General features: G+C 71.3%; 37 protein-coding genes and 1 pseudogene. 23 read left to right on the forward strand and 15 right to left on the reverse strand.

Going from position 1 to position 43,391, the window contains the following annotated elements:
- Positions 1-820 precede the first annotated feature (820 nt).
- The 4 genes from ACRWND_RS22080 to ACRWND_RS22095 are packed head-to-tail and all read left to right on the forward strand — an operon-like array spanning position 821 to position 6,597.
- Positions 821-1,801, forward strand: a complete 981-nt coding sequence (locus tag ACRWND_RS22080; protein ID WP_431952037.1) for an ABC transporter permease — start codon at positions 821-823, stop codon at positions 1,799-1,801.
- A 1-nt stretch (position 1,802) separates the two neighbouring features.
- Positions 1,803-2,753 (forward strand): ABC transporter permease, encoded by a 951-nt coding sequence (locus ACRWND_RS22085; RefSeq protein WP_431952039.1) that lies wholly within the window; start codon positions 1,803-1,805, stop codon positions 2,751-2,753.
- Positions 2,750-4,879: an ABC transporter ATP-binding protein gene (locus ACRWND_RS22090; RefSeq protein WP_431952041.1), complete on the forward strand. Its 2,130-nt coding sequence runs from the start codon at positions 2,750-2,752 to the stop codon at positions 4,877-4,879. The genes ACRWND_RS22085 and ACRWND_RS22090 overlap by 4 nt, the downstream gene beginning before the upstream one ends.
- A 38-nt stretch (positions 4,880-4,917) precedes the next feature.
- Positions 4,918-6,597 (forward strand): ABC transporter family substrate-binding protein, encoded by a 1,680-nt coding sequence (locus tag ACRWND_RS22095; protein ID WP_431952043.1) that lies wholly within the window; start codon positions 4,918-4,920, stop codon positions 6,595-6,597.
- Positions 6,598-6,825: 228 nt separating this feature from the next.
- On the opposite strand, the gene ACRWND_RS22100 is transcribed toward ACRWND_RS22095, so the two are convergent.
- From ACRWND_RS22100 to ACRWND_RS22110, 3 genes and pseudogenes are all read right to left on the reverse strand, one after another.
- The gene (locus ACRWND_RS22100) at positions 6,826-7,392 is read right to left on the reverse strand and encodes a Uma2 family endonuclease (RefSeq protein WP_431952045.1); all 567 of its coding nucleotides are present in this window, start codon (positions 7,390-7,392) and stop codon (positions 6,826-6,828) included.
- A gap of 151 nt (positions 7,393-7,543) precedes the next feature.
- Positions 7,544-7,947 (reverse strand): annotated as a pseudogene (locus tag ACRWND_RS22105) (type II toxin-antitoxin system VapC family toxin).
- The gene (locus ACRWND_RS22110) at positions 7,944-8,219 is read right to left on the reverse strand and encodes a hypothetical protein (RefSeq protein WP_431952047.1); all 276 of its coding nucleotides are present in this window, start codon (positions 8,217-8,219) and stop codon (positions 7,944-7,946) included. Before ACRWND_RS22110 ends, ACRWND_RS22105 begins: the two are co-directional and overlap by 4 nt.
- Positions 8,220-8,475: 256 nt before the next feature.
- Between ACRWND_RS22110 and ACRWND_RS22115 the strand changes: the two genes are divergently transcribed.
- Entirely contained in the window at positions 8,476-10,506 is a 2,031-nt protein-coding gene (locus ACRWND_RS22115) for a thioredoxin domain-containing protein (RefSeq protein WP_431952049.1), read from the forward strand.
- 137 nt (positions 10,507-10,643) lie between these two features.
- Here the strand turns inward: ACRWND_RS22115 and trhA are convergent, their stop codons facing one another.
- Positions 10,644-11,345, reverse strand: coding sequence for a PAQR family membrane homeostasis protein TrhA (gene trhA / locus ACRWND_RS22120; protein ID WP_431952051.1), 702 nt, complete (start codon positions 11,343-11,345; stop codon positions 10,644-10,646).
- A 253-nt stretch (positions 11,346-11,598) separates the two neighbouring features.
- On the opposite strand from trhA, the gene ACRWND_RS22125 reads away from it, so the two are divergent.
- Entirely contained in the window at positions 11,599-13,410 is a 1,812-nt protein-coding gene (locus ACRWND_RS22125; protein WP_431952053.1) for a phosphoenolpyruvate carboxykinase (GTP), read from the forward strand.
- Between the two features lie 70 nt (positions 13,411-13,480).
- On the opposite strand, the gene ACRWND_RS22130 is transcribed toward ACRWND_RS22125, so the two are convergent.
- Positions 13,481-14,326, reverse strand: coding sequence for an NAD(P)H-binding protein (locus ACRWND_RS22130; protein WP_431952055.1), 846 nt, complete (start codon positions 14,324-14,326; stop codon positions 13,481-13,483).
- 150 nt (positions 14,327-14,476) lie between these two features.
- Here ACRWND_RS22130 and ACRWND_RS22135 point away from each other — a divergent pair, with 150 nt between their 5' ends.
- Positions 14,477-14,869, forward strand: coding sequence for a winged helix-turn-helix transcriptional regulator (locus tag ACRWND_RS22135; RefSeq protein WP_431952057.1), 393 nt, complete (start codon positions 14,477-14,479; stop codon positions 14,867-14,869).
- Between the two features lie 377 nt (positions 14,870-15,246).
- Here ACRWND_RS22135 and ACRWND_RS22140 read toward each other — a convergent pair whose 3' ends face one another.
- The 3 genes from ACRWND_RS22140 to ACRWND_RS22150 all read right to left on the reverse strand — a co-directional run bounded on the left by ACRWND_RS22140 (position 15,247) and on the right by ACRWND_RS22150 (position 18,399).
- Entirely contained in the window at positions 15,247-15,648 is a 402-nt protein-coding gene (locus tag ACRWND_RS22140) for a hypothetical protein (protein WP_431952059.1), read from the reverse strand.
- A 96-nt stretch (positions 15,649-15,744) separates the two neighbouring features.
- Positions 15,745-16,956, reverse strand: a complete 1,212-nt coding sequence (locus ACRWND_RS22145) for a pyridoxal phosphate-dependent aminotransferase (RefSeq protein WP_431952061.1) — start codon at positions 16,954-16,956, stop codon at positions 15,745-15,747.
- 168 nt (positions 16,957-17,124) lie between these two features.
- Positions 17,125-18,399, reverse strand: coding sequence for an alanine racemase (locus tag ACRWND_RS22150; protein ID WP_431952063.1), 1,275 nt, complete (start codon positions 18,397-18,399; stop codon positions 17,125-17,127).
- A 291-nt stretch (positions 18,400-18,690) separates the two neighbouring features.
- Here ACRWND_RS22150 and ACRWND_RS22155 point away from each other — a divergent pair, with 291 nt between their 5' ends.
- From ACRWND_RS22155 to ACRWND_RS22205, 11 genes are all read left to right on the forward strand, one after another.
- Positions 18,691-19,581 carry a hypothetical protein gene (locus ACRWND_RS22155; RefSeq protein ID WP_431952065.1) on the forward strand — a complete coding sequence of 297 codons (891 nt, stop codon included), beginning with the start codon at positions 18,691-18,693 and terminating at the stop codon, positions 19,579-19,581.
- Positions 19,582-19,592: 11 nt separating this feature from the next.
- Entirely contained in the window at positions 19,593-20,306 is a 714-nt protein-coding gene (gene cpaB, locus ACRWND_RS22160; RefSeq protein WP_431952067.1) for a Flp pilus assembly protein CpaB, read from the forward strand.
- Positions 20,303-21,871: an AAA family ATPase gene (locus ACRWND_RS22165; RefSeq protein WP_431952069.1), complete on the forward strand. Its 1,569-nt coding sequence runs from the start codon at positions 20,303-20,305 to the stop codon at positions 21,869-21,871. The genes cpaB and ACRWND_RS22165 overlap by 4 nt, the downstream gene beginning before the upstream one ends.
- Positions 21,868-22,275 carry a TadE/TadG family type IV pilus assembly protein gene (locus ACRWND_RS22170; RefSeq protein WP_431952071.1) on the forward strand — a complete coding sequence of 136 codons (408 nt, stop codon included), beginning with the start codon at positions 21,868-21,870 and terminating at the stop codon, positions 22,273-22,275. The genes ACRWND_RS22165 and ACRWND_RS22170 overlap by 4 nt, the downstream gene beginning before the upstream one ends.
- Positions 22,272-23,609, forward strand: a complete 1,338-nt coding sequence (locus ACRWND_RS22175; RefSeq protein WP_431952073.1) for a CpaF family protein — start codon at positions 22,272-22,274, stop codon at positions 23,607-23,609. Before ACRWND_RS22170 ends, ACRWND_RS22175 begins: the two co-directional genes overlap by 4 nt.
- Positions 23,606-24,544, forward strand: a complete 939-nt coding sequence (locus ACRWND_RS22180) for a type II secretion system F family protein (RefSeq protein WP_431952075.1) — start codon at positions 23,606-23,608, stop codon at positions 24,542-24,544. Before ACRWND_RS22175 ends, ACRWND_RS22180 begins: the two co-directional genes overlap by 4 nt.
- Before the next feature lie 13 nt (positions 24,545-24,557).
- Positions 24,558-25,442, forward strand: a complete 885-nt coding sequence (locus tag ACRWND_RS22185) for a DUF5936 domain-containing protein (RefSeq protein WP_431952105.1) — start codon at positions 24,558-24,560, stop codon at positions 25,440-25,442.
- A 301-nt stretch (positions 25,443-25,743) separates the two neighbouring features.
- A complete protein-coding gene (locus ACRWND_RS22190) occupies positions 25,744-25,953 on the forward strand; it encodes a hypothetical protein (RefSeq protein WP_431952077.1) in 210 nt (69 codons plus the stop codon).
- Positions 25,950-26,537, forward strand: a complete 588-nt coding sequence (locus tag ACRWND_RS22195) for a pilus assembly protein TadG-related protein (protein ID WP_431952107.1) — start codon at positions 25,950-25,952, stop codon at positions 26,535-26,537. The genes ACRWND_RS22190 and ACRWND_RS22195 overlap by 4 nt, the downstream gene beginning before the upstream one ends.
- 14 nt (positions 26,538-26,551) lie before the next feature.
- On the forward strand, positions 26,552-27,121 hold the full coding sequence (locus tag ACRWND_RS22200) for a hypothetical protein (protein WP_431952079.1): 570 nt from the start codon (positions 26,552-26,554) through the stop codon (positions 27,119-27,121).
- A gap of 3 nt (positions 27,122-27,124) precedes the next feature.
- Entirely contained in the window at positions 27,125-27,805 is a 681-nt protein-coding gene (locus ACRWND_RS22205) for an OmpA family protein (protein ID WP_431952081.1), read from the forward strand.
- Positions 27,806-28,154: 349 nt separating this feature from the next.
- Here the strand turns inward: ACRWND_RS22205 and ACRWND_RS22210 are convergent, their stop codons facing one another.
- Positions 28,155-28,559 carry a DUF192 domain-containing protein gene (locus ACRWND_RS22210; protein WP_431952083.1) on the reverse strand — a complete coding sequence of 135 codons (405 nt, stop codon included), beginning with the start codon at positions 28,557-28,559 and terminating at the stop codon, positions 28,155-28,157.
- 45 nt (positions 28,560-28,604) lie between these two features.
- Here ACRWND_RS22210 and ACRWND_RS22215 point away from each other — a divergent pair, with 45 nt between their 5' ends.
- Positions 28,605-29,318, forward strand: a complete 714-nt coding sequence (locus tag ACRWND_RS22215; protein ID WP_431952085.1) for a prepilin peptidase — start codon at positions 28,605-28,607, stop codon at positions 29,316-29,318.
- Positions 29,319-29,335: 17 nt separating this feature from the next.
- Here ACRWND_RS22215 and mgrA read toward each other — a convergent pair whose 3' ends face one another.
- The gene (gene mgrA / locus ACRWND_RS22220; RefSeq protein ID WP_431952087.1) at positions 29,336-30,376 is read right to left on the reverse strand and encodes an L-glyceraldehyde 3-phosphate reductase; all 1,041 of its coding nucleotides are present in this window, start codon (positions 30,374-30,376) and stop codon (positions 29,336-29,338) included.
- A gap of 110 nt (positions 30,377-30,486) precedes the next feature.
- On the opposite strand from mgrA, the gene ACRWND_RS22225 reads away from it, so the two are divergent.
- From ACRWND_RS22225 to ACRWND_RS22240, 4 genes are all read left to right on the forward strand, one after another.
- Complete coding sequence (locus tag ACRWND_RS22225; protein WP_431952089.1) at positions 30,487-31,260, forward strand: isoprenyl transferase; 774 nt, start codon at positions 30,487-30,489, stop codon at positions 31,258-31,260.
- 432 nt (positions 31,261-31,692) lie between these two features.
- Positions 31,693-33,012, forward strand: a complete 1,320-nt coding sequence (locus ACRWND_RS22230; protein WP_431952091.1) for a PhoH family protein — start codon at positions 31,693-31,695, stop codon at positions 33,010-33,012.
- 395 nt (positions 33,013-33,407) lie between these two features.
- Complete coding sequence (locus tag ACRWND_RS22235) at positions 33,408-34,088, forward strand: transglycosylase SLT domain-containing protein (RefSeq protein ID WP_431952093.1); 681 nt, start codon at positions 33,408-33,410, stop codon at positions 34,086-34,088.
- Between the two features lie 110 nt (positions 34,089-34,198).
- Positions 34,199-35,521 carry an AI-2E family transporter gene (locus tag ACRWND_RS22240; RefSeq protein WP_431952095.1) on the forward strand — a complete coding sequence of 441 codons (1,323 nt, stop codon included), beginning with the start codon at positions 34,199-34,201 and terminating at the stop codon, positions 35,519-35,521.
- Positions 35,522-35,629: 108 nt separating this feature from the next.
- On the opposite strand, the gene ACRWND_RS22245 is transcribed toward ACRWND_RS22240, so the two are convergent.
- The 5 genes from ACRWND_RS22245 to ACRWND_RS22265 form a co-directional block, all read right to left on the reverse strand.
- A complete protein-coding gene (locus tag ACRWND_RS22245; RefSeq protein ID WP_431952097.1) occupies positions 35,630-38,023 on the reverse strand; it encodes an FtsX-like permease family protein in 2,394 nt (797 codons plus the stop codon).
- A complete protein-coding gene (locus tag ACRWND_RS22250; protein WP_431952099.1) occupies positions 38,020-38,706 on the reverse strand; it encodes an ABC transporter ATP-binding protein in 687 nt (228 codons plus the stop codon). The genes ACRWND_RS22245 and ACRWND_RS22250 overlap by 4 nt, the downstream gene beginning before the upstream one ends.
- Complete coding sequence (locus tag ACRWND_RS22255; RefSeq protein WP_431952101.1) at positions 38,703-39,227, reverse strand: PadR family transcriptional regulator; 525 nt, start codon at positions 39,225-39,227, stop codon at positions 38,703-38,705. Before ACRWND_RS22255 ends, ACRWND_RS22250 begins: the two co-directional genes overlap by 4 nt.
- Positions 39,228-39,401: 174 nt before the next feature.
- Positions 39,402-40,850 (reverse strand): catalase, encoded by a 1,449-nt coding sequence (locus ACRWND_RS22260; protein ID WP_431952103.1) that lies wholly within the window; start codon positions 40,848-40,850, stop codon positions 39,402-39,404.
- A gap of 162 nt (positions 40,851-41,012) precedes the next feature.
- Entirely contained in the window at positions 41,013-43,007 is a 1,995-nt protein-coding gene (locus ACRWND_RS22265) for a SpoIIE family protein phosphatase (RefSeq protein WP_431952109.1), read from the reverse strand.
- Between the last annotated feature and the right edge of the window lie 384 nt (positions 43,008-43,391).

Here is a 43,391-nt window from a genome sequence, read left to right on the forward strand (position 1 = left end):
ACCGAGCGCCGGTCCGGGACGCCCGGTGCATCGAAGACGGAGCGTTTCGACCGGCGTGGGATGGGCGGCGGTGGGCCGGACACCCGGCGAGCTCGACCGCCGGCCGTCACGGCTCGTCGCCGTCTCCGAAGGGGAGGCCTCGTCGCAGGGCGGACGCAGGATCTTCGCGACCCCGGGAGTACGCGCCAGGGAGGAAGTGAAGGACACGGCGCGACGCGTGACGGTCGGACAGGACTCGCACACGGCGGAAGGCCGAAGGCGGTCGGGCAGGCCGTCGCTCGGTCCCTACCGTGACCTGGCGGCGGCTGGGCCGAAGCCCGGTCCCCAAAGGTGTCGAAAAGGGAGCACGAAGAGGCGAACCAGCGCGAAGGTTCGCATCGTGCCTTTTGGGGTTTTCAGGGCTCCACCGGTCGTCACACCTGCCGCCACAGTGATGCGTTTCGTCGAGATTGACCGATGTGAGGCTTTGCTTAATCGGATTGCGACCTGCTCAGCCTTGACGTCCCATACGTGCAGTTGGAATCGTTGTCGCGACACAGCTGATCATGTGGCTGCCTTAAACCGTTTACTCACACGCAAGGTTGTTGCTTTATGTCCCGCGCACTGCTCACCGCGCGCCTCGCCCGCCCGTGCGGCTCTGTCGCCACACCTCAGGCTCATGCAACGGAACAGCTTTGCGCCAGTCATTTTCTGACCCCCCAGGTTCCGCACGTCCTGCCCGAGCGCTCGCGACACGGTGCCCGGTGAAAACGACCACATATCCAGTCACTCATCGGACTTGCGGGCCGATAAGCCTCACATCACGAAAGGCCGGCTAACGGTGCTGCGTTATATCGCCCGCAAAATAGTCGGCTGGTTTTTGATGATCGCCATCGCGACCAACCTCACGTACTTCCTCGCTAACGCATTCCTCAAACCTGCGTCGAACTACACCGCGTTGCGACCGCCTCGAACTCCAGCCCAGATCAACCATGCGTTGTCGCTCTACAATCTCAATCCGGACAAGCCGATCATGGATCGGTGGTGGCACTGGATCACCCAGATCGTGACTCACTTCGACTGGGGCCAGTCGCCGACCGGGGGCAGCGTCAACGAGCAGGTCGCCTATCGGATCTTCGTCAGCGGCCAGTTGGTCCTGGGTGCGACGATCCTGTCCATCGTCATCGGCGTCGGGCTGGGCGTCTACACCGCGTCGCGCCAGTACAAGGCCTCCGACCGGGTGCTGCAGGGAGTCTCCGTGCTCTCCTTCAACACGCCCTCCGCGGTGGCCTCCCTCGGGGTCGTGCTCGCGACCATCGCGCTGAACCAGTCCCTGGGCACCTCGCTGCCCGTCGCCGGAGCGCAGAGCCCCGAGGTCAGCGGGTTCTGGGCGATCCTCGGGTCCCGGGCGATGCACGCGATCCTGCCCACGATCTCGCTCACGTTCATCTCCTACGCCGGGTACCACCTGCTGCAGCGATCGCTGCTGCTGGACCACATCAACTCCGACTACATCCGCACGGCGCGGGCCAAGGGGTTGACGCGGAAGCAAGCCATCTACCGGCACGGGCTGCGGACCTCGATCATTCCCGTCGCCACCCAGGTCGCGTTCGCGATGCCGGCGCTGTTCACCGGCGCGGTGATCACGGAAACGGTCTTCGCCTGGCACGGGATGGGTGAGTACTTCAGCAAGACCATCAGCACGAACGACGTGCACGGCGTTGTCGCTGTCGCAGCCTTCGGTGCCCTCATGACGGCCATCGGCGCGATTCTCGCCGACCTCGTCGTCGTGGCTCTTGACCCCAGGATCAGGGTGAGCTGACGTGGCTATCAACATGCCCGGTGTCGGACCCGACGCCGAACTGGTGCCCTCCGGCGAACCCGAGACGCCGCAAGCGGGGAAGACCGGCGGCAAGCGCCTCTCCCCGGCCAAGCTCTACATGCGGCGCTTCACGCGCAACAAGCCGGCGCTCGGCGGTCTGGTCCTCTTCGTCCTCCTTGTGTTCTTCTCCGTGATCGGCCCGTATCTGACCCATTGGGACCACGTGGAGGCGGACTTCACCGCACTCTCCGTCCCTCCCGGGGTCGGCGGCCACCTGCTGGGCACCAACGGCGCGGGCAACGACGTCTACGCCCAGCTCGTGCACGGCCTCGGCAGGTCGCTGATCATCGCCGTGACGGTGTCCCTGCTGACCACCGCGATAGCCGGGCTCTTCGGCACCACCGCCGCCTACTTCGGCGGCAAGGTCGAGCGGGCGATGCTCGGCTTCGTGCACTTCCTGCTCATCCTGCCCTCGTTCCTCATCATCGCCCTGGTCGGTACGCACTACCGCGGTGAGTGGCAGGTCCTGGTCGTGGTCCTCACGCTCTTCGGCTGGATGCTCACCGCTCGGGTGATCTGGTCCCTGGCCACCTCCCTGCGGGAGCGCGAGTACGTGCTGGCGGCCCGCTTCATGGGCGTCAGCCCGATGCGCACCATCGTCCGCCACCTGGTACCGAACATCGGGTCCCTGCTCATCGTGACGTTCACTCTCGGTGTCGCCTCGACCGTGCAGTCCGAGACGGCGCTCTCCTTCATCGGTTTCGGCGTGAAGCAGCCCGACGTGTCGCTGGGTTCCATGCTCGCCGACGGGCAGAACACACTGTCCACCGCTCCCTGGCTGTTCTACCTGCCCGCAAGCATGGTGGTGCTGCTCACCGTGGCGATGGCGCTGATCGGCGACGGCCTGCGCGACGCCCTCGACCCCACCTCGCAGTCTGGAGGCCGCGCATGATCGAGCAGCGCGCTGTCACGACCACGCCCGACACCCAGCAGCCTCTGCTGTCGGTGCGGGACCTCAAGGTGGCCTTCCCGTCGGAGGCAGGCCGAGTGGAGGCCGTCCGCGGCGTCTCCTTCGACCTGCACCGCGGCAAGACCCTGGGCATCGTGGGCGAATCGGGGTCGGGCAAGTCCGTCACGTCCATGGCCGTCATGGGGCTTCTGCCCGAATACGCTGCGGTCACGGGCGAGATCACGCTCGGCGGGCAGAACCTCCTCGATCTCGACGACCGGCAGATGTCGAAGGTGCGCGGTCAGCAGATCGGCATGATCTTCCAGGACCCGCTCTCGTCGCTCACTCCGATCTTCAGCATCGGATCCCAGATCGTCGAGGCCCTCCAGATCCACCAGGACATCTCGTCCGCGGCCGCCTGGAAACGGGCCGTCGAACTGCTGGACCTGGTCGGCATCCCCAACCCCGACCGCCGCGCCAAGGCGTTCCCGCACGAGTTCTCGGGCGGGATGCGGCAGCGGGCCGTCATCGCCATAGCGATCGCGAACGACCCTGACCTGATCATCGCCGACGAGCCGACGACCGCTCTCGACGTCACCGTGCAGGCGCAGATCCTCGATGTCCTCAAGACCGCCCAGCGCGAGACCGGGGCCGCGGTCATCATGATCACCCACGACCTCGGGGTGGTGGCCGGCTCGGCCGACGACGTCATGGTGATGTACGCCGGCCGGCCGGTCGAACGCGCCGGGGTGGACGAACTCTTCGCGCGACCGCGCATGCCGTACACCATCGGTTTGATGGGTGCGATTCCCCGCCTGGACGACCGCGAGAGGGGCGCCCTGACCCCGGTCCCGGGGACTCCGCCGCTCCTGGTGGACCTTCCCGACGCCTGTCCCTTCGCGGCGCGTTGTCCGGTCGTGCAGGACGCCTGCCGTGAGGCCGAACCCCCCCTGCTGGCGATCGCCCAGGGCGACGGCGGCGAGGGGCAGCACATGGCTGCCTGCCGGCGCGCCGCGGAGATCACCGACGGCGCCATCGGCGGCGAGCCGATCTACCCCGTCCCGGCCCTCAAGGAGAACCGGGCCGCGGCCGTCCCCCGTGAGGACCGGCCGAAGGTCCTGGAACTCTCGAACGTCACCAAGACCTTCCCGCTCACCAAGGGCGCCATGCTCAAGCGCAGGGTGGGCTCCGTCTTCGCCGTCAACGGCATCGACCTGGACATCCGCCAGGGCGAGACGCTCGGACTCGTCGGCGAGTCGGGGTGCGGCAAGACCACCACGCTGCTGGAGATCATGGGTCTGAAGCCGCCCGAGCAGGGCAGCATCTCCGTCTGCGGCCAGAACACGGCGGACCTGAAGCGAAAGCAGGACGTCAGCTCCGTACGTCGCGACATCCAGATGGTGTTCCAGGACCCCATGGGGGCACTGGACCCCCGCATGACGGTCTTCGACATTCTCGCGGAACCCCTCCGCGCGGTCGGTGACCGCGACAGCAAGGCGCTCTCCACCCAGGTGGCGGAGCTCATGGAACTCGTGGGGCTCGACCCCGAGCACCGCGACCGCTTTCCCGCGGCCTTCTCCGGCGGGCAGCGGCAGCGCATCGGCATCGCCCGGGCGCTCGCCACGAAGCCGAAGCTGCTCGTTCTCGACGAGCCGGTCTCGGCCCTCGACGTCTCGGTGCAGGCCGGAGTCATCAACCTGCTCAACGACCTCAAGGCCGAGCTGGGACTGTCCTACCTGTTCGTCGCCCACGACCTGTCGGTGGTGAGCCACATCTCCGACCGCGTCGCGGTGATGTACCTGGGGCGGATCGTCGAGATCGGCGCCACCGACGCCGTCTTCGACAACCCGCAGCACCCCTACACCAAGGCACTCCTCTCCGCGATCCCCCTGCCCGATCCGGTCGCGGAACGGACCCGGGAACGAGTCCTCCTCAAGGGCGACCTTCCGAGTCCGACCGACGATCAGCCTGGTTGCCGGTTCGTCACCAGGTGCCCGCTCCACCAGATGCTGTCGGAGCCGCAGAAGGAGCAGTGCCGCGGCGTCACTCCGCAGCTCACCGACAGGGGCGACCAGGACCACCGCGACGCATGCCATTTCGCGGACACGACCATCCCTGCCTCCAACTAAGCTGAAAGGCTGTCATGAGAAGAATAGTTCTAGGCGGATTGGCGCTTGCCGCCACCGCTTCCCTCGTCCTCTCCGGGTGCACGAGCGGGAGCACCGAAAGCGAGCCGAAGGAGAAGACCAAGGGCGCCACCTCCGCGGGCGAGGTGCTGACCTCGTACAACCCGCAGCCCGCGAGCAACCTGCAGCAGGGCGGCAAGATGACGCTGCCCATCGTGTCGATTCCCGACCAGCTCAACCCCCTGCACGGCGACGGGTCGCTGTACACGTCGAAGATCGCCTGGTTCTACCAGCCGCAGCTGTCCTTCAACGACCCGAAGGGCAACGTCACCTTCAACAAGGACTACCTCGCCGACGTCAAGCAGGCGACGGTGGACGGCAAGACCCAGGTCACCTACGACATCAACCCGCAGGCCAAGTGGAACGACGGCCAGGACATCGACTGGACGGCGTTCCGGGACACCTGGAACGCGCTCAACGGGAAGAACAAGGACTACGTCGTCGGCTCCACCGACGGCTACTCCAGCATCGCCTCGGTCGCGAAGGGCAAGGACGCCAAGGAGGCGATCGTCACCTACGACGGCCCCTTCGTGTACTGGAAGTCCCTCTTCTCCACGCTGGTCAACCCGCACATCGCCAAGGCCGACGCCTTCAACAAGGCCTACGTGGGCAAGCCCCACCCGGAGTGGGGCGCCGGCCCTTACACCATCTCCAAGTTCGACGCCAAGGGCGGCACGGTCACCTACAAGCCCAACCCCAAGTGGTGGGGTGAAAAGGCGCATCTGGACGAGTTCACGTTCGTGCAGATGGAGGTCAGCGCCAGCCTCAACGCCTTCAAGAACGGCCAGATCGACGCGGTGGCGGCTGGTAACGCCGAGGAGCTCAACCAGGTGAAGTCGGTGGCGGGCACCGAGCTTCGCCGCGGCACGACCACCTCCAACAGCCTCCTGGTCTTCAACGCCACCGCGCCGCAGCTGAAGGACGTGGTGGTGCGCAAGGCCGTGATGGAGGCCATCGACCGTTCGCAGCTCGCGAAGATCACGTTCCAGGGACTCGGCTACACCGAGCCCCTGCCCGGGTCCTTCCTCCTCTTCCCCTTCCAGAAGGGGTACCAGGACAACTTCGGCAAGGCCGTGAAGTTCGACGCCGAGGGAGCGAAGAAGCAGCTGGACGACGCGGGCTGGAAGGTCGGCGCGGACGGTGTGCGTGCCAAGGGCGGCGACAAGCTGGAGCTGACCCTCCCCACCATCGGTGACAGTGCCACCGTCAAGGCCCGTGCCACTGCCATGGCCCAGATGCTGAAGAACATCGGCGTCAAGCTGAACATCGAGGCGCACCCCTCCGCCGACTTCGACAAGGTGTTCACCACCCGCGCCTTCGACATCTTCGGGATGGGCTTCATCTCGAGCGACCCGAACGGCATGCTCTACATCTGCCAGATGTACTGCTCCGACTCCACCCTCAACGTCTCCCGCTCGGCGCCGAAGAGCCTGGACGAGGAGGTCAAGGCCGTCACCAAGCTGCCGACCCTGGACGAGCAGATCGCTGCCGGCAACAAGGTCGAGCAGAAGATGATGGAGACCTACGGCATCATGCCGCTCCTCAACGGCCCCAGCATCCTGGCCGTCAAGAAGGGTCTCGCCAACTACGGAGCGGCCCAGTTCTACGGCAACTACGGCTCCATGGGCCCGCCCGAGCTGATCGGCTGGGAGAAGAAGTAAGACGAAGTAGGTAGTCGCCATGCCGGGCTCCGCCGCAGCGCCGCTGCGGCGGAGCCCGGCGCGTTGCGGCCGCCGCCTTGGCGGCGGACGGCAACCGTCTGTTGGGGCAACGACCGGGCTCACGGGGCGGGGCGTGTCGGAGTCTGACCTGTGGAATGCGACGTCGAGGGCTACTGGTTTCGGCCACGGACGTCGGAGGTGCCGAGGGCGCGGGCGATTCCTCGTTGCTCACAGGGCCCCAAGGTCGACCGTGACGGTGAATGGGGCGGTGGCCTTCACCGCGCCGGTGAACATTTCGCCGTCCCTGTATGCCTTGGTGGCGGGGTCGAGAACGTACGTGTAGATGATCGGGACCCCTGTGGCGGCCTGTTCAACCCGCCAGTAGAAGGGGATGCCCGCCTTGGCGTACTGGTCCACCTTCACGATCCGGTCCGTGGTCTCCGAGCCGGGCGACACCACCTCGACGACCAGAAGTACGTGCTCCGGACGGGTAGGCGTGAGGTCGATGGTTTCCGCCCGGTAGACGATGACGTCCGGACGGCGGTTGCTGAGCGGAACGTCCTGCAGGCGGACGTCGAAGTCCGTGTCTGCGTTCCAGTCCGGGCCCGCGGCGGCGTCCAGGGCGTTGGCCAGGATGCGGGCCAGCCGGTTGTGGCGCTTGGAGGCGCTCGGGCTCACGACGACCATCCCGTCCACGATCTCGATGCCTTCGCACTGCTCCTCGGACCAGGAGTCGTACTGTTCCGCACTGATCTGCGTATGCATCCACGCGGGTGCCACCATTCCGGCGGTCACGGTGTACCTCCTTCGAGGAGCCTCGGCAGGTCCGGAACTGCTGCGCCCAGCCTAATGTTCCGACGGGGCCGGCACCCGTCCTGCTGTCGGTCGGCTACTCCTCGTGTCATTGGTGCCAGTGAACTCGTGAACGCATGAGTCCTGTCCTGCTTCACACGTCCACGATGCCGACGCGGCTCCCGCAGAGCTTCGACCAGTCGTCGCGGTCGCAGGTGAGAACGAGGACGGGGCCGGGTGCAGGGCCATCGCGGCGACAAGAGCATCGATCGCGTATCTGTGCCCGTGGAGGCCACCTGCGTCCAGCAGCAGGCGCACTGCCGTCATGGAGTCGGCCTGACTGACCGGCTCCACCTGGAGGCGGGAGAGGACCCAGTTCAGCCGAGTGACGTCTGTCTTGCCGTGGACGGCCTCGACCACGGTCAGGGCGGAGAGGAGCACCCGAACCCCGGCCCGGCGGGCAGCCTCGGTACGAGCCACCATCTGCCGGTCATTGCGCAGTAGCAGGGACAGCGCCTGAGAGCCGAGGACCAGCGATCGAGCAGGCGGCTCCTTCATGCGGCGTCCCGTCCGGCTCCGCCGGACTGCGGTTCGTCACCGAACAGTTCACGGTGTGCGGCCTCGATCTCCTGCTCGGTCAGGGCGCCGTGCTCAGCCTCGTGTGCGGCGACGATCTCGGCCAGCCCGTCCATCGCGAGCTGGTGCCGGACCGCCTCGGCGATATAGGCGGACACACCGCGTCGGCCGGCGCGCTCACGCAGGGCGCCGACCAGTTCCGAAGGCATGGACACGGAGATGTTCTCGGTCGTCCCGGCGCGGTTCGTCTTCATTCAGCCAGAGTACGACGATGACTATTACAGCTGCGGCCGAAGTGCGCAGTCGGGCTTCGGCGCGCCGCGCCACGACGGCGACGAGGAGACAGGAAGGGCCACCACGGGGCCGCCCATCGACTCCACCCGGGTAGGGGAGCTCCCGGCGAGATCGGCTGCAGCCGACGGTGAACGGGGTACAGCGCCGGTGTCTGCTCAGCCGCCGACAGGTGTGCAGGCTGCTGCACCCGGCGTCGGGATGGGCAAGGATGGGCTTATGCCGAACCGTCTCGCCGATGCGACCTCGCCGTACCTGCTCCAGCACGCCGACAATCCGGTCGACTGGTGGCCCTGGAGCGACGAAGCCTTCGACGAAGCGCGGCGGCGCGGGGTGCCAGTGCTGCTCAGCGTGGGGTATTCCAGTTGTCACTGGTGCCATGTCATGGCCGGGGAGTCCTTCGAGGACGAGGCGACCGCCGCGTACCTCAACGAGCACTTCGTGGCGGTGAAGGTCGACCGCGAGGAACGCCCCGACGTCGACGCCGTCTACATGGAGGCCGTGCAGGCCGCGACGGGGCAGGGCGGCTGGCCCATGACGGTCTTCCTGACCCCGCAGGGGGAGCCCTTCTACTTCGGCACCTACTTCCCGCCTGCCCCGCGGCACGGCATGCCCTCCTTCCGGCAGGTGCTGGAAGGCGTCGAGGCGGCCTGGCGCGAGCGGCGCGACGAGGTCGGGGCCGTCGCGGCGAGCATCGTCAAGGACCTGGCCGGACGTTCGCTGGCGCTCGGCGGGACGGCCGCCCCCGGGAAGGAGCAGCTCGCGGCGGCGCTGCTGGGACTCACCCGGGACTACGACCCCGCGTACGGCGGGTTCGGCGGGGCGCCGAAGTTCCCGCCGTCGATGGTCCTGGAGTTCCTGCTGCGGCACCACGCCCGCACCGGTTCCGAGGGCGCGCTGGAGATGGTGCGGGACACCTGTGAGGCGATGGCCCGCGGCGGCATCTACGACCAGCTCGGCGGCGGCTTCGCGCGCTACTCCGTGGACCGCGAGTGGGTCGTGCCCCACTTCGAGAAGATGCTCTACGACAACGCCCTGCTCTGCCGGGTCTACGCCCACCTGTGGCGCGCCACCGGCTCCGACCTGGCCCGCCGGGTCGCCCTGGAGACCGCGGACTTCATCGTCCGTGAACTGCGCACCCACGAGGGGGGCTTCGCCTCCGCGCTCGACGCCGACAGCGACCGCCCGGGCGGCGGCCACGGCGAGGGCGCCTTCTACGTCTGGACGCCGGCGGAGCTGGAGGAGGTCCTCGGCAAGGAGGACGCGGCGCTGGCCGCCGAGTACTTCGGGGTGACGGCGGACGGCACCTTCGAGGAGGGCGCGTCGGTGCTCCAGCTCCCCTCGGACGGCGGCCTCGCGGACGCCGAGCGGATCGCCTCGGTGCGGGCGCGGCTGTTCTCCGCCCGGGAGGGACGGCCCCGCCCCGGCCGCGACGACAAGGTCGTCGCCGCCTGGAACGGGCTGGCCGTCGCCGCGCTGGCCGAGACCGGGGCGTACTTCGAGCGCCCGGATCTCGTCGCGGCCGCCGTCGAGGCCGCGGATCTGCTGGTGCGGGTCCACATGGACGAGCACGGCCGGCTCGCCCGGACCTCGCGGGACGGCGTCGCGGGCGGCAACTCCGGTGTCCTGGAGGACTACGCCGACGTCGCGGAGGGCTTCCTCGCGCTCGGCGCGGTCACCGGCGAGGGCGTGTGGCTGGACCTCGCGGGGCTCTTGCTCGATTCCGTGCTGCGGCACTTCACGGGCGAGGACGGCGCGCTCTACGACACGGCCGACGACGCCGAGACGCTGATCCGCCGGCCGCAGGACCCGACCGACAACGCCGCCCCCTCGGGCTGGACGGCCGCGGCCGGTGCGCTGCTGTCGTACGCCGCCTACACCGGTTCGTCGCGCCACCGCGAGGCCGCCGAGCGGGCACTGGGGGTGGTGGGCGCCCTCGGCGGCCGGGTGCCGCGGTTCATCGGCTGGGGGCTGGCCGTCGCGGAGGCCGCGCTCGACGGCCCCCGCGAGGTCGCCGTGGTCGGCCCGGCGGGCGACGCCGCCAGGGCGGCGCTGCACCGCACGGCGCTGCTGGGCACCGCCCCGGGCGCGGTCGTCGCCGTGGGGGAGCCGAGCGCCGAGGAGTACGCCCTGCTCGACGGCCGACCGCTGCTCGACGGCCGGCCGGCGGCCTACGTCTGCCGCCATTTCGTGTGCGCGGCGCCGACCGCCGACCCGCAGGTCCTGGCGGAGCAACTGGGCGCCCGCTGACGACCGGCGGCGCCTGGCACAGGGTGCGCGCGACGCCGCCGGGGCGGGGGTGCCCGCTACCGGCGGCGTGCCCGCGGGCCACAGCGACCGTCAAATCCGGTGAGCGCCGCTTCCGCGGGCCGCCGGCACGGCGAGGATCAGGAGTGGTTGTAGGCCACCAGGGAGATCCCGACGTAGTGGGCGATGAACGCGGCCAGCGTGAACGAGTGGAAAACCTCGTGGAAGCCGAAGAAGCGCGGTGAGGGGTTGGGGCGCTTGGTCCCGTAGATCACCGCTCCGATGCTGTACAGCAGGCCGCCGGCGACTATCAGCACGAGCACGGTGGTGCCGCCGTGCCGCAGGAAGTCGGGCAGGAAGAAGACCGCCGCCCAGCCGAGCGCGATGTAGCAGGGCGTGTAGAGCCAGCGCGGCGCGCCGACCCAGAGCACGCGGAAGGCTATGCCCGCCAGCGCGCCGACCCAGACCAGCCAGAGCAGGATCTCCTGCTTGCCGTCCGGCAGCAGCAGGAGCGTGAAGGGCGTGTAGGTCCCCGCGATGATCAGGAAGATGTTCGCGTGGTCCAGCCGGCGCAGCACCGCCGAGGCCCGGGGGCCCCAGTCGCCGCGGTGGTAGAGCGCGCTCACGCCGAAGAGGGCGCAGGCGGTGAGCGTGAACACCGCGCAGGCGATCCGCCCGCGGGTGCTCTCCGCGAAGGCGGTCAGCACGACCCCCGCGACGAGGACGGCCGGGAACATCCCGGCGTGGAGCCACCCCCTCAGCTTGGGCTTCAAGGGGGCGGCGGCGGATGCGAGTTCTTCAAGGGCGGCGGGCACAACGGGAGTCTCGTCCACGGAGCTCATGAAATCAATGCTAGCTACGGTTGCGTAGGTTACCGATCCGTAGTAGGGGGGTGTCGCCGGGCGCCGGGAGTGGTGGCGCTCGCCTCGCGTGCCCTGGACAGATCGCGTTTCCTGTCCCGATACTCATATGAGTGCGGACGGCACCGGATGAGCACCCCACGACAGCATCCGGGTCGCAGCCCCCAAGGGGCCGAGAACAACACCCTCACAATCTGACGCCAGGTGAGTGCACACCGGGCGGAACGGAGCGATCGTGGCGCGCGTCAAAGCGGCTCCCACCAACCACCAGGACCTCATCGCATGGGTCGGCGAGATCGCCGAGCTGACCCAGCCGGACGAGATCGTGTGGTGCGACGGCTCCGAGGAGGAGTACCAGCGCCTCGCGGACGAGCTCGTCTCCAAGGGCACTTTCCGGAAGCTCGATCCGATCAAGCGCCCCCACTCGTACTACGCCGCCTCCGACCCGACCGACGTCGCTCGTGTCGAGGACCGCACCTTCATCTGCTCCGAGCGGGAGCAGGACGCCGGCCCGACCAATCACTGGAAGGACCCCGCCGAGATGCGGGAGATCTTCAGCGGCGAGAGGGGACTCTTCCGCGGCGCCATGCGCGGCCGCACCATGTACGTCGTCCCGTTCTGCATGGGCCCGCTCGGCTCCGAGCTGTCCGCGATCGGTGTGGAGATCACCGACTCCGCGTACGTCGCCACCGCCATGCGGACCATGACGCGCATGGGCCAGGACGTGCTCGACGCGCTCGGCGAGGACGGCTTCTTCGTCAGGGCCGTGCACTCCGTCGGAGCCCCTCTGGAGCCCGGGCAGCACGACGTTCCGTGGCCGTGCAACTCCACCAAGTACATCTCGCACTTCCCCGAAAGCCGTGAGATCTGGTCCTACGGCTCCGGCTACGGCGGCAACGCGCTGCTCGGCAAGAAGTGCTACGCGCTGCGCATAGCCTCGGTCATGGCCCGTGACGGGGGCTGGCTGGCCGAGCACATGCTGGTGCTCAAGCTCACCCCGCCGCGCGGCGAGGCCGTGTACGTCGCCGCCGCCTTCCCCAGCGCCTGCGGCAAGACCAACCTCGCCATGCTGGAGCCGACCGTCCCCGGCTGGACGGTGGAGACCATCGGCGACGACATCGCATGGATGCGCTTCGGCGAGGACGGCCGCCTCTACGCGATCAACCCCGAGGCGGGTTTCTTCGGCGTCGCGCCGGGCACCGGCGAGCACACCAACGCCAACGCCATGAAGACCCTGTGGGGCAACTCGGTCTTCACCAACGTCGCGCTCACCGACGACAACGACGTCTGGTGGGAGGGCATGACGGAAGAGCCCCCGGCCCACCTCACGGACTGGAAGGGCGACTCCTGGACGCCGGAGTCCCAGACCCCCGCCGCCCACCCCAACGCCCGGTTCACCGTGCCCGCCGCGCAGTGCCCGACGATCGCGCCGGAGTGGGAGGACCCCAAGGGCGTGCCGGTCTCGGCCATCCTCTTCGGCGGCCGCCGCGCCTCGGCGGTGCCGCTGGTGACCGAGTCCTTCGACTGGCAGCACGGCGTCTTCCTCGGCGCGAACGTCGCCTCCGAGAAGACCGCCGCCGCCGAGGGCAAGGTCGGCGAGCTGCGCCGCGACCCCTTCGCGATGCTGCCCTTCTGCGGTTACAACATGGGCGACTACTTCGGCCACTGGCTCGAGCTCGGCAGGCGGCACGACCCGGCCAAGCTGCCGAGGATCTACTACGTGAACTGGTTCCGCAAGGACGCGGACGGCCGGTTCGTGTGGCCGGGCTTCGGTGAGAACAGCCGTGTGCTCAAGTGGATCGTCGAGCGGCTGCGCGGCGAGGCCGAGGGCGTCCGGACACCGATCGGCGTGCTGCCGGCCGAAGGCTCCCTCGACACGGCGGGTCTGGACATCTCCCGGAAGGACCTCGACCTGCTGCTCTCGGTCGACGTGGAGACCTGGCGGCACGAGGCCTCCCTCATCCCGTCCCACCTGGAGACCTTCGGCGACCACGCGCCGAAGGAGCTGTGGGACGAGTACCAGGCCCTGGTCGACCGCCTGGGGTAGCCGCGCGGCTGCGGGAGGGCCCCGGTCCCGGGCCTCGGCCGGGACCGGGGCCCTGAGGCCGGGCGGCCTCCTATCGGAAGGCGGCGATGTGACGCTGAGCCCAGTCGGCGAAGGTGCGGGGTTCGCGGCCGAGGACCTGCGCGACATCGGGGCTGATGCGCTGCTCGGCGGGCGTGGGCTCGCCGAGGATGGCCAACGTGGTCTCGACCACGGGCTCGGGCATGAACCGCAGCATCTGCGCGCGGGCCTCGTCGCGGGTCTGCTCGACGAACCGGACGGGTTCGCCAAGCGCGTCGCCGATGGCCTCGGCTCGCTGCCGGGGCGTGGTGAGGGCGGGCCCGGTCAACTCGTAGATGTGCCCGACGTGGCCGTCCTCGCGCAACGTCGCGGCGGCGACCTCGGCGATGTCAGCCGGGTCGATCGCCGGCAGGCCGACGTCACCGAACGGCGCGGCGATCGTCCGCTGGGAACGGACCGACTCGGCCCACATGTACGCGTTGGAGTCGAAGCCGCCGGGCCGCAGGATCGTCCAGTCCATGCCCGACTGCCGGACGGCGTCCTCGAGCGACCGTCCCACGGCCCCGTGAGAGGCCGACTGCGGCCGGGTCGCGACTCCCTGGGAGGACAGCAGCACGACCCGTTCCATCCCGCCGGCTTTGGCGACATCGAGGACGTGCTGGGGGTTCATGAGGTGCGCGCCAGCGCCCGCACTTTGCAGGAACAGCGCGTCGGCGCCGTCGAACACGGGTCGAAGGCTCTCCGGGTCGGTCAGATCCGCCCGCTGGTGCCGGACGCCGTCCGGCAGGTCCGCGTCGGAGATTCCCCGGGAGGTCGCGATGATCTGTTCACCGGCCGCCGCGAGGGCCTGCACGAGTGATCGGCCGACGTTGCCGGTCGCTCCTGTCACTACGATCATGAGTAACTCCCCTGCTGTGTCAACGTGGTTGTCGGTGCCCCGAGCGGGCGAGAACCCTTCGGAAAACTGCTCTTCTGGCGACGCAGGGGACGCTAACACCGTCGGTATAGTAGGTACCTACAGGAAAGTGACTATCCCGAACGGGGAAGCATGGCCGGTGATGTGAGCTGGACGGCGCCCACCGCGACCGACCCGGAGCTCGCCTGCCCGATCAGTCCGGTCGTGGACATCGTGTTCAGCCGGTGGACCACGCCGATCCTGTGGACCCTCAACGCCCATGGCCGGCAACGGTTCGTCGAGCTGGAACGACGCATCGCCAGGATCACGCCGAAGGTGCTGACCCAGCGGCTGAGGCAGCTGGAACGCGACGGCCTGATCGTGCGTACGTACCACCCGGAGGTCCCCCCTCGGGTCGAGTACGAGATCAGCGAACTCGGCCGCAGTCTCGCTCCGCTCTTCGCGCACCTCGCCGAATGGGCTGCCGGCCACCTGGGCGAGGTCGAGCGGGCCCGACACGACTACGACGCCGATTCGAGCCGGTAGCGCTCCGCGGAAGCCCGATCCTTGGTTGCGCCGGCAGCGCGCGTGCCGAGTCCGCGAAGCGCGTGGCCGTCTTCTCGGCGCGTGCGGAGACCTCGGCCGCGTGCGGAGACCTCGGCGAGGTGGAGCGGGTCGGGGCCCTGGGGCATGTCCTCCGCGAGCCGCCGCGGGTCCGGGACCGCCTTTGGATCGCGCGGCGGCGACCACCCCCGTCCGACACGGACGACTGCGGGGCGGCGGCACGTGTCGAGTGCGCATCGGCCGGCTCGAGTGCCACCGAGCCGTCGCCGACCGGGTACGACGAACGTCGTCCGCCGCGGAGCCGCCGTGCTGGTCGCCGCCACCGGCGAGTGGCCGCGACCGGCACGGTCGCGGAGACCTCAGGCGGCCGCGGTGTGGACCGCGATGAGGCGCTCCGCGAGCGCCACGGCCTCCGCGTTCTGGCGCGCCTCGGCGACCACCAGGGCCCGGCCCGCCAGCGCGCGCGCCCTGCGGTGCAGCGCCGTCACGCGGGCCGGCTCCGCGCGCCTTCGTCCGGCCGGGGCCGGGGAGAGCCGCAGCGGCGGCCGTCCGCGGTGCAGACCCGCCACGGTCTCCGCGAGCTGCTCGGCGGCCTGGTCGAGCTCCCCGCTGGGCTCCAGTGCCCGCAGTTCGTCGGTGACGGTCAGCAGGGCCGCGAGATGTCCGGCGAGCTGCAGGTCCAGCTCCTCGTCACGGCTGCGTCGCGGAAGGGTGGGGGCCGCCGCCGTATGGACCGATTTGGTGCGGATCGGCTCGTACATGGGATGCACTCCTCCTGAAAACAGGAGTACATCCTACCTTGGACTCAGTCTAAAAAGGGAGCCCCTCCGCAGCCGGGGCCTGGCCGCCCCCCGGGGTCACGGCTGGCTGTAGCCGTCCAGGAAGCGGGCGATCCGGCCCACGGCGTCCGCCAGATCCTCCTTCACGGGCAGGGTGACCAGGCGGAAGTGATCCGGTTCCGGCCAGTTGAAGCCGGTGCCCTGCACGACCAGGATCCGCTCGGCCCGCAGCAGGTCCAGCACCATCTGCTGGTCGTCCTTGACCTTGTAGACCTTCGGGTCCAGCCGCGGGAACGCGTACAGCGCGCCCTTGGGGCGCACGCAGGTGACGCCGGGGATCTGCGTCAGCAGGTCGTACGCCACGTCCCGCTGCTCGGCCAGCCGGCCGCCCGGCAGCACCAGGTCCTTGATCGACTGCCGGCCTCCGAGGGCGGTGGCGACCGCGTGCTGTGCGGGGACGTTCGCGCACAGGCGCATGTTCGCCAGGATCGTCAGGCCCTCGAGGTAGCTGCTCGCGTGCTCCTTCGGGCCGCACACCGCCAGCCAGCCGCTGCGGTAGCCGGCCACCCGGTACGCCTTCGACAGCCCGTTGAAGGTCAGCGTCAGCAGGTCGGGGGCGATCACCGCCGTCGGGGTGTGGGTCACCCCGTCGTAGAGGATCTTGTCGTAGATCTCGTCCGAGCAGACGATCAGGTTGTGCCGGCGGGCGATGTCGGTCAGCTGCCGCAGGAGCTCGTCGTCGTAGACCGCGCCCGTCGGGTTGTTCGGGTTGATGATCACCAGTGCCTTGGTGCGGTCGGTGATCTTGCGTTCGATGTCGGCGAGGTCGGGGAACCAGTCCGCCTGCTCGTCGCAGCGGTAGTGCACCGGGGTGCCGCCCGACAGCGAGACGGCGGCCGTCCACAGCGGGTAGTCGGGCGCCGGGATCAGCACCTCGTCGCCGTCGTCCAGCAGCGCCTGCATCGACATCTGGATCAGCTCGGAGACACCGTTGCCGAGGTAGATGTCCTCGACGTCCAGCTCGATGCCCCGGGTCTGGTAGTGCTGCATGACCGCGCGCCGGGCCGGGAGGATGCCCTTGGAGTCGCCGTAGCCGTGCGCGCCGCCGAGGCTGCGCAGCATGTCCTCCAGGATCTCCGGGGGGCACTCGAAACCGAAGGCGGCGGGGTTGCCGGTGTTCAGCTTCAGGATGCGGTGACCTGCCGACTCCAGCCGCATGGCCTCTTCCAGCACCGGGCCGCGGATGTCGTAGCAGACGTTGGAGAGCTTCGTGGACTGGATCACCTGCATGTGCGCGAGCTTACGGCCACGTAACGCGAAACGCCTCGTGTTCTTGGCCACCTATGCGCCGAAAGGTGGAGTTGTATGACCGGGTGCGGGGCTGCCGCACCCTCGGCCACGGACGACCCGCACACCGCCCCTGCCGCCTCGAGGGCCCCAAGAAAGGTCTGAGAAGCCTCAGAAGAAGGTGCGGACGAAGTCCGTGACCACCCCGCCCTCCCCGACCACGGGGATCAACTGCCACCGCTCGAACACCGTGCACGGGTGCGACACCCCCAGCCCCACCCAGTCGCCGACCGCCAGGTCCGCCGCGCCGGGGGAGACGTCCACGAACGCGTGCTGGTCGGCGAGGCGCGTGACGGTGAGCCCGGTCGCCGGGTCGGCGGTCCCGTCGGCGCGGCGCAGGACCTGCGGGACGGGGAGGCCGAGGTCGTACGACGTGTCGCGCTTGCCCGCGTCGAGGAGGGCGAGGCCCGGTTCGGGACGGGAGAGCACCCGCGCCCAGAGGCGGAGCGCGGGCTCCAGCGAGCCCTGCGCGGGGATGCGCTCGCGGAAGGGCGTGCGCTCGCGGTAGTGGACGTCGTCATGGGTGACGTACGCCCCCGACCGCAGGAGCCTCAGCACCGGAAGCGAGAGGTCCCCGAGTGTGCCGAACGCGTCAGCCACCGCGTCGAACCACTCGCTGCCGCCCGCGCTCACCACGATCTCCCCGGCCCCAGCGAAGCGTCCGGCCGCGTCGAAGTCCCGGGCCAGTGCCACCAGTTCGGCGAGCCACCCGCGAGGGTCCGGTGCCACGGCCTCGTATCCGGCGACGCCGACGAGCCGCAGGCGCCGGGCCGAGGCGACCGCGTCGGCGACGCGCGCCGCCTCCGCGGCGCCGCGCACGCCCGCGCGGCCGGCCCGCGCGCCGAGTTCGACGACGACGTCCACGACGGTGTCCACCCCGGCGTCCGCGCCTCCTGCGAGGGCCGCGTCCATCAGCTCCACCCCGCGCACGGAGTCGGCGTAGCAGACGAAGCGGAACTCCGGGTCGGCGGCGAGCTCGCGGGCCACCCAGCGCAGGGCCGCCGCGTCGACCAGCTCGTTGGCGAGGAACACGCGCCGCACACCGAACGCCCGGCAGACCCGCACCTGGTGCGGGGTGGCGGCGGTGATGCCCCACGCGCCGTGCTCGAGCTGGCGGGCGAAGAGCTGCGGGGCCATCGAGGTCTTGCCGTGCGGCGCGAAGGCGCAACCGTTCCGGCCGGCCCAGTCGGCGAGTTGGGCGAGGTTGTGCTCCAGGGCGGGCTCGCTGAGCGTGAGCAGCGGGGTCGTGAAGCCGCCGTCGAAGAGAGTGCGGCGCTGGGCGGCGAGTTCGCCGACGGTCAGTCCGTCGGCGTCGGGCGGCAGGCCCTTGAAGCGGTGATCCACCCGCTCCTGGCGCAGTCGGTCGATTCCCTCGAGCTGACCCATCCCGCCTCCGTCCCGGCGCCGTACCGTGTGTCCGCTGTCTAACACCCGGTCAGGAACGGGTCAACGCCGACAAACGGGTATGACCGGTTACGGCGGTGACCGGCGGCGGGCGACCTTTGAACCCTCGGCCCCACGGGCCCCGCGAATCCCGGGACGCATCACCGGGCGTACTCCGGCGTCCCGTGGGTACCACCGACTTCACCATCTGTTCGGCGACTTTCCGCACTGCTTCGGCTACGCATGGATAGGCTCTCCGGGCAGGGACTGGGCGGGAGTTCCGGGAGGTCGCGCGTGTCGAGCGTCATAGCGGTCACAGCGGACGACCTCGCGCTCCCTCTGGAGCGGCACGTGACGGTGACCGCCGCGGCCCTGGAGGCCCACGGCCACCTCGTCCTCCTCGTCCCGCCGGAGCCCACCGACCCGTTGCGCCGCCGCGTCCACACCGTGCGCGCGGCCCTGGAGGCCGACCGGGTGGCGATCGTGCCGATCGACCTGCCGCCGCTGGCCGCCCAGCTGCTGGCGGAGCAGCTGCGCCAGCTCGCCGCCACCGACCTCGGGCCCGGAGTGCTCGCCGGCGCCGCCCGGCTGCTGTCGCACTACCTCCACTCCGGCGCGCTGCTCGGCTCGGTCTCCCGGCTCGACCGGGTGGACGTCCCCGTCGGCGCCCACCTGAAGTCCCTCGTGCCCGGGCGGCACTTCGCCGTCCTCGCGCACCCCGAACCGCGCCTGTCCGAGGCGCGGCCGGACGCAGTGCCGCCCGGGCCGGCGTTCCTCACCCAGCTCGCCGTGGCGCACGGCCAGGGCGTGGACGCCGGCTGGGTCACCGGGCCGCTGGCCCGCGCGTGGCGGAGCCAGCAGGTGCGCGAGGTGCCGCTGCCGGCGGACTCCGCGCGCTGGTGGGGCACCGGTCGGCTGGTCGAGTTCACCGCCTACATCGCCGACGTCGGCGTGCTGTACCAACTGGTCACCTCCGTCCGCCGGGACACCTGCGGCTGGTGCGGCCTGGCGGTCATCGGCGACCGCTGCCTGTTCTGCTCGGCCGCCCTGGACGGGCGGCAGCGCGTCCCGCCCCCCGAGCGCCCGCGCCAGGTGGTGCACTCCGGTCCCCGCGCGCCCGCACCGCCCGGGGCGTCGCCCGCCCCGCAGGTGTCCCCCCACCAGCCCCCGGAACTTGAGCGATAGGGCCCCACCTCATGAACTCCCGTCAGCGCCGCGGCGTTGTGCTCCTCATGGTCTCCGCGCTGTGCGCGCTCGCCGCCTTCGCCGGGGTCGTCACCGTCATCGGGGACGCCCGCTCCCAGGTCGGGCCGAAGGTGACCGCCTACCGGCTGGCCGAGGACGTACCCGCGTACGAGGCCGTCGGCCGCGCCCAGCTGCAGCAGGTCCGCATCCCCGAGCGCTGGCTGCCCGCCACCGCCGTCCGCGACGTCGGGCAGCTGGCCGGGAAGATAGCCGCCGTCCCGCTGCGCCGCGGTTCCCTGCTGCAGACGGACATGGTCGCCGAGCGGCCCGCGCTGCGGGCCGGGGAGATGGAGATCGCGATCATGATCGACGCGGAGACCGGCGTCGCCGGGAAGATCACCCCCGGGGCGAGGGTCAACATCTTCGCCACCTTCGCACCCCGCAAGGACACCGAACCCGAGGTCTCCAAGATCATCGTCGCGGGCGCCCGGGTCATCGACGTCGGCGAGATCAAGGCCTTCGACAGCGGCGGTGACAACCGCCGCGGCACCGGCCAGGGCGTCCCCATCACCTTCGCCCTCGGCGCGGCCGACGCGCAGCGGGTGGCCTTCGCCGAGTCCTTCGCCCGGCACGTGCGCCTCGCCCTGGTCGCCCCGGGCGACACCACCGCCCCCTCGCAACGGGACCGCACCTACACCCTCGGCCGCGACGGAGCCGCCTCGTGACCGGCGTACGCATCCTGTCGGGGACCCCCGACCCCGACACGGCCCGCGCCCTGACCGGGGTCCTGCACCAGCTGCCGGGAGCCGAACCCGGGCCCGCGCTGCCGGACTCCACCACGCTGCTGGACGTCCTCGCGCGAGCCGCCGAGACCGGGGTCGACGAACTGCCCGAGGTCGTCGTCGTCCACGACCGCATCACACCGGTCCCCGCGCTCGAGGTCGTCCGCGAGATCGCGCTGCGCTTTCCCGCGGTCGGCGTCATCCTGCTCACCGCGGACCCCAGCCCGGCCGTGCTGTCCGGCGCCATGGACGCCGGGGCGCGCGGCGTCGCCGGGCTGCCGCTGTCGTACGACGAACTCGGCGCCCGCGTCGAGGCGGCCGCCGCCTGGGCGGCCGGCGTACGGCGCCACCTCAGCCCCCGGCAGCCCGCGCTGCCCGCCGTGGCCGGCGGCAGGATGATCGCCGTGGCCGGGGCGAAGGGCGGGGTCGGCACCACCGTCGTCGCCGTCCAGCTCGCCCTCGCCGCGCAGGCCGCCGGCAAGTCCACCGCCCTGGTCGACCTCGACCTCCAGGGCGGCGACGTCGCCTCCTATCTCGACGTCCAGTTTCGCCGCTCCGTCGCCGACCTCGCGGACATCACCGACGTGACCACCCGCGTGCTGCAGGACGCCATGTACGTCCACGAGTCCGGGCCCGCGCTGCTGCTGGCGCCCGGCGAGGGCGAACGCGGCGAGGAGGTCACCGACCGCGCCGCCCGGCACGTGCTGCACGCCCTGCGGCAGCGGTACGAGGTCGTGGTCGTCGACTGCGGCACCCAGATGACCGGCGCCAACGCGGTCGCCGTCGAGACCGCGGACACCGCGCTGCTGGTCACCACGCCCGACGTGGTCGCCGTGCGCGCCGCCAAGCGCATGGTGCGCATGTGGGACCGGCTGCAGATCCGCAAACCCCAGGACGTCGTCGCCGCGGTCAACCGGCACACCCGCGGCAGCGAGATCCAGCCCTCGCTGATCGCCCGCATCACCGGCACCCGGGTCGCGTCCGCCGTGGTCCCCGCCGCCTTCCGGGAACTGCAGGCGGTGGTCGACGCCGGACGGCTCCAGGACCTCGACAACCGCTCCACCGTCAAGCAGGGCGTGTGGACGCTCGCCGCCGAGATCGGCGTCACCGGGCCGCCCGGACCCGCCGCGGCGCCCCGCCGGGGCCGTCGCGGCCGCGGGGACCAGGGCCAGGTCACGCTGGAGACCCTCGGCATGACACCGCTGATCCTGCTGGTGCTCGTCCTGGTGTGGCAGGCGGTGCTGACCGGGTACACCTTCACGCTCGCCGGCCACGCCGCCGACCGGGCCGCCCGCGCGGCGGCGGTGGGGGAGGACGCCCAGGCGGCTGCGGCCGACGACCTGCCGGGTGCCTGGCGGATCGAGGACTTCGGCACCACGCGCGCCGACGGCATGGCCGGGGTCACCGTGGGCCTGAAGGTCCCGGTCCTCTTCCCGGGTGCGATCGACTTCCCGCTCACCGTCCACGGCCACGCCTCGGCCGTCGACGAAGAGGCGGTCGCACCGTGACGGCCCGTACCCGTTCCCGTACCCGCCCCCGGCGCCCCCGCGACCGCGGCAGCGCCTCCCTGGAGTTCCTGGGGATGCTGCCGATCCTGCTGCTGGTCGCCCTCGCCGGCGTGCAGCTGGGCCTCGCCGCCTACACCGCGGCCCAGGCCGGCACGGCCGCCCGCGCCGCCGCGCGCATGGCGGCGCTGCACGACCCTCCCGTGAGCGGCTCCGTGGCGGGCACGGAGGCGGTGAGCTCCTGGCTGCAGGACGGCACGCGGATCGCCACCACCGGCGACACGGGGGACTCGGTGCGCGCGACAGCGACCGTGGAGATCCCGTCGGTGCTCCCGGGCCTGAGCCCGGGCTCCGTCACCCGGACCGCCACCATGCCCAGGGAGGACGACGAGGGGACCGACGGATGAGCCTGCGCGACCGCATCACCGCGAACGAGGACACCGCCCCGCGGACCCAGGAGGGCCACCTCGTCGCCGTCTACCGGGCCAAGCTCCTCCAGGAGATCGACCTCGCCGAGATGTCGGCGCTCGCCGCCGCCGAGCGCCGGGTGCGCCTGGAACGCGTCCTCGGCCACATCATCAGCCGCGAGGGCCCGGTGCTCTCCACCAAGGAGCGCACCGGCATCATCCGCCGGGTCGTGGACGAGGCCCTGGGCCTGGGCATCCTCGAACCGCTGCTGGAGGACGCCTCCATCACCGAGATCATGGTCAACGGACCGGACCGCATCTACGTCGAGCGCGCCGGCCGGGTGGAGCCGGTCGCCGCCCGCTTCAGCAGCCCCGAGCAGCTGCTGCAGACCATCGAGCGGATCGTGTCGACCGTCAACCGCCGGGTGGACGAGTCGAACCCGATGGTGGACGCCCGCCTGCCCTCCGGCGAACGCGTCAACGTCATCATCCCGCCGCTGTCGCTGACCGGCCCCGTCCTGACCATCCGCCGCTTCCCCCGCGCCTACGCCCTGCACGAGCTCATCGGCCTCGGCACCCTCGACGAGCACATGCTGATGCTGCTCTCCGCCTTCGTACGGGCCAAGTTCAACATCATCGTCAGCGGCGGCACCGGCTCCGGCAAGACCACCCTGCTCAACGCGCTGTCCGGGCTCATCCCGGACGGGGAGCGCATCATCACCGTCGAGGACGCCGCCGAACTCCAGCTCCAGCAGGAGCACGTCGTACGCCTGGAGAGCCGGCCGCCCAACGTCGAGGGACAGGGCCGGATCACCATCCGCGACCTCGTGCGGAACTCGCTGCGCATGCGCCCCGACCGGATCATCGTCGGCGAGGTCCGCGGCGGCGAGACCCTCGACATGCTGCAGGCCATGTCGACCGGCCACGACGGCTCGCTGGCCACCGTGCACGCCAACTCCGCCGAGGACGCGGTGCTCAGGCTGCAGACCCTGGCGTCGATGTCGGAGGTGAAGATCCCCTTCGAGGCGCTGCGCGACCAGATCAACAGCGCCGTCGACGTCATCGTCCAACTGCGCCGCGACGCGGACGGCACCCGCAGGATCGCCGAGATCGCCGTGCTGTCCTCACGCGGCCGCGACACCTTCCGGCTGACGACCGCGACCCGCTTCCGCGCCGAGCCGATGGGCCCCGACCGGATCGTACGGGGCTGGTTCCACCACCAGCCCGTGCCGCGGGAACTGGCCGAGCGCGTCCATCTGGCGGGGGAGTCCGTGCCCGCGGCGTTCGGCATCGGCGAGACCGAGCTGGACCTGGCGAGCAGGGAGGCCAAGTGAACCCGCAGGCCATCGCCCTGGCCGTGCTCGGCGTCACCGGCCTCGCCCTGGTCCTGGCCGTCTGGGGCCTGCACGCCTGGAGCGGCGGACGGGCCGAGCGCGCGGCCCTCGTCGACCGGCTGGCCGACGTCCCCGCGGCGGAACGGCGCGCCGTCCCCTTCGCCGCCCTGGACCGCCGGGTACGGCGCACCGCCTGGGGCCGCCGGCTGGCCGCCCGGCTCGCCGCCACCGGCACCGACCTGACGCCCGGCCAGTTCACGGCCGCCGCCCTCGGGGTGGTCGGCGGCGCCTGGCTGGTCGCCGACATCGTGCTGGCCCCCTTCTTCGGACCCATCGCCGCACTCCTGGCGGCCTGGGCGGTCAGCTCCTTCCTCGGCTGGCGGCGGCGGGTGCGCACCGAGCGCTTCATCGCCCAGCTGCCCGAACTCGCCCGCGTCCTGGCCAACGCCACCCAGGCCGGACTCGCCCTGCGCACCGCCGTCGGCATGGCGGCCGAGGAACTGGAGGCCCCGGCCGGAGAGGAACTGCGCAAGGTCGCCGACGCCATGACCATCGGGCACTCCATCGAGGACGCCCTGGCCGAACTGCAGGAACGCCTGCCCAGCCGGGAACTGGTGGTGCTGGTCTCCACCCTCGTCCTGTCGTCCCGGGCCGGCGGCTCGGTGGTGGAGTCGCTGCGCAACCTCACGGTGACCCTGGAGGAGCGCAAGGAGACCCGGCGCGAGATCCGCACCCAGATGTCCCAGGTCACGGTCACCGCGTACGCCGTCCCCGTCATCGGCGTCGGCTCGCTGCTGCTGCTCGACCGGATCATGCCGGGCTCACTCGGCGCGATGACCGGCTCCGCGGCCGGACGGATCGCCGTGCTCGTGGCGCTGGGCCTGTACATCCTCGGCTTCGCGCTCATCCGCCGGATGTCGCGGATCGACGTATGAGGGGGGACCGTTGATCACCATCGTGCTGGCCGCCGTCGCCGCCCTCGGGGTGGTGGGCGTCTGCTACGGCATCGGCGTCTACCGCAGCGAGGTCAAGCTGCCCAGCGACCTCCAACTCGCCCTGGAGGTCGGGCGGACCCGCACCACCCGGGTCGGCAACGCCGTCGACCGCCTCGGGATGCGCTGGGCGCCCCTGGTGCTGCGCCTCATGGGCCCCGCCCGGGTCAACCGGGTCCGCGCCCGCATCGACCACGCGGGCCACCCCCACGGCCTCACCGTCGACCGCTACGCCGCCCGGCGCGCCGTCTACGGCGCCCTCGGCGGCCTCGCGGCCCTGGTGCTCCTGCAGGCGGGCCACTGGTTCGCCGCCCTCCTGATGGTCGCCTACGGCCTGGGCTGGACCGACCTCGGCATCTGGCTCGCAGTCCGCAGGCGCCGCGACGAGATCGAGCGCACCCTCCCGGACTTCCTCGACGTCCTCGCGGTGGTGGTGAGCGCCGGCCTCGGCTTCCGCCAGGCCCTCGAGCGCGTCGCCTCCGTCTACAAGGGCCCCTGGAGCGACGAGGTCCGCATCGCGCTGCGCCAGATGGACGTCGGCGTCAGCCGCCGGGACGCCTTCGACGAGCTGCGCAGGCGCAACGGCAGCGAGCAGGTGGGGCAGTTCGTCACCGCGCTGCAGCAGGGCGAGGAACTGGGCGCGCCCATCGCCCGCACGCTGCTCCAGATCGCCACGGACATGCGGCGCACCGAGGCCCAGAACGCGCGCCGCCGCGCGGCCCGCACCGTCCCGCGCGCGACCGGTGTGGTCACCACGCTCCTCGTCCCGGCCACGATGATCCTGCTGATGACGGGCACGATCCTCGGCTCGCGCATCAACTTCGGCGAGTTGCTGGGGTGACGGGGGTGGAGAGGCGGAGGGCTCTGGAGGCATGCCCGGTGCCGGCGATGGGTAGGGACCGGAGCCGCCATTGGGGGTGCGGAGCCCTGGGGCGCGCTGTACATTTGCAGTCGCAACCGCATTTGCACCTGCAATCAGGCTTGTATCGCGGCGGGTTGACCCGATGGGAGGCGGTGCGCCGTGGACCTCACCGGCACAGCGCCCACCCGCGGCGATAGCCAGACCCCGGCCGACGCAAGGCGCGCGGCCGGCGCACGTCACGTGACTACGGTTGGGGGCACGGAAGATGAGCAGGTGGGTTGTGAAGCGTCTGACCGCGCTGCGGGTGCGCGTCCGCGCGGGTCTGCGCGGGACGCCGCGCGGCGACTCGGGGCAGACGTCGTTCGAGTACCTGGGCATCGCGGTGGTGATCGCGGTCATCATCGGGGTGTTGGCGGGGACGACGAGCATCGGTCAGGCCGTACTGGACGGGATTCTCGGCAAGATCGCGGACATCGTCGGCGCAGGCTGAGGGGGGAGACCGGTGGCGACGCGGGACAGACTCTCGGCATTTACATCGTGGCGGTGGGTGCCCTGTTCTTCCTGGCTTTCGCGTTCTTCGCGGTCGGACAGGCCTCATCGGTGAGGAACACGGCACAGACCGCGGCCGACGCCACAGCCCTCGCGGCCGCGCGAGAGGTTCGCGACAGCGTCAGGGAGCCATTCCTTGACGCACTGGAGGCAGGAGACCTGGAGCGGCTGGCGGACTTGCTGGCCCTGAACGAGATGACAACCGACGGTGCCTGCGCTGCGGCCGCCGACTACGCGGGGCAGAACAAGGCAGTCGTCGACGTGTGCGACGTGGGCGGTCCGGGCGCCGCCACGGTGGCCCTTCACACCTCCGGCACCGTCGGCAAGTCCGTCGTTCCTGGTACTGAATCCATGCACGCGAGTGCCGCTGCGACCGCGATCGTCGAGAGTCGCTGCATCGTGGATGACAAAGACGGCGACGCGATCACGTTCATCTGCGATGGAGACCGGCTCACCGTGGACCCGACGGCCGGTGACTTCGCCCTGAACTTGGCGGAGTTCTACTCCGTCTATCTCAGCGAGTGAGTAACGGGGGACCGATGCGTATCCAGAAGCAGGGCCCGGCCGCGATCGTCGCCGCCATGGTCCTTGCCGTGGCACTTACCGGGTGCGGCGGCGGTGACGGCAAGGCCGCGGGCACGCCGTCCGCGAAGACGAGTGCGCCAGGCGGTTCGGACAGGTCGAGTGCCGCGCCTTCGGACGAGCCGAGCCAAGTCCTCGCACAGATGAAGGGTGAGAAGGGCATCACGGTCACCCTGAACGAAGCCACGCGTGACTCGGGTGGATTTGTCACTGTCAAGGGATCGCTCACCAACAACGGGGACTCGCCGTTCAACGCCACCTATTGGACAGGTCAGGAGACCGCGGTGCAGCGCTCCGGACCCTCCGTCGCCGGTGCCGTCCTTGTCGACTCGGTCGGCAAGAAGCGCTACTACGTGCTCCGGGACACCGAAGGCAAGTGCCTGTGCACGATGGGCCTGACGCTGATCAAGCCGGGTGAGACCCGCCCCCTCTTCGCCCAATTCCCGGCACCGCCGGAATCCACCACCGAGGTGGAGTTCCAACTGCCGACGATGCCCCCCGCCAAGATCACGATCGCGGAGGGGTGAGCCATGCAGGGTCCCCGCCCCCGTCCCCGTCCGCGTTCTCGTCCGCATCCGCACGGCCGTCCCGGCGCCGCGTGCGTGCTCGGTCTCGCGCTCGTGCTGACGCCGCTCAACGCCGCGACCGCGCGGGCTGACGACGATCCGACGGCGCAGCCCACTCCGTCCGCGCCCGTGAAGGTGGACGCCGACGACCCGGACCTGCGGCTGCCCGAGGGGGCGACGCTGGCGCCCCCCAAGGTGCTGGACATCGTCTCGGTGACGGACGCGTCGTCCTCCGAGAACGCCTCCGCCGACGACGGCGAGGAGCGGCACGAGGAGTCGAACTCCTCCGTCACCTACGCGCTCCAGGCCGACGTCCTGTTCGGCAAGGACAGCGCCAGGCTGAACGCGGCGGCCACCGCGCGGATCAAGGCGATCGCTGCTGACATTGACGCCAAGGGCGTCACGCAGCCGATCCGCGTCTTCGGCTTCACGGACGACCTCGGTTCGTACGAGCACGGCAAGGTGCTGTCCAAGAAGCGGGCCGACGCCGTCTACAAGGTCCTCGCGGAGGAGCTCGGTTCGCTGGGCGGTTCAGCCCACTCGTTCCAGGTGCGCGGCTACAGCGAGGACTACCCGATCGCGGACAACTCCACCGAGGCGGGCCGCAAGCAGAACCGCCGCGTGGAGATCACGTTCCGGCCGTAGTGACGCCGTCGGCCGGCGGCTTCGCGGAGGCCGTCGGCGTAGCCGAGGGCCCAGTGCGCTCCGTGACGGAGCGCATGCGGTCCGCAAGTGGCGCCTATGGGTAAACCGCACTGTTCCCTGCCATTCGGGCTAATCGCCCATCGAACGTGCAATTTCTTCGAGAGAACCTTCACATCTCCCTCATGACCTTGGACCGGGAGAGCGGTTCCGGCGCGGTACCTTGGAAACCCCCCCTCGGGCCGGTCCGCTCCCCCCCCTGCGGACCGGCCCGTCTTTTCTCCCCGCCCCGGTGCCGGACGGTCCCCGGAGCCTGCCGGACGGGCAGGACGCGCGCAGGACGCCGCAGCCCTCAGGCATCCCTCTCCACGGTCACCGCCCTGCCCGGCAGCAGGCCCCAGGCCGCCATCGCGCCCGCCTCCGCCTCCAGCACATGACGGGCCCGCAGCCGCGGGCGGCCGAGGCGTCCCCGAGGCATGGTGCGGACGGCGAGCACCCGCAGCCGGCGGTCGAGATAGGCGACGTCGATGGCGAAGCGCATGCCCAGGGTGTGCACGCTCGCGGCGGGGGTGAGCAACAGCGCCCCGGTGATCCCGGTACGGCCCAGCAGCCCCCGGGTGCGGGCCCGGTAGGAGGCGGCGATCTCCAGCGGTATCCCCGAGGCGCCCGGCCGCCCCCCGCCGCGGCCGTTCCCGTCCCCGCTGCCGCTCCCGGTGAGGCGCAGCAGTCCCGTCCCGTCACGCCGGAGGTCATTCATGCGGCCACGTCCCCTTGCCTGCAGCGTCCGTGTACGGTCGGCCCGATGCATGTCTATCCGATCGCCGCGGCCGTCGTGTGGGGAACCGTCGCGGGGCTCGCCCTGCCCCGTCCGGCGTACCGGCTGTCCGTCGCGCCCGAGCGGCCCTGGCGGAGCGGGTGTCCGGCGGGACTTCCCTACCCGCGGGGGTGGCGCGGCTGGTGGGGGCCGGTGCGCAACGCCGGTCACCCGGCCGCCGGGTGGCGCTGCGCACTGGTCACCGCCGGGCTCTGCGCCGCCGTGGCCGCCGGCACCGGTCCGCGGCCCGAGCTGACGGTGTGGCTGCTGCTCGTCCCGCTCGCGGTGCTGCTCGCCCGGGTCGACCTGACGGTGCTGCGGCTGCCGGACGTGCTGACGCTGCCGGCCGCCGCGGGGACGGCGGCGCTGCTGGGGGCGGTTTCGCTGCTCCCGGGCCACCAGGGCTCCTGGCCCAGGTCGTTGCTGGGGGCGGGCGCGCTGGGGCTGTTCTTCCTCGCGCTGCACCTGGTGAACCCGGACGGCATGGCCTTCGGCGACGTCAAACTCGCCCCCACCGCGGGACTGGTGCTCGCCTGGTACGGGTGGCGGACGCTCGCCGTCGGGGCCTTCGCGGCCTTCGCGCTGGGCGCGGTCGCGGGTCTGGTGCTGATGGCGGCCGGCCGCGCCGGGCGCCGTACGCCGCTGCCCTTCGGGCCGTTCATCCTGGCCGGCGCCCTGGCCGGACCGCTGCTGCCGTCCTGACCAGGGCGCCCGCCGTGTCACGCGTCGCTGCTGCGGGTCCAGAGGTTGACTCCGGACTCGAGGGCGAACTCGTCGATCTCGGCGAGCTCCTCGGCCGTCAGCGGGGCGGCGCCCACCGCCGCGACGTTGGCCTCCAGCTGGGCGACGCTCGACGCCCCGATGAGCGCGGAGGTGACCCGCCTGTCGCGCAGCACCCAGCTCAGCGCGAGCTGCGCGAGCGACTGGCCGCGCCGGGCGGCGATGTCGTTGAGGCCGCGCAACCGCCGGACGACCTCGTCGGTGATCAGGGTGGGGTCGAGGGACTTGCCCTGGGAGGCCCGCGAACCCTCCGGGATGCCGTTCAGGTACTTGTCCGTCAGCAGCCCCTGCGCCAGCGGGACGAACGGGATGCAGCCCATGCCCTCCTCGTCGAGGACGTCCAGCAGCCCGTCGTCCTCGACCCAGCGGTTGATCATGGAGTACGAGGGCTGGTGGATCAGCGCCGGCACGCCCATCTGGCGCAGCAGGCCGGCGGCCTCCCGGGTGCGCTGGGCGCTGTAGGAGGAGATGCCGACGTAGAGCGCCTTGCCCTGCTGGACGGCGGACGCGAGGGCGCCCATCGTCTCCTCCAGCGGGGTGTCGGGGTCGAAGCGGTGGGAGTAGAAGATGTCGACGTAGTCCAGGCCCATCCGCTGCAGGGACTGGTCGAGCGAGGAGAGCAGGTACTTGCGGCTGCCCCACTCGCCGTACGGGCCGGGCCACATGTCGTAGCCCGCCTTGGTGGAGATGACCAGCTCGTCGCGGTAGGGCCGGAAGTCCTCGGCCAGGATGGTCCCGAAGTTGCGCTCGGCGGAGCCGTAGGGCGGGCCGTAGTTGTTGGCCAGGTCGAAGTGGGTGACGCCGAGGTCGAAGGCGCGGCGCAGGATGGCCCGCTGCGAGTCGAGGGTGCGGTCGTCACCGAAGTTGTGCCAGAGGCCGAGGGAGATCTCGGGGAGCTTCAGGCCGCTGCGGCCGGTGCGGCGGTACGCCATCGCGTCGTAGCGCTCGTCGGCTGCGCGGTAGAGAGAACGAATATCCACGGAAGCGGTCCTATCACGACGCTGGTCCACGGCCTCGCACCCGGTTCGGCGGCCTTGACGGGGGCGCAGTAGGGTGGCGAGGGGGTGACGACCGCAGGAGGGGCTCGGCAATGAATCTGCGCGACCTGGTACGTCTCAGGTTGACCGACCTGTACGCCCGCCGTGTGGAGCGCCGGCTGGACCGGTCTCAGGCCCCGAAGCACATCGGCGTCATCCTCGACGGCAACCGCCGGTGGGCCAAGGCGGCCGCGCGCACCACCGAGCAGGGCCACCGGGCCGGTGCGGACAAGATCACCGAGGTCCTGGGCTGGTGCGAGGAGACCGGCGTCGAGGTGGTCACCCTGTGGCTGCTGTCCACCGACAACCTGGACCGCCCGGCGGAGGAACTCGTCCCGCTGCTCGGCATCATCGAGGACGCGGTCAGCGGCCTCGCGGCGACCGGTCGGTGGCGCGTCCACCACGTGGGGGCGAAGGACCTGCTGCCCGCCCGCACCCAGACCGTCCTCAAGGAGGCCGAGCAGGCAACGGCGGGCGTCGAGGGCATACTCGTCAACGTGGCCGTGGGGTACGGCGGCCGCCAGGAGATCGCCGACGCGGTCCGCTCGCTGCTCCACGAGCACGCCGGGCGCGGCACCTCCATCGAGGACCTCGCGGAGATCCTCGACATCGACCACATCGCGGAGCACCTCTACACCAGGGGCCAGCCCGACCCCGATCTCGTCATCCGCACCTCCGGCGAGCAGCGCCTGTCGGGTTTCATGCTCTGGCAGAGCGCGCATTCGGAGTACTACTTCTGCGAGGTGTTCTGGCCGGCGTTCCGCCGGGTGGACTTCCTGCGGGCGTTGCGTGACTACGCGGCGCGGCACCGGCGCTACGGGACCTGAGAACCGGGTCGCCCTGCTTCACCCGGATGGCGGTATCGGAGGAGACGCGCCACACCGGGGACGCGGCGAACGCCGGAAGTCGCGGGGCCGGATGACGGCCCGGTGGAGAGCGGGAGAACGCCCGGCGACGGGGCGGCAGGGCCAAAGTCCCGGCCAACACCTGTCATATGCAGTCGCATAGGCCTCCTCTTTCGAGGGAATAGACCCGTCAGACCGGCATCCGGCCCACGGATGCCGGACAGAAGCGGACGGCACCTGGTCCGTCCGCCCGGGAGGCCCTTTGCTCACGGACGTGCCGTTGTCAGCCTTCGACCCGGACGGCATCGACCGCGTCGACTCGGAGGGTCGCGGTCCGGCCCTCTCGGTCGGTCCCGGCCCTGTCCCGCGCGACGCCGTCGCACCCGCGCCTCTTCCGAGGGGGTTCGTCCACACGTGGTGACCAGCAAGAATCGCCGTGAGCACGACCGGCGCACCTATGTACTCGACACCAGCGTGCTGCTTGCCGACCCGCATGCCCTCCTCCGCTTCGACGAGCACGAGGTGGTCCTGCCCGTCGTCGTGGTGACCGAGCTGGAAGCCAAACGCCACCACCCCGAGCTCGGCTACTTCGCCCGCCAGGCGTTGCGGCTGCTCGACGAGTACCGGATCCGGTACGGGCGGCTGGACGCACCGATCCCGATCGGCGAGCTGGGAGGCACCCTGCGCGTCGAGCTGAACCATTCCGATCCGGGCGTGCTGCCCGCGGGGTTCCGGCTCGGCGACAACGACTCGCGGATCCTCGCGGTGGCCCGGAACCTCCAGGCCGAGGGCTACGACGTCACCGTCGTCTCCAAGGACCTGCCGCTGCGGGTCAAGGCCTCCTCCGTCGGGCTGCTGGCCGAGGAGTACCGGGCCGAACTGGCGATCACCTCCGGCTGGACGGGCATGCACGAGCTGCAGGTCGCGGCCCAGGAGGTGGACGAGCTCTTCCAGTCGGAGACGGTCGAGCTGGCCGAGGCCGTCGGGCTTCCGGTGCACACCGGCCTGGTCCTGCAGTCCGATCGCGGCAAGGCGCTCGGCCGCGTGACGGCCGACGGCCGGGTCCGGCTGGTGCGCGGCGACCGGGAGGCCTTCGGCATCCACGGGCGCAGCGCCGAGCAGCGGATCGCGCTGGACCTGCTGCTCGACCCGGACGTCGGCATCGTGTCGATGGGCGGCCGGGCCGGCACCGGCAAGTCGGCGCTCGCGCTGTGCGCCGGCCTGGAGGCGGTGCTGGAACGTCAGCAGCACCAGAAGGTGATGGTGTTCCGGCCGCTGTACGCCGTGGGAGGTCAGGACCTCGGCTACCTGCCGGGCACCGAGGCGGAGAAGATGAGCCCGTGGGCCCAGGCGGTCTTCGACACCCTGGGCGCGGTGACGTCGAAGGAGGTCATCGATGAGGTGGTGGCGCGCGGCATGCTGGAGGTCCTGCCCCTCACGCACATCCGCGGCCGCTCCCTGCACGACGCCTTCGTGATCGTCGACGAGGCGCAGTCCCTGGAGCGCAACGTCCTGCTGACCGTGTTGTCCCGTATCGGGCAGAATTCCCGAGTTGTTCTGACGCATGACGTCGCCCAACGCGACAACCTGAGGGTGGGTCGGTACGACGGCGTGGTCGCCGTCGTCGAGAAGCTCAAGGGCCATCCGCTGTTCGCGCACATCACCCTGAACCGTTCCGAGCGCTCGCCGATCGCCGCGCTCGTGACGGAGATGCTGGAGGACGGCCGGGCCTAACCCGGAAGACCACACGGTGTGTTGGGCTGCTGCGCCGCAAGGGCGCAGCAGCCTAGCGCTGTCTGGGGGAGCCGCGGATACGAAACGGCAAAATGTGCGGCGCGTGCGGCGTGTGAGCTTTGACACGCAACGGGAGATTGCGTTCACGCGTCTGCCTACGGCAGGCTGTCGGTTCTGTCAGGCCCCGCCCCCGGCACCCCCCGTACCCCCAACGTGCGGAACCTCAGAACTGAACAGCGTCGCCGTGGGCCGCCCGAGTTTCAACAGCGGACTCCCGCCTTTCCGGGGGAGCTCCACCGGGCCAGTGCTCTGTGACCGGTGCAGTAGGAGCCAGCGAGAAGGGGCACGATCGCGTCCGCGAGGTCACCCAGCGGGCGACGCTGGAAGGAAACCGTGTGAGCCGGATCTCGGTCCGGGGATTCGCGGTGGCTTCGGCCACTGCGGTCACCACTGTGGGCGCCGTCGTCGGTGTCGCCTCCGGCAGCGAAGGGGCCGTGCAGCCCGTCGCCGCCGCCGATGCGACCACCGTCCTCGCGGACATTCCCGCTGGGCAGCAGGTCCAGCAGGCTTCCCTGACGCAGCAGGTGCAGGCGCAGTCCGACGCCGCCGACGCCAGCGCGAAGAAGGCCGCGCAGGAGGCCGCCCGCAAGCAGGCCGCCAAGGACGCCGCCGCCCGCAAGAAGGCGGAGGAGAAGGCGGCGGAGAAGGCCGAGGCCGCCCGCAAGGCCGAGGAGGCGTCGCGCGCAGCCAAGCGCGCCGCGCTGGTCGTGAAGGCCTCGTACACGGTCGCCGAAGTCCAGGCCATGGCCCAGGGGCTCATAGGGAACGCGACGCAGTACCAGTGCTTCTCGAACATCGTCACCCGTGAGAGCGGCTGGAACTACACCGCGACGAACGCGTCCTCCGGCGCCTACGGCCTCGTCCAGGCACTGCCCGGTTCCAAGATGGCCTCCGCGGGCGCCGACTGGCGCACCAACCCCGGCACCCAGATCAAATGGGGCCTCAACTACATGAACAGCCGGTACGGCAGCCCCTGCGGCGCCTGGTCCTTCTGGCAGGCCAACCACTGGTACTAGGCCATTCGTCACGAATCGCCGACGAGCCCCCGCCCTCTTGAGGGACGGGGGCTCGTTGCGCGTACCGTGGTGAGGACGGATGACCGGGGGGCGGGGGGACAGGGGACGTGATGTCGGAGAAGCGCCCATGGGGCAGCGGGCTGGCGGCCGAGCTGGCCAAGCTCGCGGGAAGGCTGGAGGAACAGCGCCGGGCCGCGGCCGAGAGCGCCCGCGAGGAGGCCCGCCGCCAGGAGGAGGAGCAACGCGCGCGCCGGCACGCGCCGCGTCCGTCGGGCCCGGGCGACCCGGTCGCCCAGGTGCCGTGGAGCATGCGGGTCGCGGCCGAACTCGGCTGGCGGCTGCTGGTGCTGGCCGGCACCGTCTGGGTGCTGATGCGGGTGATCGGCACCATACAGCTGGTCGTCCTGGCCTTCGTCGCCGCGCTCCTGATCACCGCGCTGCTGCAGCCCTTCGTGGGCCGGCTGAAGCGGATGGGGGTGCCGCGCGGCCTCGCCACGGCCATCGTCTTCATCGGCGGCTTCGTGATGATGGGCCTGGTCGGCTGGTTCGTGGTCTGGCAGGTCATGGAGAACATCGACAACCTCTCCACCAGCCTGCAGGACGGCATCGCCGAGCTGAAGCGCTGGCTGCTCAACAGCCCGTTCCATGTGACCGACGACCAGATCAACCAGATCGCCAAGAACCTCCAGGAGGCGATCGGCACCAACTCCAAGGCGCTGACCGACGCCGGGCTGCAGGGCGTCACCGTCGTCGTGGAGATGCTCACCGGCATCCTGCTGGCCATGTTCAGCACGCTGTTCCTGCTCTACGACGGCCGGAACATCTGGAACTGGTTCCTGAAGCTCTTCCCCGTGGCAGCCCGCGACGGGCTCGGCGGCGCGGGCCCGAGGGCGTGGCGCACGCTCACCCTCTACGTGCGCGGCACGGTGATAGTGGCCCTGATCGACGCCATCTTCATCGGCATCGGCATCTTCTTCCTCGGGGTGCCGATGGCCGTTCCGCTGGCCGTCATCATCTTCCTGGCGGCGTTCGTGCCGCTGGTGGGCGCGGTCGCCTCGGGCGCCATCGCCATGGTGGTGGCGCTGGTGACGGAGGGGCCGTTCACCGCGCTGATGGTGCTGGCGGTGGTCCTGCTGGTGCAGCAGATCGAGGGCCACATCCTGCAGCCGTTCATCCTGGGCCGCGCGGTGCGGGTGCACCCGCTCGGGGTGATCCTGGCGGTGGCGGCCGGTTCGCTCGTCGCCGGGATCGGCGGCGCGGTCGTCTCCGTACCGCTGGTGGCCGTGACCAACACCGTCGTCGGCTATCTGCGGGCCCACGCCCGGGAGTCGGCGATGGCCGACGAGCCCGCCCCGCACGGCTCGACGGTCGCCGAGGTGGCGCCGGTCGGCGCGGCCGGGCTTCCCGACGCCACCCCGGGGGAGCCCGTCTGACCGCCCGTTACCCCGGCCCTCGGGGGCCGGGGTACGAGGCCGCTCGAGGCTGCGTCGGTACGGTTCGCCCGCCGACGGCCGCGGCCCGGTGGCCGCGGCCGTCCCCGGTCACTCCGTCCGCAGGCCGTCCGGGCGCATCATCCGCCACAGCGGCGGCATGGCCAGCAGGGTCACCAGCAGGACGACCCCCGCGGCGATGCCGCTCATCGTGGCGATGCTGCCCCAGGCGAGGTGCAGCGGCTCGCCGACCATTTTCAGCAGGGCGGCGCCCAGCCCGGCGCCGCCGAGGACGGCCAGGGCCATACCGAGCGCGACCGGGAGCGCGGTCTGCCACAGCACGGACAGTCCGAGCACCGAGCGCCGCGTGCCGAAGGCGACCAGGACCGCCAGCAGCTTCCTGCGCTCGCGCAGCTGCTCCAGCATCGACACCAGCAGGCTCGCGCCGATCAGGGCCAGGGTGGCGGCAGCGCCGACGAGCAGACCGCGCCGGATGTTGACGAACTTCGAGTTCTCCGTCGTCGACTCGAGCGGGAAGACGTTGGCCGACGGATCGAGGCGCGCCGTGGTGTTGCGGATCTGCTCGAACGCGTCCGGCGTGTGCGGGTCCGTCCGGAGCATGACCTTCACCCCCGGGGCGTGCAGCGATGCCGCGTCCAGGGCCGCGGGGGTGGCCAGGACCCCCGACTCGTAGTCTCCGTCCGGCGCGATGATCGAGGTCACCTTGCGGGCGCCGGCCGGCACGGTCCACAGACGAGGCGTGCCGGTGTAGTGCTCCCCCCGCGGCACGTTGAGGTCGATCGGGCGACCGGGCCGCACGAACGTGTCGGCGTCGCCGACGGCATGCGGGTCGTCGGCGAGGAACACGTCGCCGTCCGCGCAGCCGTCACGGAGGTCCACCAGCTCGCGCAGGGTGGCGCAGTCGGCCACCACGACCGGCACGAAGCGCAGGTCGGCCGTCGACTTCCTGGTGGAGGAGTCCGCCGGCACGGCGTCCGAGGAGAGGATGGTGAGCGCGTCCCGCACGCCCGGGGTGGCGGCGAACGCCTGCTCGACCCGGTGGCCCTCGGCTCCGCTCGCGATGCTCACGCTGGCGACCATCTGCGCCCGGTCCGGATCCTTGCCGGAGTCCGTGACGAACTGGCTCTGCACGCCGGAGAAAAGGGTCTGCAGGGCGATCGCCCCGGCCACCGCGGCCGTCACGCCGCTGACCATGCGGGCTGAGGCACTGCTGTGGAGCTGGATCCGGCGGGTGGCCAGCTGCCACGCCACAGGGCCGCCGCGGAGCCGGCCGACGGCCGACTCGACCACCCAGGGCAGCAGGGCGGTGAGCCCCACGAGCAGCAGGACCACGCCGGCGGTCACCTGGTACGCGTTGACCTCGGCCTCGGTGCTGATCGCGCCGAACAGCGGCGCGAGAAGCGCGAGGCCGGCCAGCGGGATCAGCAGCCGCCACCAAAGGCGACGCGGTCGGGCCGTGGCGTTGCGTACGACGCCGAGTGGCTCGATGGCGATGCCGCGCATGGCCAGCAGGGTGACCGCGACCGCCGCCGCCGGCACCGCCAGGGCCACGAGCAGGGCGAAACCGAGGCTCGGGGTGATGTCGGAGGGGTAGACGCTGATGTCGTACAGCGTCACGTCGGTTGCGAACTGCCGGGCGCCCAGGAACAGCGCGGCACCGACGGCGAGTCCGAGCAGCGAGCCGAACAGCGCCTCTCCGGCCGCGACCCTCCGGGTCATCCGGCTGTCCGCGCCGACCAGCCGCAGTGCGGCCAGCCGCCGGTCGCGGCGTTCGCCGCCGAAGCGGACGGCGCTGCCGATGAAGACGCCCACCGGGAGCAGCAGCACCACGAAGATGATGATCACCAGCAGGGAGAGCACGCCCCCGAGCGGTTCCGGCTTGGCGGCGCCGCGTCCGAAGTACGGGATGCGGGTGGCGTTGCCCGTCGCGCCGTCGGCGGACCGCGCGACGAGCTTGTCGCTGCCCGCGTAGTACGCCATCTCGGCGGGGCCGACCAGGCCCTGGTCGCCGATGAGGCCGATGATCCGGTAGTGCAGGCGTTCGCGCAGCAGCTTGCTGCCGGGCTGGTCGAGCAGTTTCTTCAGGGCGGGGGAGACGACCATCTCGCCGGGGGCGGGCATCTTCGCGACACCGGGCGGCAGCGCGGGCCGGTCGCCGTCGGCCTTGAGGAGCACGCCCCGGATCTCGTCGTCGCGGAAGGCGGTGTCGGCCGGCGCGAACAGCACGGTGCTCGCGCTCACCTTGGGCGGCGCGTTGAACCAGGAGTAGTCCCGCTCGTAGCCGCGGTCGGTGCGGGCGCCCAGCATGGCCGGGACGGAGGCGGCCACCAGCAGCAGTGCCACGCCGAGGCCGACGCCGACGGTGGTCAGCGCGGTGCGGGTCCAGCCCTCGCGGCCGCCGGTGGCGGCGAAGCGGAAGCCCAGGCTCACGTCGCGGACCCAGCCGGACAGCGTGCCGCCCCGGGTGGCGGTTCCGGAACTCATGCCGTCCTCTCGAGGTGGCGGGACTTGCCGTCGCGGACGACGATCTCGCGGTCGGAGTAGGCGGCGACGCGTGCTTCGTGGGTGACGAGGACGACGGCGGCGTCGGTGTCGCGGGCGGCGTCGGTGAGCATGTGCATCACGCGTTCGCCGTTGAGGGAGTCGAGGGCGCCGGTGGGTTCGTCGGCGAAGACGACGCGGGGGCCGGTGACCAGTGCGCGGGCGACGGCGACGCGTTGGCCCTGGCCGCCGGAGATCTCGCCGGGGCGTTTGGCGGCGAGGTCCTCGACCTGGAGGCGGGCCAGCCATTCGGCTGCGCGGTTTTCGGCATCCTTGCGGCGGGTGCCGTTCAGCCGCAGCGGCAGGGCGACGTTCTCGACGCAGGTGAGCTCGGGGACGAGCTGGCCGAACTGGAAGACGAAGCCGAAGTCGCCGCGGCGCAGTTCGCTGCGTTCGGCGTCGCTCATGGCGGTCAGGTCGCGGCCGCGGTAGAGCACCTGGCCGGAGTCGGGGCGGACGATGCCGGCCAGGCAGTGCAGCAGGGTGGACTTGCCGGAGCCGGAGGGTCCCATGATGGCGACGACCTCCCCGGCGCGTATGGCGAAGTCGGCGCCGTCGAGGGCGGGGGTGGGGCCGTACGCCTTGTGCAGGCCGACGGCTTCCATCAGGTTCTCCGGGGTGCTCATTCGGCTACCTCCGCCGCGAGTCGGTCGAGGCGGGCGGCGGTGAGTTCCAGCCACCGCAGGTCCGCTTCGAGGTGGAACAGGGCGTGGTCGCAGATGAGCTGGTCCGCGAAGTCGCCGTGCCGTTTGCGTTCGGTCAGGTCCCGCATCAGCCGCAGGTGCTCGGACCGCTGGGTGTCGAGCAGGTCGGCGGCGCTGCGCCCGGTGAGCAGGGCGAGGACGACCTTGGTGTAGAGGGTGTTCTGCAGGTAGGGCTCGGGCTTCTCCGGCTGCCCGAGCCATTTCTCGACGTCGGTGATCCCGGCTTCGGTGATCGCGTACCGCTTGCGATCGGGGCCGCCGCCGGCCTCGATGCCGTCGATCTCGACCAGGCCGTGCTTCAGCAGCCGGGCCATCGTCGAGTAGACCTGGCCGTAGTGCAGCGGGCGGTCGTGGCCGAATCTGTCGTCGAAGGCCCGCTTCAAGTCGTATCCGTGGCGCGGGCCTGACTCCAGCAGTCCCAGCAAGGTGTGGCCGATGCTCATGGCAGGGAACTCTACACGGCACGTATACATGCAGCGTATAGATCATGGAAGTGGTGACGGGACCGTGACAGAACCCCGGCCTGAGCTGGGATCTTTCTCATCCGGGCGCGATGCAGCCCCGGGGCACGGACGGACATCACGTGCACCGGGGCTGCGGCTGTGGGGAGGCGCGGCCTACCGGCCGTTGACGTTGGCGGCGATGCGGTCGCCGACCTCCTTGTCGATGGCGCGCCAGTACTCCACCGCGCGGGCCAGGACGGGGGCGCTGACCCCGTTCCTGAGGTGGCCCGACACATTGGAGACCAGCCGGTCGCGGGCGGCGTCGTCCAGGACCTGGCGGACCATCGTCCCGGCCTGGCCGAAGTCGTCGTCCTCGCGGTGCAGCTTGTACGGCTCGTGCACCATGTTCCCCGCCACCTCCCAGCCGGCCGGGTCGCCGAAGCGCCGGATGTCGGCCTCGGGCCCGCCGAAGGAGTTCGGCGCGTACGGCGCGGCCGTGCGCGACGGCTCGTAGCGCATCGGCCCGTCCTTGGCGTACGAGCGCACCTCGGTGTGGGCCCGGTTCGGCGGCAGCTGCGCGTAGTTGGGACCGATCCGGTAGCGGTGGGTGTCGGCGTACGAGAAGAGCCGGCCGAGGAGCATCTTGTCCGGGGAGGGGCCGATGCCGGGCACCATGTTGCTGGGCTCGAAGGCGGCCTGCTCGATGTGGATGAAGTAGTCCTCGGGGTTCTTGTCCAAGGTCATCCGGCCGACCTCGATCAGCGGGTAGTCGCCGTGCGGCCACACCTTGGTGAGGTCGAAGGGGTTGAACCGGTAGTCGGCCGCGTCGTCGAACGGCATGATCTGCATGTACAGCGTCCACGAGGGGTGGTCCCCGCGCTCGATGGCCTGGTACAGGTCACGGCGGTGCAGATCGCCGTCGGCGCCCGCGTAATGGTCGGCCTCCTCCTGGGTGAGGAAGTCGATCCCCTGGTCGGTCTTGAAGTGGTACTTGACCCAGAACCGCTCGCCGCCGCCGTTGACCCACATGTACGTGTGCGAGCTGTAGCCGTTCATGTGGCGGTACGACTTGGGTACGCCGCGGTCGCCCATCAGCCAGGTGACCATGTGGGCCGACTCCGGGGACAGCGTCCAGAAGTCCCACTGCATGTTGTTGTCGCGCAGCGAGCTGTCACGGCGGCGCTTCTGGCTGCGGATGAAGTCCTGGAACTTCATCGGGTCGCGTACGAAGAAGATCGGCGTGTTGTTGCCGACCATGTCGTAGTTGCCGTACTCGGTGTAGAACTTCAGCGCGAACCCGCGCGGGTCGCGCCAGGTGTCGGGGCTGCCCAGCTCTCCGGCGACCGTCGAGAAGCGGGCCAGCATCTGCGTGCGGCGTCCCGGCTGGAAGAGGTCGGCCTTGGTGAACTGGCTGACGTCGTTGGTCACCTCGAAGAAGCCGTAGGCGCCCGATCCCTTGGCGTGCACCACGCGTTCCGGGACCCGCTCGCGGTTGAACTGCGCCATCTTCTCGATCAGGTAGTGGTCCTGGAGGAGGATGGGGCCGTCCGAGCCCACCGTGAGCGAGTGAGCGTCGCTCTCCACCGGGATACCGGCGTTGTTGGTGGTGTAGGGAGTGCTCATGTCGTGGTGTCCTCCCGTCGATCTTCGGAAGAGTCCGTCGGGGGCTCCTGGTCGCTAACGACCACACAAACACTGAATCACCGGCTCGGCACGCCGGAAAACGGCATCACGCCATGTATCTGGACAATGTCCAGAAATGAAACGTGTATGGAGACGGTGAGCTCACCGGTCGTGACCCTCCGGAATGCCCATCTCGAACCAGACGACCTTTCCGGCGCTCAGCCGGGTCGCCCCCCAGCGCTGCGCCATCCGGTTGACGAGGTAGAGCCCGCGCCCGTCCTCGTCCTGCGGCTGGGCGTGGCGCATCCGCGGCAGCGTCGGGGCGTCGTCGCCCACCTCGCAGCGCAGCACGTCGGTGCGCAGCAGCCGCAGCGTGATGGGGCGCTCGGCGTACCGCACCGCATTGGTGACCACCTCGCTGACCAGCAGCTCCGCCGCCTCGGCCAGCGGCTGCAGCTTCCAGCGGCCGAGCGCCTGGCGCACCAGCCGCCGGGCCCGGCCGGCCGTCTGCGCCCGCGGCTCCAGGAACCAGTAGGCGACGTCGCGCGGCGCGATGCCGTCGAAGCGGGCGGCCAGAAGCGCGATGTCGTCGTCCCGGTCGCCCGGCCCGACGATCTCCAGTACCTCGTCGCACAGCGGATCGAGCGGCGGCGGGCAGATGGCCGCCGCCGCCGAGTGCAGCCGCTCACGCAGCATCTCGATGCCGCCCCACACGTCACGGGTGCGGGACTCCACCAGCCCGTCGGTGTAGAGCAGCAGCGTCGCCCCGGCCGGGGCGGGCAGCTCCACGGCCTCGAAGGGCACGCCGCCCACGCCGATCGGCGCGCCCGGCGGCACGCGCAGCACCTCGGCCACGCCGTCGGCGTGCAGCAGCACCGGCGGGGGATGGCCCGCGTTGGCGATGGTGACCCGGTGCGCTATGGGGTCGTAGACCGCGTAGATGCAGGTGGCCATGCGGTCCTGGCCGAGCCGCTGGGCCTGCTCGTCCAGGTGGTACAGCACCTCCTGCGGGGACAGGTCCAGGCCCGCCAGGGTCTGCACGGTGGTCCGCAGCTGCCCCATGATCGCCGCCGAGGTCATGGAGTGGCCCATGACGTCGCCGACCACCAGCGCCACCCGGCTGCCCGGCAGCGGGATCGCGTCGTACCAGTCGCCGCCGACCCGGGCCGACTGGGCGGCCGGAAGGTAGCGGCTGGCCAGCCGCACCCCGGTGGGCTCGGGCAGGGAGTCCGGCAGCATCTCGCGCTGCAGGGAGTCGGCGATGGACGCCTCGCGGTCGTAGAGCAGGGCCTTGTCCACGCCGAGCGCGGTGTGGGTGGCCAGCTGCGCCGCGATCAGCAGGTCGTCCGGTTCGAACGGGGCGCGCTCGGGACGGCGCAGCAGCACCGTCGCGCCGATCACCCGGCGGCGGCCGCGCAGCGGCGCCAGGATCGCCCGCCGCCCGGTGGGAAGCTCCAGCGTCTCGCCGGACTCGCCGTCGCCGAGGCCTCCGACGAGCTCACGGAGGGCCGCCGTGGACTGCGCGGTGTCGGAGAACACCGGACGCACTCCGCGCAGCACCTCGGCCAGCCGCCCGTCCATGGGGACGCGCACGACCTCGGCGGCCGAGCCGTAGGCGCCCTCCGTGGCGGGGACGACCGGCATGAGCAGGCCCCCCACCGGCTCCGGGGCGTCCTCGTCCGGCACCCGGTCGGCGCGCCGCAGCCGCAGCACGAGCGGACCGGAGGGGATCTCGTCGCCCACCGGCAGCGGATCGCGCAGGTAGACCAGGATCGCGTCGGCGAAGACGGGCACCGCGGACCGGCACAGGCCCAGCACGATCTCGTCCAGGTCGAGGCCGCGGGCGATGCGGCGGGTGGCGGCGCCGACGTAGCGCAGCCGCTCGGTGTCCGCCGCTCCCGCCCGCCCGCGGCTCTGCGGGCCGATCTTCTTCGGCGGCGGACCCCCGGCGGTGTCCTCGTCGACGGGGTGGCCGCCGACCTGGCCTCCGCGGCCGCTCTGCCGGCCCGCCGGCCTGGAGGAGGGCAGCGCCGTGTCGGGGGTGCGCTGCCGGGCCCGCGGCTCCCCGCCCTGTGGCGCGGGGCCGGGGACGCCCGGCAGGCCCGGGGTCCCGCCGTCCGCGGTGGACCGGCGGCCGGGTTCCACGGGGGCGGCCATGGCGGTGGCCGCCCGACGGTCGCGGCTCGCGGAGCCGTTCCAGGACACGCCGCCGTCCGGGGCGCCGCCCGCGGCTGCGGCCATGCGCTGCCGTACCGTCCGCCGTCCGCCGTCACCGCCCGCGCGGGCGGCCGTCAGCTGTCCGCCGGCGACGATCCCCTCGCCGGCGACCACCCGGGCGGCCTGACGGTCCCGCACCTCGGAGGGCTGCCGCGCGGCACGTCCGCCGCGCGCCCGCCGGCCGCCGCCTCGGGGTTTGGCGGGCGCCGGCGCGGCGGAGCCGGGCTTGGCGGAGCCGGGCTTGGCGGAGCCGGGCTTGGCGGACGCGGGGACCTGCGCGGAGGCGTCGGCAGGGCTCTGACGCTGCGTCGGCGGGGGGGGGGG

The sequence above is a fragment of the Actinacidiphila sp. bgisy167 genome (assembly GCF_965342175.1).
In the GTDB taxonomy this organism is placed as follows: Bacteria; Actinomycetota; Actinomycetes; order Streptomycetales; family Streptomycetaceae; genus Actinacidiphila.

Excerpts from the sequence above, each read along its gene's own strand:
- ACRWND_RS22090 (WP_431952041.1), top strand. The coding sequence starts at position 2,750 with ATGATCGAGCAGCGCGCTGTCACGACCACGCCCGACACCCAGCAGCCT.
- ACRWND_RS22110 (WP_431952047.1), bottom strand. The coding sequence starts at position 8,219 with ATGAAGACGAACCGCGCCGGGACGACCGAGAACATCTCCGTGTCCATG.
- ACRWND_RS22115 (WP_431952049.1), top strand. The coding sequence starts at position 8,476 with ATGCCGAACCGTCTCGCCGATGCGACCTCGCCGTACCTGCTCCAGCAC.
- trhA (WP_431952051.1), bottom strand. The coding sequence starts at position 11,345 with ATGAGCTCCGTGGACGAGACTCCCGTTGTGCCCGCCGCCCTTGAAGAA.
- ACRWND_RS22130 (WP_431952055.1), bottom strand. The coding sequence starts at position 14,326 with ATGATCGTAGTGACAGGAGCGACCGGCAACGTCGGCCGATCACTCGTG.
- ACRWND_RS22135 (WP_431952057.1), top strand. The coding sequence starts at position 14,477 with ATGGCCGGTGATGTGAGCTGGACGGCGCCCACCGCGACCGACCCGGAG.
- ACRWND_RS22140 (WP_431952059.1), bottom strand. The coding sequence starts at position 15,648 with ATGTACGAGCCGATCCGCACCAAATCGGTCCATACGGCGGCGGCCCCC.
- ACRWND_RS22145 (WP_431952061.1), bottom strand. The coding sequence starts at position 16,956 with ATGCAGGTGATCCAGTCCACGAAGCTCTCCAACGTCTGCTACGACATC.
- ACRWND_RS22150 (WP_431952063.1), bottom strand. The coding sequence starts at position 18,399 with ATGGGTCAGCTCGAGGGAATCGACCGACTGCGCCAGGAGCGGGTGGAT.
- cpaB (WP_431952067.1), top strand. The coding sequence starts at position 19,593 with ATGAACTCCCGTCAGCGCCGCGGCGTTGTGCTCCTCATGGTCTCCGCG.
- ACRWND_RS22175 (WP_431952073.1), top strand. The coding sequence starts at position 22,272 with ATGAGCCTGCGCGACCGCATCACCGCGAACGAGGACACCGCCCCGCGG.
- ACRWND_RS22200 (WP_431952079.1), top strand. The coding sequence starts at position 26,552 with ATGCGTATCCAGAAGCAGGGCCCGGCCGCGATCGTCGCCGCCATGGTC.
- ACRWND_RS22205 (WP_431952081.1), top strand. The coding sequence starts at position 27,125 with ATGCAGGGTCCCCGCCCCCGTCCCCGTCCGCGTTCTCGTCCGCATCCG.
- ACRWND_RS22210 (WP_431952083.1), bottom strand. The coding sequence starts at position 28,559 with ATGAATGACCTCCGGCGTGACGGGACGGGACTGCTGCGCCTCACCGGG.
- ACRWND_RS22215 (WP_431952085.1), top strand. The coding sequence starts at position 28,605 with ATGCATGTCTATCCGATCGCCGCGGCCGTCGTGTGGGGAACCGTCGCG.
- ACRWND_RS22225 (WP_431952089.1), top strand. The coding sequence starts at position 30,487 with ATGAATCTGCGCGACCTGGTACGTCTCAGGTTGACCGACCTGTACGCC.
- ACRWND_RS22240 (WP_431952095.1), top strand. The coding sequence starts at position 34,199 with ATGTCGGAGAAGCGCCCATGGGGCAGCGGGCTGGCGGCCGAGCTGGCC.
- ACRWND_RS22245 (WP_431952097.1), bottom strand. The coding sequence starts at position 38,023 with ATGAGTTCCGGAACCGCCACCCGGGGCGGCACGCTGTCCGGCTGGGTC.
- ACRWND_RS22250 (WP_431952099.1), bottom strand. The coding sequence starts at position 38,706 with ATGAGCACCCCGGAGAACCTGATGGAAGCCGTCGGCCTGCACAAGGCG.
- ACRWND_RS22255 (WP_431952101.1), bottom strand. The coding sequence starts at position 39,227 with ATGAGCATCGGCCACACCTTGCTGGGACTGCTGGAGTCAGGCCCGCGC.
- ACRWND_RS22260 (WP_431952103.1), bottom strand. The coding sequence starts at position 40,850 with ATGAGCACTCCCTACACCACCAACAACGCCGGTATCCCGGTGGAGAGC.
- ACRWND_RS22265 (WP_431952109.1), bottom strand. The coding sequence starts at position 43,007 with ATGGCCGCCCCCGTGGAACCCGGCCGCCGGTCCACCGCGGACGGCGGG.